The organism is Methylobacterium sp. E-065 (assembly GCF_022829605.1).
In the GTDB taxonomy this organism is placed as follows: domain Bacteria; phylum Pseudomonadota; class Alphaproteobacteria; order Rhizobiales; family Beijerinckiaceae; genus Methylobacterium.
This window is the reverse complement of the sequence record NZ_JAKSYD010000173.1, coordinates 1-57,671: the sequence shown is the minus strand read 5'-3', so window position 1 is coordinate 57,671 and position 57,671 is coordinate 1. Positions and strand designations below refer to the sequence as shown.

Genomic DNA, 57,671 nt, shown 5'->3' with positions numbered 1-57,671 from the left:
CGAGCCGCTGGCCGGTCTCGGACATGGACGCGACCACGTAGCCCACCATCGTCTCCAGCAGCAGCACGGGGGACGGTATCGGACGACCCTTCTCGGCGCTCTCCCGTGCGGCGCCCGGGCTTTCGACCAGCCCCGTCCGTCCACTCACCAGGGAGCGGGGGCCCAAGATGAAGTGCAGGCGTCCGGCGGCGTCCGGCTTGGCTCCGGGACGGGCGAGGTCGGCTACCACGCCGCCGATATGGCCGCCCTCGACGGTGACGCGTTGGTGTTCGTCAGGCCGGAAGACGGCCTCGAAGAGCGCGGGCGGGCCGACGTGCCCAGCGTCGAGCAAGGGCGTGAGGTTGGCGGCCTTCAGGTCGAAGTGCAGCCATACGAATCCTTCGCCGAAGGCGTCGAGGTCCGGGAGTGGCTCGCCTGGCACGATGGGGTGGCCGCACCCCCTCGCGTCGAAGCTCATCGCCCAGAGCAAGCCGGGAAGCGGGGGATTGGGGGGCACGGTGGTCATGGTCCGACTCGGGAGGGACGGGCCGGTTCAGTCGGTCGACCCGGCCACGACGGCCGGACTGCCAGCCAACTGGTGGGAGGGACGGGCCAACGGCGACTTCCGTGGGGCTTCAACCGGATCAACGCCCGCTGCCACGCTTCCGTTGCCGGACAGTTGGCGACGTGTCCCGTGTCGCACGGGGTGGTCCCTCACCAGCCAGGCGTTTCGATGCCTCGGAGCCTAACGGCTGCGTTTACCCCTCTGCCTGCCGTCTGCTTGGTCTGTCGTACCGGCGACCTGTCCGACCCGGCGCGGCAGCTCGCGCATGAGGGACGTCCGCCGGAAGGGCGTCATTTTCCGCCACGCGCGAGCCTCGGGGATCGTGCGCCCGCAGCCCAGGCACCACCCCGTCCGGCCGTCGAATTGGCAGACCGAGATGCAGGGGTCGTCCTTCTTCATGGTACAGCCTTGCCACGCCGTCGAGCACATTCCGCTCGACATAACATAGGGTACCCCCCTATATATCACTAAGGACGCAAAGCCGACCCATGGCTCACACGATCAAGGACAAGACCAAGCTGCTGGCGCGGGTGCGCCGGATCAAGGGACAGGCGGAAGCCGTCGAGCGGGCCCTGGAAGCCGAGCTCGGCTGCAGCGACGTCCTGATGCTGGTCGCCTCGATGCGCGGGGCCATCAACGGCCTGACCGCCGAGCTGATGGAAGACCACATTCGCCATCACGTCGTGAACCCGGACGCCGAGCCGGACGCGGAGCGCGCCAGGGGCGCCGCCGAGCTGATCGAAGTGGTGCGGACCTACCTGAAGTGACGAGACCTCATGACCTCCTTGTCTGACCTGCTGCGGCAGGGCACCGCGCACGCCTGGCTGTTCGTGCCGAGTGCGATCCTCCTCGGCGCCCTGCACGGCCTGGAACCCGGTCATTCGAAGACGATGATGGCGGCCTTCATCATCGCCGTGCGCGGGACGGTCACGCAGGCAGTCCTGCTCGGTCTGGCGGCCACGCTCTCCCACACGGCGGTCGTTTGGATCATCGCGCTGGGCGGACAGTACCTCGGACGGGAATGGGGTGGCGAGGACCCCGAGCCGTACCTCCAGCTCGCCTCCGCGGTCCTCATCGTCGGCATCGCGGTCTGGATGGCGTGGCGCACTTGGCGGGAGCAGCACGAAGGCCATCATCACCATCACGAAGAGGCGAAGCACGTCGCGACCTCCGACGGGCTGCTAACCCTGGAGGTGTTCGAGGACGGTGCGCCGCCGCGCTGGCGGGTGCGGGCCGAGGGGGGCGAGTTGCCGCCAACCGGCGATCTCCTCGTCGAGACGGTCCGTCCCGATGGCGGCCGGCAGACATTCGCCTTCGCGAACGGAGGCGACTTCCTCGAGAGCCTGGAGACGATTCCCGAGCCGCACGCCTTCACGGCGCGGCTGGTCCTAAAGGGACCGTCCGGGGGCGAAATCCACGAGATCGCGTTCGAGGAGCACGACCACGGGCACATGAACCTGGGCGACGAGGATGACGCCCACGCCCGGGCCCATGCCGAGGACATCCGCCGCCGCTTCGCGGGCCGGCAGGTGACGACCGGTCAGATCGTCCTGTTCGGCCTGACGGGAGGCCTGATCCCGTGCCCGGCGGCCATCACGGTCCTGCTGCTGTGCATCCAGCTCAAGCAGTTCAGCCTCGGCTTCGCGCTGGTGGTCTGCTTCAGCATCGGCCTTGCGCTGACGATGGTCTCGGCTGGCGTCCTGGCAGCACTCAGCGTCAAGCACGTCGCCTCGCGCTGGTCTGGGTTCGGCGCCTTCGCCCGGAGGGCGCCGTACGCCTCCGCCGCGCTGATCGTCCTCGTTGGCCTCTATACCGGCTGGCTCGGCTTGGAGGGCATCCGACAGGGTCATCAAGACCATGCCGCCGCATCGACCGCGGCCTACCCGACCTAACGGGGGATCTTCCGCCCTTGACCTTCTAACCGGGGAAATCCCCATCTCATTGGGACGCCATCGAGAGGTGAGCGCCATGGTCCGCTTCAAGGTCGAGAAGATGGGGTGCGGCAGCTGCGCCAAGTTCGACACCCGTGCGGTCCAGGGTGTGGAGCCCACCACCGGCGTCGAGGTCGATCCTGGCGCGAAGCTGGTGAGCGTGTCCGGTGTCACGGGACCGGCCGACCGGATAGCCCGGGCCATCGCCGAGGCTGGCTACTCTGCCGAGCCCGCCTGAGGCCCGGCGCAATCAAACCGCGTCCGTGCCGTTCCTCGAACCGCCGGACGGACTTCCGTATCGGCCCGAAATTTGGCATCCTGGATTCCGTGACGTTCTGGCTCGCCCTCCGGCGACTGTTGCCGCTTCTGGCGGTCTTCAGCCTTGCCCTGACGCCGGTGACCGCCCCGGCGGCCACCGCGCGCATGCATGCGTCGATGGCGGGCCATCACACGGTGATCATGGCCAGCCACGGCATGACCCAAGGGCACATGCACCACGCCGCCGTGGACGGCGACGAGACCACGTCCGTCGGCATGGCTGACATGGGCATGGACGACATGCCGTGCTGCCCCAAATCGGAGGCCACCAAGCCGGACTGCCCCAAGGGCTGCCCGCTGATGGCCTTGTGCCTGGCAAGCGTGGCCTCGCTGCTGCCGACCCCATTGCCGGTCCCAGTGCCTGTCGCGAGCCGCATGAGCGTGAGCTGGCAGAACCTTGATGCCTTCGCCAGCGTGCACGGGACCCCGTTACCCGAGCCTCCCCGAGCCTGAACCCGATGCCGCCGGCGCTCGCGCCGGCACGGTGACGCGCGCCCGCGCACCGCCATCCATCGCGTTCAGGAGAGATTACCCGTGACCAAGAACCCCTTCGCGCGCGCCGTGTCGGCCGCGCTGCTTGGCGCCTGCCTGTCGGCATCGGTGCTGACCGTGCCCGCCCTGGCAGGCATCAAGGACTACCAGTTCCAGCTCGTCCACCAGGAGGCGAAGGTCGGCGAGGCCGTCGTCGCCGTGCGCCTCGTCGACAAGCGCAGCGGCAAGCCTGTGCCGGACGCCGTGATCTTCGCCACGCGTCTCGACATGGCCCCCGACAGCATGGACGAGATGGTCACCAAGGTGGAGCAGGTGCCCTCGACGGAGCCGGGCGTGTACCGCTTCAAGGCCAAGCTCTCGATGGCCGGTGGCTGGCGCCTGTCGCTCGGGGCCAAGGTCCAAGGCGAGACCGGCACGGTCGAGGGCAAGCTGGTCTTCCAGGCCGTCAAATGAGCCGGTCCGCATGGCTCGCCGGAACCCTCGTCGCGCTCGCGGCGGGGGGCGTCGGCTACGTCGCGGGGCATGGGGAGAACCCCATAACGGCCCTCGTGGAACGGGCCCGTTCCGAAGTCGTCCCGTCGCTGGCCGAGCGCGCTCGGTCGCGGTTGGCCGACTGGCCGACCGCCAGCACGGGCCAGGCGGTCGCGCCTACTACGGCAAAGGCGACCGGGCCGGTGGTCTACTATCAGGATCCAGACGGGAAGCCGGTCTACTCGGCATCCCAGATGGTCACCGAGGACGGGCGCGAGTTCCGGACTGTCCGGGCGAGCGAGGATGTCCGCTTCGACGACCCCGACGAGGGCGAGGCCATGCCCGCCGACGTGGCCGTCCACGACATGTCCAGGCACGGCATGGCGCAGGACGAGGGCGCCAAGCCCGCAGGCGGCGACCGGCGCGTTCTCTACTACCGCAACCCGATGGGCTTGCCGGACACCTCGCCGCTGCCGAAGAAGGACTCGATGGGGATGGACTACATCCCCGTCTACGCGGGCGAGGATGAGAGCGGGAACGTCGTGACCGTCTCGCCCGGCAAGATCCAGCGCACCGGCGTCCGGACCGAGGTGGCGGAACAGCGGGTGGTGGCCCAGCCGGTGCGTGTGCCGGGCACCGTCACCCTCGACGAGCGCCGCGTCACCGTCGTGGCGACCCGCTCGGACGCCTACGTCGACCACGTCGAGAACGTCACCACCGGCGACCGGGTCCGCAAGGGCCAGCCCTTGGTCCACGTCTACTCGCCCGAGATCAACGCGGCGGCCGCCCAGCTGATCGCCAACCCGGGCTTCGACGGGGCGCGCCGCCGGCTGCAGAACCTGAACGTCTCCGAGGCCGTCATCGACGAGATGGAGCGCACCCGGAAGGTGCCGATGGCCATCACGTGGGCTGCGCCGCGGGACGGCCTCATCCTGCAGCGGACCGCCGTCGAGGGCATGAAGGCCGCAGCCGGCGACACCCTGTTCCGGATTGGCGACATCTCGACGATGTGGGTGCTGGCCGACGTGCCTGAGCGCGACCTCGCCGGGGTGCGCGTGGGGCAGCCTGTGACCGTGCGCCTGCGCTCGGCCCCGGGCCGGGCCTTCACCGGCAAGATTGCGGTGGTCTACCCTCAGGTGAACCCCGATACCCGGGCAACCCGGGTGCGGATTGAGCTGGCGAATTCGGACGGCCTGCTGCTGCCCGACATGTACGCCGATGTCGAGATCGCCACCGGCGACGCGAAGCCCGTGGTGGCGGTTCCGGACGACGCGGTCATCGATACGGGCGAGCGGCAGGTCGTGCTGCTCGATCGCGGCGAGGGCCGCTTCGAGCCGAGGGCCGTGAAGGTCGGCGTCCGCGGCAGGGGCTTCACCGAGATTCGCGACGGCGTCGCGGCCGGCGATCGGGTGGTGACAGCGGCGAACTTTCTGATCGACGCCGAGAGCAATCTGAGAGCAGCGCTTCAGTCCCTGGCCGCTCCGATGGACGACCGACAGGTGGCGAACGCGGGAGGTACGCCGTGATCGCGCGCCTCATCGACTGGTCCGCCCGCAACCTCGTCCTCGTATTGGTCGGGACGGTGTTCGCCGTCGCGGCCGGCATGCTGGCGCTCCGGACGCTGCCGCTCGATGCCATTCCCGACCTCTCGGACGTGCAGGCCATCGTGTACACCGAGTATCCCGGGCAGGCGCCCCAGGTCGTCGAGGACCAGGTTACCTACCCGCTCACCACCGCCATGCTGACGGTGCCGAAGGCGAAGGTGGTCCGCGGCTTCTCGTTCTTCGGCGTGTCGTTCGTCTACGTGATCTTCGAGGACGGCACCGACCCGTACTGGGGCCGATCCCGGGTGCTGGAGTACCTGAACGCGGCGGCGAGCCGCCTGCCGGTCGGCGTAACGCCGACGCTCGGACCCGACGCGACCGGCGTGGGCTGGGTCTACCAATACGTCGTGGTGGCCAAGGAGCGGACGCTCGCCGAGCTGCGCTCGATCCAGGATTGGGTGATCCGCTTCGGTGCCTCGCGCGCCGAAGGCGTGGCCGAGGTGGCCAGCGTCGGCGGCTTCGTGAAGCAGTACAACGTGGTGGTCGACCCGAACCGCCTGCGCGCCCAGGGCATCAGCCTCAACAAGCTTCGCGACACGATCCGGTCGAGCAACGCCGATGTCGGCGGCCGCACGGTCGAGCTCTCCGAGTTCGAGTTCATGGTGCGGGGCCGCGGCTACCTGCGGGGCGTCTCCGACATCGAGAACATCGTCCTGAAGACCGCGGGGGGCACGCCTCTGCAGGTGCGGGACGTCGCCCGGGTCGAGCTCGGGCCGGATGAGCGCCGCGGCATCACCGAGATGAACGGCGAGGGCGAGGTCGCCGGCGGCATCGTCCTGCAGCGCTTCGGCGCGAACGCCCTCAGCGTCATCGAAGGGGTCAAGGTGAAGCTCGCCGAGGTGGCCAGGAGCCTGCCGGCCGGCACCGAGATCCTGCCGGTCTACGACCGCTCCCAGCTCATCGACGCGGCGATCGATACCCTGCGTCACACGCTGGTCGAGGAGAGCATCGTGGTCTCCCTCGTCTGCATCGTCTTCCTGCTGCATGTGCGTAGCGCCCTGGTCGCCATCCTGATGCTGCCGGTCGGCATCCTGATGGCTTTTGCCGGCATGAAGGCGCTCGGGATCGGCGCCAACATCATGAGCCTGGGTGGCATCGCCATCGCGGTCGGCGCCATGATCGACGCCGCCATCGTGATGATCGAGAACGCGCACAAGCACTTGGAGCGGGCGCCGCCGGGGACACCGCGGGTCGAGATCCTGGTCGAGGCGGCGTCCGAAGTCGGGCCGTCGCTGTTCTTCTCGCTCCTCGTCATCACGGTGAGCTTCCTGCCGATCTTTACCCTGGAGAGCCAGGAAGGCCGGTTGTTCGGTCCGCTCGCCTACACTAAGACCTTCGCCATGGCGTCCGCCGCGCTCCTGTCGGTGACGCTCGTTCCGGCGCTGATGGTGCTGTTCGTGCGCGGGCGGATCATCCCGGAGCATCGCAACCCGCTCAATCGCCTGCTCATCTGGCTGTACAGACCGCTCATCGCGGGCGTGTTGCGGGCGCGGGTTGTCACCATCCTGCTCGCCGTCGGAGTGCTGGCGGCGACCGTCTGGCCGGCCCAGCAACTCGGTTCCGAGTTCATGCCCGACCTCGACGAGGGCAGCCTGCTCTACATGCCGACGACCCTGCCGGGGATCTCGGTGACGAAGGCGGGCGAACTCCTCGCGACCCAGGACCGGATCATCAAGAGCTTCACGGAGGTCGCCTCGGTCTACGGCAAGGCGGGCCGTGCCAACACGGCGACCGACCCCGCGCCGATGGAAATGTTCGAGAGCGTCATCGCCCTGAAACCGAAGGCGGAGTGGCGCCCAGGCGTGACCCTCGCCAGCCTCAAGGGGGAGATGGACGCGGCCCTCCAGTTCCCGGGCGTCTCGAACGCCTGGACGCAGCCGATCCGCGCACGCATCGACATGCTCTCGACAGGCATCCGCACGCCGGTCGGCATCAAGGTGCTCGGGACCGAGCTCAAGCAGATGGAAGCCGTCGCCCGGCAGGTCGAGGCGGTCGTCCGGGCCGTGCCGGGCACGTCGAGCGCCTATGCCGAGCGGGTGATCGGCGGCTACTTCCTCGACATCACCCCCGACCGCGAGGCGCTCGGGCGCTACGGCCTGATGGTCGGAGACGTGCAGGACGTCGTGGCGACGGCGCTCGGCGGACAGGCCGTGACGAATACCGTCGAGGGCCGCGAGCGCTACACGGTGAACGTGCGCTACCCGCGCGCCTTCCGATCGGACCCGCGGGCCATTGCCGACGAAGTGCAGGTGCCGCTGCCGGTCGGTGGGACGGTGCCCCTGCGCGAGGTGGCCAAGGTCGAGCTGACCCGAGGGCCTACCTCGATCCGCACCGAGAACGGGCAACTCGCGGTCTTCATCTTCGTCGACATCGCCGGCCGCGACCTCGGCGGCTACGTGACCGAGGCGCGAAAGGCCGTGGCCGACGAGGTCAAGCTGCCGCAGGGTACGACCCTGCAATGGAGCGGGCAGTACGAATATCTGGAACGCGCCGAGGCGCGACTGCGAATCGTGGTGCCGCTGACGCTGCTCGTCGTGTTCCTGCTTCTCTACCTGAACTTCCGGCGCCTGACCGAGACGCTCATCGTGATGCTGTCGCTGCCCTTCGCCCTGGTCGGCGGGGTGTGGCTCCTCTGGTTCATGGGCTTCAACATGTCGGTGGCGGTGGCGGTGGGCTTCATTGCGCTCGCCGGCGTTGCCGCCGAGACCGGCGTGATCATGCTGGTCTACCTCGACCACGCTTGGGACGAGGAGCAGGCCCGGGGCGTACGCGAGGGGCGGCCTCTGACGCGGGCGGACCTGCGACGCGCCATCATGGTCGGCGCGGTCGAGCGGGTGCGACCCAAGATGATGACGGTCGTCGCCATCATGGCTGGGCTCGTCCCGATCCTCTGGAGCACCGGGTCAGGCTCGGAGGTCATGCAACGCATCGCCGTGCCGATGATCGGCGGCATGGTCTCCTCCACCGCGCTGACCCTCGTTGTGATCCCCGCCGTCTATGCGCTCGTGAAGGGGTGGACGCTGCCGCCTGGCCACCGATACCGCGCCGAACCCAACGAGGAGGCGACACGCCACCGGGCTTCTGCCGAGTAGCGACACCGTCCCCGACCTGCATTGAAGGAGCTGTCCATGTCGTCACCAGCCCGAAAGGCCGTCCTCCATTGGATGGTCATTCCGAACACACCTGTCCTTACGGACTGAAGGCCAAGGATCTCCTCGAACGCCGGTGCTGCGAGGTCGAGGATCACCGGATGACCGACCGCTTCAAATCCGAGCATCACGTCAAGTCGACGCCGCAGACCTTCGTCGACGGCGAGCGCGTCGGCGGCCCGACGACCTCCAGCGCCATTTCGGCAAGGCGGCAAACGGTCCAAACGCCATGACGTACAGGCCCGTGCCCGCGGTGTTCTCGATGACCGCGCTGATGGCCCTGGCAGCGAGCTACGCCGCTTACGATGCGCACCGCCGAATGGTTCATCGCCTTCAGCATGTGCGTGCTCGCCCTCCTCAAGCTCCAGGACGTCGAGACCTTCTCGTCAATGTTCCTCGGCTACGACCTCCTGGCTGCGTGCGGGGTGCGCTACGCCTATCTGGAAGTCGGCGCCGGCGTCCTTATGGTAGCGGGTGCCCTGGATTGGCTGTCCATCCCGGTGGCTCCGTTCATCGATGGAATTGGGGCGGTCTCGGTGTTCAAGGCAGTCTACGTCGACGCGCGCAAGATCAAGGGCGCCTGCGTCGGCGAGTCGAGGAAGGTGCCGCTCGGCTTCGTCTCGTTCGCCGAGAACGTGATGATGGTCGCCATCGCCGTTTGAATGCTGGCGGCGCACCATTGAGCGTGATCTTCGCCGCTCTGTGCTGGCCATACCTTTTACGATGCGCCGCAGTTGGAAGCGCGTCCTTCCCGTTGGACGCCACCCGGATGCGCTCTCGCATCGCTCAAAGCCTCAGGCTGCCGCCCCCGGCATCTCGTCCCGCCGGCTCGTGTGACGCGGCGAGCGCATTTCGAACTTGGTCGACCATTCGCGCTTCGACGCGAGCCCTCCGGCAGCCGGGACGACCGCCCCGCGCCCGAAGCACCGGTTGCAGGCATCCAGCTCCGCAATCAGCGCGGAGCCCTCCTGCTCGCGATCGATCTGGCGGAGCCTGGGCAATCGGTCCGCTGCGATGCGGGGCGCGGCAGGAGGTTGGTCGTGACCAAGCCGACGTCCGAATAGCGGTAGCCGTCCCGCCCGATCTTGCGGAGATCATGTAGGGCGGCCTTCACTAGCACCTGAGTGCCATTGCTGGCCTCAGCCAGCCCGAGCAAATCCTTGCGGTCCTGCTTGGCGTTCGCGGCTATGTCCGGTTCTGTTGATGAGCGGTCGGCGCGGCTAACGCGGCAGCACCTTCGCCTCTTGCAGGCTGCGAATGGCACTCACCAGAGCGGCGACGCTATCAACGCTCTCTCCAAACCCGGCGCGTCGGATCTTGCCCATGTCGGAGACAAGATCGAAGTCGCTATGGAACACGAAGTCGCCGAAGCTCCATCCGACTGCGCTCTCGTAAGGAAGGTCGCTCAAGCCCTGCTCGACAACCAGCCGCTCCCAGACCGGTTTCTTGTCGGCCATGTGCATGGCCAGACGCATCGGAACCGGTGGTCCGAGCGGCAGCTCGAACGCGACGGCGAGCTTCTCCCAGACGCGTCGCCACCGGAACGGCTCGTGCACGTAGTTGAACGCCTCACCGCGCGCGGCGTCGGACGTCGCGGCCCAGAGGCTCGCACGGCCAAGGGCGCGGGAGTCGGTCACCTGGGCAAACACCCCCTCGTAGACGTGCGCCGGCCCCGGAAAGCGGAACGCCGCTCCTTCAACCCTGCAAAGGGCGGCGTAGGCGCCGATCACCATGGCGATGTTCATGGCGTTTCCGGCGGCGTCGCCAACCACCACGTCCGGTCGCAGAATCGACCAAGCCGCGCCGCCGCGATCGGCCCGGGCCCGCAGCTCGTCCTCCTGAGTGAAGTAAAAGTTCGGCCCGATGTGGCGCGGGTTATCGTCCTCGTAGAAGGGCGCCGGAACCGGTCCGAGATGAACACCGTAGACCTTCGCGCCCTGATACAGCACCACCCGCTTCAGCGGCGCGCCGACAGCCTCCAGCCCATCGAGCAGGTTGCGCAGCATCCCGCCATTCACGCGGTCCTCGTCTGCGAGGCTCGGCTGTGGCGCGAGGGCTGCGTAGAACAGGTGCGTGGTATCGCGAGCCTGGACGAGGGCGGCTCGGGTCGCTTCACGATCTGTAAGGTCCGTCGCGATGGCCTCGTGCGACGGGTGCGGCCGGCGTGACAGAGCTCGCATGCGCCAACCGCCTGCGGCCGCGAACTCCTGCATCAGTCCTTTGCCGATGATGCCATTCGCACCCGCGATCAGGGCTGTTCGGGTTTCTGCCATCATCGCCTGCAGGTGTCAGGAGGATTACAGCGCTCGATCGCGCCACTTGGTCTGGGTGCTTCGTGGCCGACATGCGGGAAACCCACCGGAGCCGGATCCGTTCGGCGCCTCAGGCCCCTGCGCGCCGCACACCGCCGGCAGCGGCGCAGCCATCGCTTCGAGAGCTTGCCGTGTAAGCTCGATACCGACCGGGGGCGGCGGAGATAATCGTCGGCTCTCCCACCTGCATCCCCGAACGATGGCCGGCGTCCGCGACACTTTGAGTAGCCGGGACGTCGGCGGAAACCGAGGCCGCCCGCATGGATTGTATCCCGTGCCGGCATTCCGAACACTCTGCGCCTTGGGGATAAGGCCTGGGTCGGAAATGCGTCCAGGAGTCGTTGCGAGTGTCGCGTACAGGGGATGACGGTCCGATCGAGATCGACCTCAGGCTGCTTCGGGCCGCCGTCGAGGCCACCGGAGAGGCCATCCTCATCACCACCGCCGACCTCGATGAGCCCGGGCCGGTCATCATCTACGCCAACCCGGCCTTCACCAGGCTGTCCGGGTACGACGCGGCGGAGGTCGTCGGTCGCAGCCCGCGCTTCCTGCAGGGCGAGGGCACCGACCGGACGGCGCTGGACAGGGCCCGCGCCTCGCTGGAGGCCGGCGAGGCCTTCCAGGGCGAGGCGCTGAACTACCGGAAGGACGGCACGAGCTACCGGGTGGAATGGCTGATCACCCCCGTCCGCGACGCGGATGGGCGCATCACCAACTGGGTCTCGGCGCAGCGGGACATCACCGAGCGCAGCGCGTTCGAGGACCGCCAGGCGCTGATGGTGCGCGAGCTCCATCACCGGGTGAAGAATACTCTGGCCACGGTCCAGGCGGTGCTCAACGCGACGATGCGCTCGTCGGTCACGATGGCCGAGTTCTCCAAGGCCTTCAGCGGACGCATCGTGTCGCTGGCGCGGACCCACGCGCTGATCACCGAGGACGAGGCGCAGGTAGCCCGGTTCGACGGCCTGCTCCGGGCCGAGCTCGATCCCTACCGTGAGGGAGACCGGATCAGCCTCGAAGGGCCGCCCCTCATGCTGCCGTCGGAGGTCGCCGTGCCGGTCAGCATGGCCCTGCACGAGCTGACGACCAATGCGCTGCGTCACGGGGCGCTCGCCCATCCGGGCGGACGGGTCGTGGTGACCTGGACGGTCGAGGATAGCCCTGCCGGTCCGTGGCTCGCCTGGACCTGGAACGAGCACGACGGGCCGCCCCCGACGCTGCCCACCCGCGAAGGGTTCGGGACGCGTCTCCTGAACAAGATCCTGACGGCCCAGGTCGCGGCCGAGGTCGACGTCGCCTTCGATGACGATGGCCTGCGGATACACGTCAGGCTGCCACTGGGCCGGCGGTAGATCCCGCGCCGGCACGGTTCACATCTGGCGGCAGGCCGCATGCCCGCGCCGGTGTCACGGCGGGGTTCTCAGGCCCGCTTGGATCGTGCGCTCGGAACGTTCATGCTCGACCAGGCGGACGGACGTCCCGGAGTTGGGTCCGGAAGATCGTCCCGCCACGCGAAACTTCATCGCACTCAGACGCTTGCCCGTTTGATGGACCGTAGCCACAAGATCACCGAGGAAGCCGAACGCCTCCGGGCCCTGGACCGGTATCGCCTGCTCGACACCCCGCGCGAGCAGGATTTCGACGAGATCGCGGAGGCCGCCGCCGAACTGTGCGAGATGCCGATCGCGGTGGTGAACCTCGTCGGGGACGGGCGCCAGTTCTTCAAGGCCGAGCTCGGCCTCGGCGTCCGGGAGACGCCCCTGGAGAACGCGTTCTGCCGGCAGGCCCTACTGCAGGATGATTTCCTCTGCGTGCCGGATGCAATTCTAGACCCGCGGTTCGACGGCAATCCCCTGGTTCATGGCGGGTCCGGGCTGCGCTTCTACGCCGGCGCCCTGCTGAGGCCCCCCGAGGGGCACCCGGTCGGCACCGTCTGCGTGCTCGACACCCGGCCGCACGCGCTCACCGAACGCCAGCGCAAGGGTCTGATGCGGCTTGCCCGGCAGACGATGGCCCAGATGGAGTTGCGCCGCTCCCTCCGCGAGCACGCGAGCCAGCGCCTGCTCCACGAGCGCATCCTCGACAGCGCCACCGATTACGCCATCGTCGCCACGGACCCGCAGGGTCACGTCACCCGCTGGAATGCAGGTGCCGAACGCATCTTGGGCTGGACCGAGGCTGAGATGCTCGGCCGGAGTGCCGAGGCGTTCTTCACCCCGGAGGACCGGGCTGACGGACGGCTCCAAACCGAGATGCGGCTCGCCATCGAATGCGGCAGCGCGCCGGACGAGCGCTGGCACCAACGGAAGGACGGCACCCGGTTCTGGGCATCGGGCGAAAAGACGCCCCTGCGGACCGACGACGGCGAGACCATTGGATTCCTCAAGATCCTACGGGACCGCACCGGGCAGCGCGAGGCCGGCGCAGCCCTGCAAGCCAGCGAGAGGCGTTACCGGTCGCTGGTCGAGGTCAGCCCGCAGGTGGTCTGGTTCGGCGACGCGGACGGCAATGTCACGTACTGCAACGCCTATTGGTACGACTACACCGGCCTGCCACCGGGCGAAGTCGGCGAGGCGAGTTGGATGAGGGCGATCCATCCAGAGTACCGGGAGCCGACGAGGGCCGCGTGGATCGCGGCAGCGCGCTTTGGGCAAGCCTACGAAATCGAGTTTCCCTTGCGCCGCGCCGATGGACAGTACCGCTGGTTCCTGTCGCGGGCACGTCCCGTGCAGGACGAGGCCGGCATCCTGACGAGCTGGGTGGGTACCAGCCTCGACATCCATGAGCGCAAGGTCGCCGAGGAGCGTTTCCAGACGCTGAGCGAGTTGGCGCCGGCCGTCATCTGGTTCGGCGACCCGGACGGGAGCCTGAGCTACCTGAATGACCGTTGGTACGCCTACACGGGGCAGACCCCGGAGCAGGCGCTCCCCCTCGGTTGGATCGACGTCGTTCATCCCGACGACTTGCGCGGACTGATGCACGCCTGGGAGCACGCCCGAACCCACGGAACCCTGTACGACACCGAAGCCCGCCTGCGCCGCCATGACGGCGAGTATCGCTGGTTCCTGATCCGTGCCGAGCCGATGCGCGACGCGGCTGGGCGGGTCGTCGGCTGGCTCGGCAGCGACAGCGACATCCACGACCGGCGCCGGGCCGAGGACGACCTGCGCGAGGCGCGCGAGCAACTGCGCTTGGCGGTCGAGTCGACCGGGACCGGCATCTTCGACTACGACCTCGTCGCCGACAGTCTCGTCTGGGACGGGCGTACCCGGGCACTGTTCGGGCTGACGCCCGACGCACTGGTGAGTTACGAAACCTTCCTGGCCGCCGTGCATCCGCACGACCGCGAATGGGTCGATGGGGAGGTTCGGACCGCCATCGACCCCACCGGCCCAGGCACCTACGACATCGCCTTTCGCGTTGTCGGCCTTCAGGATGGCGTCGAGCGCTGGGTGGCGGCCAAGGGCCGGGCCTTCGTCGAGGATGGCCGCACGGTTCGGTTCATCGGCACCACGCGCGACGTCACCGAGAGTCGACGCGCCGAGCAGGCCCTGCGTGAGGCCGAGGAACGCTACAGGCTGGCCGCCCAGGCCACCAACGACGCGATCTGGGATTGGGATTTCGCCACGAATCATATCCGCTGGAACGAGGCGCTCCACACGGCGCACGGACATCCGCCGGAGGCGGTCGATCCGGCCGGCGATTGGTGGATCGCCCAGATCCATCCCGACGACCGCGCCCGCGTCAACCGTTCGATCCACGCGGTCATCGACGGGACCGGGACGGCCTGGAGCGACGAGTACCGCTTCCGTCGGGCGGACGGCACCTATGCGGACATCCTGGACCGCGGCTACGTGCTGCGCGACGCGGCCGGCAAGGCCCTCAGGATGATCGGTGCCATGCTCGACATCAGCGCGCGCAGGCGGGCCGAGGAACACCAGCGACTGCTCGCGGGCGAGTTGCAGCACCGGGTGAAGAACACTCTGGCGATGGTCCAGGCCATTGCGGCCCAGACGTTCCGGAACGTCACCGGCGCGGAGGCTGCGCGGGAGGCATTCACCGCGCGCCTGATCTCGCTCGGGCGGGCGCATGATGTTCTGACCCAATCCAGTTGGACGGAGGCCCCCATCGCCGAGGTCGTCGACGGAGCGCTCTCGGTCCACCGCGGCGAGGCGGCCTCCCGTATCCGCGCCAGCGGCCCGAACGTGCCCGTGGCGGCGAAGCCGGCCCTCGCACTGGCGCTCGCCCTGCACGAGCTCGCCACCAACGCAGCCAAGTACGGGGCGCTCTCGAACGATGTCGGGACGGTCGACCTGCGCTGGCACGTCGTACTCGAGGATGGATTGCCTCGGTTCGTCCTGACCTGGTCGGAGCAGGGCGGCCCGCCGATCCTGGCGCAGCCGACCCGGCGCGGGTTCGGCTCGCGCTTGATCGAGCGCAGCTTCGCGGCCGAGGTCGGTGGCGACGTGGGGCTGACCTACGCGCCGACCGGGCTGACGTGCCGCCTGGAGGCCTCGCTCGCCGCGATGCAGGAGTCTTCAGGAGACGAGGCAGCGGCGTAAAGGCCGTGTGGGCTGTCCCGGTCCCCGGGGCCGCCATGTCAGGCTCGGGCGGTTCAACCGCTATCGGACCCGAGCTGTAGTCCGGGCGCTGATTGCCCGGCGGGGGTCGCGGCGACCGTGCGTTCAAACTCGCCGTCCCGCAACGGCTGCAGCACGAGGACGTCGGCCCCGTCCGCTCCGGCCTAGGCCAGCGCGGCAGGGTCCGCGAAGCCGGTCACGAACAGGACTGGCATGGCCCGCCAGCGCTTGTGGGTTTCCGCCGCCTCGACGCCGTTCATGCGGGGCATGGCGAAGTCGAGCACGACGTGGTCGACGCATGGGTCAGCCTCAAGAGCGGCCAGCCCCTGCAGGCCTGAGGATGCCTCGCGTCCATCGTACGCGGCTTCCGCGAGTTTGGTCGCGGTGACCTCGCAGACCCCGGCGCCTTCGTCCACTACGAAGAGTGTTGGGCGGCTCCCAGGCGGATGCGTCAGAGAGCAATCGACGGGTTTAGAGCCGTTCCCGTGGACGTTGCGACGGAGTGGCGGTTGCGGCGTCGAGTGGTGGAGGAGCCAGCGTTGCCCTCACGCTTGTCTGCAGATCTGCGCGAGCGCGTCGTGGCGGCTTTGGCCGAGGCCGCTTCCCTTCACCGAGCAGCGGCCCGGTTCGGTGTGCGCTTTTGGGGATGACCAATGACGGGTCAAATGGTTGGAATGGGCGCCAAGCCGCTGACCGGGTTTGGCCGAAGGCGGAACAGCGGCTTCCAAGCATGTTCGCTGCGAAAGCGAAACTCAGGCCCATTCGTGAATAGACAAGCCATCGATGGAGCGCACCAAGTTATACAGCATCCTCGGCTGAGAGAAGGACGGAGGATGCTTGTTCAGATGATCAAGCCGAGGTTCGGATCGTATCTCCGCGAGCCCGATCTACATCGGGCATGCAGAAAAACTTCTCCTCGATCGCTGCTAGGCGAGACGGTACGATCTCGGTTCTGGTGCCCGTCCATGAGCAAACTCGGATGCACCTGGGCACGGGTAACGCGCCCTTCGAAGGCCGAAATAAGGCCCAAGACCTGGGGATCGTCGTTTATGGTCCCATGTGGTACCGCGGCGACTGCTTCCAGTTGAGTGGGGCAACACGGCGCGTCCATGGCCTGCGATGCTATTGATTTCAGACCGACCAATTCGAAATAAGTAGGCTCGTACCCGTAGCCCAGCCGCTGCTTCAGTTCAGGTGTCCTCTGGGTGTCGTCAGGCGCGCCAGCTGGTTCACCGCTTTGGCTCGTTTCGGTGCCTGCCTGGCGGCGGAGACAAGCTGTGGGGTTGACCGAACTTAGATGTGTCCGGTCCTCCGCGCCCGGCGATCATGCGTCACGACCCGATCGGCAGAATGGACACGTGTGCGGACACTACCTTCCATCCGAGACCGGGCAAGCGCATCCAGGTCTGGCTCTGACGCCCGATGCCGGGCTTACCGCGCGGCTTGAACTCCAGATTGACGGTGGCGAAGTCGCTCCCGACCGTCAGGATTTCCAGCCGGATCCGTGCTTCCTTGGCGCCGCCCGGCGGCGGATCAGCCGCAACGCGGGCAGCGTGGATTTCGTCGAATCCGTAGCAGTTCTCGGCCAGCGCATAGCGGATCGTGTGTGGACTGTCCCAGAAGGTCGCGTCTAGGACGGCGACATCCTTCTCGACGAGCGCCTGCTCGTAGCGCTCGAACAGAGCTGCGATCTCCGCCACTATCTCCGGGCGGTTCACCGTCACGTCCATTCAACCCTCCAGAGCGACCGCCAGGCGGATCAGGTCGAGATCGGTGCCGCGCGCACCGATGATCGACAGGCCAACCGGCGCGCCATCGACGTGGGCGCCCGGCAGATTGACCTGCGGGACGCCGGTGAGCCCGCCGTGGCTCGTCAGGCAGGCGATGCGCTCGCGCAGCGGATGCAGCGCGCCGAGCGGCAGCCCGCGCAGGGGCGCCGGGAACGGCGTGGTCGGGAGGCACAGGATCGTGCCCGGGGGCAGGAGCCGCGCGAGGCGGGCCCTTGCCTCGATCCGCATCAGGCTCGCGGCGCTGCGCTCGGCATCGGTCATCATCGAGCCCTGGATCAGCGAGCGAGCAACCGAGAAGGCCATGCGTGGATTGCAGGCATCGAGCCAGGGCTCGAAAGTCTGCCACGCCTCGCTGCTCTGCAGTACCCGCTGCGCCCGCTGCCAGACGGACAGGCCCTGCGGCGCAAGCGTCACGTCGCGCCGGTTGCCGATCAGGGCGGCCAAGCGGTCGATCTGCGGAGCCAGCGCCTCCTGCACGGCGGCGTCGGCGAAGCCGAGTGCGTCGGCGGCCACGAGCAGCGTGTGCGGCAGGCGGTCCGGCATCCCTTGGCCGAGCAGCACCGCGCCGGCCCGCGCGAAGGTGCGCGCGTCCCGGGCGAACCAGCCACAGGTATCCGAACTCGGCGCCTGCACGCAGATCCCGGAAAAGTCGATGCGGCCGTGCGTCGGCCGGATGCCGTAGAGGCCGCAGAAGCTCGCCGGCACACGCACGGAGCCGCCGGTATCGGTGCCCAGGGCGAAATCGCAGGCCCCTGAGGCCACCGCGGAGGCCGAGCCGCTGGACGAGCCGCCCGGCACCCGGTCCGGCATCGCGGGATTGAGCGGCGTGCCGTCGTGGGCGTTCTCGCCGAGGATCCCCAGCGAGACCTCGTCGGTGACCGTCTTGCCGACGATTGAGGCGCCCGCATCGAGCAGCGTCTGCACCACCCCGGCATGGCGGGTCGGCGTCGGGTAGACCCGCGGCCAGTCCGGGTTGCCACCCCCCGTGGGGGCGTCGGCGACGTCGATCAGATCCTTGACGGCGAAGGTGAGGCCGGCGAGCGGCCCCGTCGCGGATCCGGCGACGCGCATGCGCGGCCCAGGCAGGAACGGGTCCGTCGAGAGAGGCTGCGCGGTCGTCATGCGGGGATCGGTTCCTGCCATTGGGCGCCGGGCACGGCGGCGAACAGCGCCTTCGTGTAGGGGTGCTTCGGCGCGTAGAAGATCTCGGACGTCGGCGCGACCTCGACCACCTGACCAGCGCGCATCACCGCGATCCGGTCGCAGACCTGCAGCGCGACCCGGAGATCGTGGGTCACGAACAGCATGCTGAGATGCAGCCGCGCCTTGATGTCGGCGAGCAGCGCCAGGACCTGCGCCTGCACCGAGACATCCAGGGCCGAGACCGGCTCGTCGGCCACGAGGATCTCGGGCTTCATGGCGAGGGCCCGGGCGATGCCGATCCGCTGACGCTGGCCGCCGCTGAACTCGTGCGGGAAGCGCTGCGCCCCCGCGGGGTCGAGGCCGACCAGCGCCAGCATCTCACACGCCTGGACACGCGCGATTCCGGGTTCGGTGCCGTGGATGATCGGCCCCTCGGCGACGATGTCGACCACGCGCTGGCGCGGGTCGAGGGAGCCATAGGGGTCCTGGAACACCATCTGCACGCGCCGGCGGTGCGGACGCATCTGGCGGCGGCTCAGGTCGGCGACGCTGTGCCCGGCGAGGAGGATCTCGCCGCCATCGACGGGCATCAGCCGGGTGATCGCCCGCGCCAGCGTGCTCTTGCCCGAGCCGCTCTCGCCGACGACGCCTAGGGTCTCGCCCCGCCGCAGCGTGACGTCCACGCCGTCGAGGGCCCGGGTGACGCGGCCGCCGAACAGGCCCCGGGCGCCGTAGGTCTTCTCGACCCGCTTGGCCTCCACCACCAGGGGTGCGGTGCTGACGGCACGGCGCGGCGGCGGCGCGAGCTTCGGCACGGCGGCGATGAGCGCGCGCGTGTAGGCATGCTTTGGCGCCCGGAGCACCGAAGCCGCGGGCCCCTGCTCGACCAAAACGCCCTTCTGCAACACCGCGACTGTGTCGGCGATGTCGGCCACGACGCCGAAATCGTGCGTGATGAACAGGACGCTGGTGCCGTGCTCGCGCTGCAGGTCGCGGATCAGGTGGAGGATCTGCGCCTGCGTGGTGACGTCGAGCGCCGTGGTCGGCTCGTCAGCGATAAGCAGCCGCGGATTCACCGCCCGCGCCATGGCGATCATTGCTCGCTGCCGCTGACCGCCCGAGAGCTGATGCGGGTACGAGCGCAGGAGCTGCGCCGGGTCCGGGAGGTGGACGCTCTGGAGAAGCGCGAGGATGCGCGTCCGGCGGTCTGCGTGTCCGAGCGTCGTGTGGATCCGCAGGACCTCGTCGATCTGCCGTCCGATCGTGTGGAGCGGGTTCAGAGCCGTCATGGGCTCCTGGAAGATCATCGCGATGCGCGCCCCCCGGACGCGCCGCATCTGACGCGGGGTGATCGCGGCGAGATCCGCGCCCTCGAATAGGATGCGCCCGCCCGACACGCGCACACGCGGCCCCGGGAGCAGCCCGAGGATCGCGCGCGCCACCATCGACTTGCCCGATCCGCTCTCGCCGATCAGGCAGGTGACCGCGCCGGGCCGCTGGACGAGGTCGAGGTCGGAGACGGCATTCGGCCGGTCCGCGCCGGGCGGCAGCGTGATCGTCAGCTTCTCGATCTCGAGGACGGCGTCGCTCATCGCTCACGGAGCCTCGGGTTTAGGACCTCGTTCAGGCCGTCCCCAACGAGGTTGATGGCGAGGACGGTCAGCAGGATCGCCAGCCCGGGGAACGTGCAGATCCACCAGGCCGACCGGAGGACCGCGCGGCCCGAGCTGATGATCAGACCCCAGCTCATGACGTTGGGATCGCCGAGGCCGAGGAAGGCGAGCCCCGCCTCAATGAGGATCGCCGTGCCGATCAGGAGTGTCCCGACCGCGATGATGGCCGCGGTGCAGTTCGGCAGCATGTGGCGGAAGACGATGCGAGCGTCACCCGCCCCCAGGCCGTCGCAGGCCAGCACGAATTCGCGGCTGCCGAGCGCCACGAACTCGCCCCGGACGAGCCGGGCAATGCCGGGCCAGGAGACGGCCACGATGGCCACGACCTCGCTGAACAGCGACGGAGACAGGATCGCCACGATCAGGATTGCCAGCACGAAGGCGGGGATCGTCTGGAAGAACTCCGTGATCCGCATCAGCGCGACCTCGACGCTGCCCCGGTAGTAGCCGGCCAGCCCGCCGATCAGCGTCCCGAACAGGATCGCCGCCCCGGTCGCGCTGAGGCCGATGATCAGAGAGGTGCGGGCGCCGTACGCGATCTCGGCGCCCACGTCCCGGCCCAGCGTGTCGGTGCCGAGCAGAAACGGGCCGCCCGGCGGCTGGAGGGCGGGGCCCACGAGCCGGAACGGATCGCCCGGATAGAGCAGCGGCGTGAGCGCCACGAGGGCGACCAGCCCGAGGAGCACCGCCGCGCCCGCCAGCGCGAGGCGGTTGCGCGCGAACCGCGCCAAGCCCGTGCGCATCGCTAGAGCTCCAACCGCGGATCGAGGCAGACATAGACGAGGTCGACCGCGAGGTTGATCACGACCACGAGGCAGGCCGAGACGAAGAAGATGCCGAGGAGCAGGTTGAGGTCGCGCGACTGGAGCGCGTTGAAGGCCAGCGTGCCGACCCCGGGCCAGCCGAAGACCGTCTCGACCACGATGGAGCCGCCGATCAGGTTGCCGGCCTGAACGCCCGCTATGGTGACCACCGGGAGCAGCGCGTTGCGCAGGACGTGCCCCGTCATCACCCGCGCCTCAGTCTGGCCCTTGGCGCGGGCGGTGGTGACGTAGTCCATGCCAACCTGCTCCAGCACGGAGGCGCGCATCACCCGCGCGTAGACCGCGAGGTAGAACAGCGCGAGCGCGACGGCCGGCATGACGAGGTGGCGGCCGACATCCCAGACCTCGTCCCAGCCCTCGTTGTCGGCGCCGACCGTGTCGTAGCCGCTGGTGGGCAGCCAGCCGAGGCGGATCGCGAAGACGACGATCATCATCAGCCCGAGCCAGAAGCCCGGAGTCGCGTAGGCCACGAGGCTGACCAGGGAGATGACCGCGTCGCGCCATGAATTGCGCCCGGTCGCCGCCACGAGGCCCAGCAGCGTGCCGATCAGCAACGCGGCGGCGAATGCAGTCAGCATCAGCAGCCCGGTCGGCCAGAGCCGGTCGACGATCAGGCTTCCCACCGGGCTGTCATTGCGGAACGAGTAGCCGAGATCGAGGTGGAGCATGTTCAGCAGGTAGACGCCGAACTGCGTGGCAAGCGGCTGGTCGAGGCCGAACTTGTGGCGCAGCTGCTCCATGTATTCAGGGCTCGCCGCGCCGCTCTCGCCCGCCAGCACTGAGGCCGCGTCGCCGGGGGCGAGGTGGATCAGGAAGAAGTTGAGCACGACGATGCCGAGCACCACCGGGATCGCCAGCAGCAGCCGGTAACCGAGGAAACGCGCGAGTCGCACGGGACTACTTGTCCATCCAGGCCCGTTCGAAGGCTTGCTGGGTTCCAAGGGGGCCGGTCGTGTGGTCCTTGAGGCGTCGGTTGGAGACGCTGACGTACTGCACGTCGATGAGCCAGATCATCGGGCTGTCCTCCGCCAGGACCTGCTGGACCTTCTTGTAGAGCGCGGCGCGCTTCTCCGCGTCCAGCTCGCGCGCGCCCTCGCCGAGCATGCGGTCGACCTCGGGATTCGAATAGAAGGTGTCGTTGACGAAGGTCACGCCCTTGCGGATCTGGCTGGTGAGGAACTGCTTGTTCAGCCCATAGACCGGGTCGACGCCTTGGCTGAGGAACGGCTCGTTCAGGTCGTAATCGTAGTTGGTGTAGACGCGCCTCAGCCAGGTCGCGGTGTCCTCCGAGCGCAGCGTCACGGCGATGCCCACGCCGGCCAGCGCCTGCTTCAGGTACTCGGCCTGCCGCAGCCACTGCTCACCGAAGGAATTGACCTCCAGATGCAGGGCGAAGCGGGTCCCGTCCGCGCCGCGCGGGGCGCCGGCCTCGTCCAGCAGCTTGTTGGCGATGTCCAGTCGGTCCGGCACGTCGTACTGGCGCACATCGTCGGTGTAGAGGCCGGCGGTCTTGAACTTGCGGCTGAGCGGTCCGGTGGCGGGCAAGCCGTAGCCGAACATCACGTCCTTGAGGATGACCTTGCGGTCGATGGCGTAGGCGATCGCCTGGCGCACTTCTTTCTTCTGGAGCTGCGGGTGACGGCCGTTCAGCTCAAGGACGCTCTGGGCCGGCGTCATCTCGTAGCCTTTGGTCGTCAGATCGAGGATCGGGTTGGTCTTCATCCGCGCCAGGTCAGCGTAGTTCACCGCGCTGTACCCGGCGAAATGCGCCTCCCCTGCCTCCATGGCGGCCGAGCGGGTAGCGGCGTCCGGAATGAATCGGGCGACGATCCGGTTGAGATACGGCAGGCCGGGCTTCCAGTACGTCTCGTTGCGATCGAGGCGGACGAACTGACCGCGCTCCCAGCTCGTGAACTTGAACGGGCCGGTCCCGATCGGCTTGTTGGCGCTCGGGTTCTGGAGGACGTCCGTGCCCTCGAAGACCGAGCGGCACAGGATCGGCAGGTCGCGCCCGGAGAGCGCCTTCATGAGGTAGGGCGCCGGATTGGCGAGCCGCAGGATTGCGGTCATCGGGTCCGGCGTATCGACAGCGACCAGCTCCGCAAGCATGACCGGCGCGATCGGATTGTACTTCTTCAAGATCTCCATGAAGGAATACTGCACGTCGGCGCTGGTGAACGGCTTGCCGTTGTGAAAGGTCACGCCGTCCTGAAGCTTGAACGTGATCGTCTTGCCGTCGGGTTCGACCTCCCACGACTTCGCGAGGTTCGGCTGTGGGTTCTGGTCCCAGTCGTAGGTGCACAGCCCCTCGTAGACCTGCGTGGCGATCGGCGGGATGTTGCCCGCCGATACCGCGTAATGGGCCAGGGTCGAGGGCTCGGGATGGACGATCATGACCATCGTGCCCCCGCGCTTCGGCTCGGCGGCGCGCGCGCCGCTCGCGGCGGCCGCGAGGCCGAGAGGAAGCGCCAGAACCGTGCGGCGGGAAAGATTGGTCACGTCGGACGTGCGAGACAAGCCAGAAGACTCCTGAAGCGTCCAGCCCTTTCGCAACACCCGTGCCATGCAGATGCGACGTAGATGGATCGATTACGCCGCAAGAGTGAGAGTATTATTTCGCGCAACAGTCGCTTGCGCTGAAAGATCAGGCACATAATCGTGCCGACTTTGCCCGATACGGGCGTCTTGATGGCCTGCTCGACCGATCAGTGGCAGGCCGGCACAGCGCCATCACGACAGCTTCACGACGATCAGGCGGCGCGCATCGGAATGCGAGACGGGCGCATGCCTAGGAACCGGGGAAACGCCATCGCCACGCCTTCACGACGATCAAGTCCTCTCCTCACGCATCCGCCGCGCAAGGTTCTCGCCGATCATCACGCAGGTAAAGTGCAGGTTGGCCCGGCAATCGCTCGGCATGATCGAGGCATCGCAAACCCGCAGCCCGTCGAGTCCTCGGACCTTGAGATCGGGATCGACGACACCGGATGCGTCCTGCCAGCCGGTCATGCGGCATGTGCCGGCCGCGTGCTGGATGTCCCCGGCCTCGGCGAGCATCAGCGCATCGAGTTCGTCGTCCGGGAGGCGCGCGGCGTCGCCGATCGCGAGCGGGCTCTCGCCGAACCGGATCGCCGTCGCGAGACCGGCCAGGGCCGGGTTCTCCGACAGGCCTGCAAGGCGGCGCACCGCGTCGCGCATCCGCAGGCGATCGCGCGGGTCATCGAGCATGTTCTCGTCGATGACCGGGTTGGCTTCTGGATCGGCCGCGGTGAGGTGCAGCGTCCCGCGCGAGAACACGTCGTAGAGGCCGACGCCGATCGCGCCCTGCGGCGTCGGTGCCGGCCCGGTCAGCGTCCGGTGGTTGTAGGCGACGAAGATCATGTCGCGCTCCCCGCCGCCCGCGAGGCCGCTCGAATAGGTGACGCAACAATTGGTGTGGCGCGCATCCGGACCAAGGGCCCGGTGTTCCGGCTTGAGATCGATGGTCGCCCGCAGGATCGGGTGGTCCATGAAGTTGCGGCCGACCGCGTCGTGCGCTTGTCGGACGGGGATGCCAAGGGCGCGGAGCGGCTCGGCCGGTCCGATCCCGGAACGCATCAGGATGGCCGGGGAGTGGACGGCGCCGGCGCACAGAACGATCTCACGGCCCTGGATGTCGGTCCAGGGCTCCGCACCGAAGCGCACGCGCAGGCCGACCGCCCGTCGTCCCTCGAACAGGACGCGGTCGACCAGGGCCTCGCAGCGGATCTCGAGATTTGGCCGGTCGCGCGCCGGTTCCAGATAGCCGTCATTGGTGGTGACGCGGTGACCGTCGCGGCTGTTGATCGGGTTGCATGAGACGCCCTCGCCCGTCGGCGCATTGAGGTCCGCTTTCCAGGGATGGCCAGCCGCGAGCGCAGCCGTGCGGAGCCCCAGATCCACCGCGCCCCAGGCCTCTCGCTTCGCGCGGTAGACCGGGAGCGGACCGCCGCGCCGGCAGCCATCCTCCACGCCGAAATCGGCATCGTCCTCGATCCGGTCGAAGAGGGGCAGCACAGCCGCGGCCGACCAGCCGGTGCAGCCCTGCTCCGCCCAGGCGTCGAAGGCCGCGGGCACGCCGCGGATCGCGATCTGCGCGTTGACCGTCGAACTGCCGCCAAGCGCGCGACCGCGCCAATAGAAGCGGGGCTCCTGCACACGGGTCCGCCGGCTCATCAGTCCCGGCCACTGCCAGTCCGCTTGATGGCCCGGGTCATACATGAACGGGATGATGTTGGCCGAGCGCAGCGCCGGCGGCGCATCGGCGGAGCGCCACTCGCGACCGGCTTCCAGCAGGAGCACCCGGCGGCGCGGATCCTCCGAGAGGCGGGCCGCCAGAGCCGCTCCGGCGGAGCCGGCACCGACCACGACGACATCGTACGGGGCTGTGCTCATGGCTTCGCGACGTTCCAGAAGAGCGGGATGGCGGAGGGGATCAGACCGGTGAGTGAGGTCCGGTAGGCCGCGGGCTGCGCGAACTGGCCGAACGGGACGACCAGCCCCTCGCCGTAGACGATCGCCTGGATCTCGCCCGCGATGGTGCGCCGCGTGTCCAGATCAGGCTCGCGGGCGAAACGATCGAACAGGGCGACCATGCGCGGGTCGCACATGAACCCGGAACTCGCAGCGTCCTTGCAGTTGAAGTTGATCGCGGAGTTCGTCAGCGGCGAGCTGAGATCGAGCCCGAGTGCATGGATGCCGAAAACGCTCCAGCCGACCTTCTTGGTGCGCCGGGCGAGCAGAGCAGCCCAATCCATGACCTGCAGATCCACGGTGAAGCCGGCCTGCTTCAGCCGGTCGGCCAGGATGGTCGAGGACACGCGCGCCGCCTCGAGATCGTTGGCCACCATCACGGTCACCGGCTCGCCCTTGTAGGCGGTCGCCTTCAGGGCAGCCCCGGCCGCCGCTACAGAGGGGTCGTGCAGGAGCGCCGTCCCCACATGGGTCTCATAGGGCGAGCCGCAGATGAAGAAGGCGTCGCAGGTCTGCGAGAAGCGCGGATCAAGGCCGAACCCGTCCAGAACCTCGCGCTGATCGACGAGCCGCAGCAGGACACGCCGGATCGCCGGATCGTCAAAGGGCTTGGACGCCGTGTTGATGCGATAGTGGCCCGTGAACCTGTGCGGCCCGGTGAAGTTCATCACCGCCAAGTTTTTGTTGGCCTCGATCTGACCGATCAGATCGAAGGGCGCGTATTGCATGTAGTCGATCTCGCCCGCGCCGAGGGCGCCCGTCGCCGTCGCCCCGTCGGGGATGACGCGGATATCGAGGGCGTCGACCTTCACGACCTTGCCGCCGGCCAGGAAGTCGGCTGGCTCGGGACGCGGTCGATAATCGGGGTTCCGGCGCAGCAGCATGTGGTCGCCGGGGATGTGCGCGGCGCGGTCGTACACGAACGGACCGGATCCCACGACCTCAGCGAGCTGCGTCGTCGGGGGCGTCGCGGCGAGCCGCGCCGGCATGATGAAGGGCGCGGGGCTCGACGTCGTGCCGAGCGTGTCGAGGACAAGGCCGTAGGGCTCCCGGAGCGTGAGCACGAAGGTCCCGTCGTCCACGGCCTCGAGGCCGGCGGTCACGTCCATGAGCCGGCCGCCCAGCGCGCTGCGGGCTGCCCAGCGCCGCAGCGCGGCGACGCAGTCGGCGGCCCGGACCGGCGCGCCGTCGTGGAAGCGCAACCCGTCGCGCAGGGTGAAGCGCCAGGTTAGACGGTCATCCGACACCGACCACGTGTCGACCATCTGCGGCCGGAACACGCCGGTCGCGTCCGGCGCGAACAGCGTGTCGTAGACCATGTAGCCGAAGGTCCGCGTGATGTAGGCCGTGGTGAAGTAGGGGTCGAGGGTGACGATCTCGGCCTCCAGCACCGCCTTCACCGTCGTTTCCGCGCGGCCGGAGATCGGCGCAAGCAGCGCCGCGGCCGCGAGCAGTCCGGAAAACCAGAATCGTCTCATTTCGCATTCACCCTTTGCCCGGCCCCGTTAGGCAAACGGGATACCAAACGGGACACCAAGCCGATCGCACGCGCCTGGGGCTAGAGCCGAGACACCGGCATGGATGCTGCAAAGCCCATGCGTCTCCGAGGCGCTCAAACGGTCCAGGGAAACGAATGGCCTCCGCAAGTGGACGGGTTCTCACAGGTGCCGAGGTGAAGGTGCTGTCGCAGCGTTCGGATCGGCGCGGTGCCATCCGCCTCGGCGCGCATCTCCTGATGCTGGCCGGGGCCGGCTGGCTGGTCTGGCAATCGGGGCCCTGAACGCTGCTGCCCGCCATGCTGTTGCTGGGCATCGCGCAATCGGCCCTGTTCGCGCCCATCTCCGAGACCGTCCACCTGACCGCTTTCCGCTCGCGTAGGGCCAATGCAATCGTCGGCTGGCTGGTGGCCTGTCCGTCGCTGCTGAATTGGCACTTCTATACGGCCTTCCATCTCGCTCACCATGGCCACACCCAGGATCCCGAGCGGGATCCGGAACTCGCACTGATGCCGCCCTCCACCCTGGACGCCTATGTCTGGCGCGTGCTGGCGCCGCCCTACTGGCGAACCCGCCTACAGGTGGCCTCAGCCGGCCTGCGCGGCGATCTATCCGCCTACCCGTTCGTCACCGATCGCGCCGCGCCCCGCATCATCCGCTCGATCCGGTCGATGTGTGCGTTCCTGCTCGCCGGGGCAGCGCTCGCCGTGGTTCTGGTCGGCTGGTGGGCGCCCCTGATCTTCTGGATCGGGCCGCAGCTCCTCGGGCAGCCGTTCCTTCGGCTCTACCTCCTCACGAAGCACACGCTCTGCACGATAAACGACAACGGCCTGACCAATACGCGCGCGACCTTGACCAACGGCCTCATGCGGCTCCTGATTTGGAACATGCCCTTCCAAACCGAGCACCATCTTTACCCGTCGATCCCGTTCCATCGCCTTCCGGACGCCCATACCGCGTTGCGCGCGCGGCTCGGCGTGCTGCAGCGGGGCTACGGCCGCTGGCATGTCGGCTTCGTGCGGACGCTGCGCCCGTGAGCGGCTGGACGACGGCCACCGGAACCTTCGAACTCGGCGACCTGACGCTTCAGTCGGGGGCGGTGCTACCGGGCGCGCAGTTGCGCTGGAAGACTCACGGCACCCTGTCACCCGGGCGCGACAATGTCGTGCTCTACCCGACGAGCTACGGGGCCCAGCATCCGGACCTCGAATGGTTGATCGGCCCCGACGGGGTGCTGGATCCCGGCCGCTGGTTCATTGTCATCCCCGACATGTTCGGCAACGGGCTGTCGTCGAGCCCGTCGAACACATCCGACTGGCCCGGCCTCGTCACAGCCTGGGACAACGTGCACGCCCAGCGCCGTCTGCTCGCCGAGGTGTGGGGGATCGAGCGCCTACATGCCGTCTACGGTTGGTCCATGGGGGCGCAGCAGGCCTATCATTGGGCAGCCCTGTTCCCCGACCACGTCACCCCGCGCGGTGATCAACTGCGGCAGCGCCCGCACCGCCACCCACAACCGCGTGTTCCTGAAGGGTCTCATGGCGGTGCTGGAGGCGGCGCCGGAGCATTGCGGCGGGGGCCGCTTCTCGGCCGAGCCGGACGCCGCCCTCCGGGCCTTCGGGCGCATCTATGCGGGCTGGGCGCTCAGCCAGGACTTCTATCGGGCCGACCTCCACCGCACCGCGCTCGGCGCGCCGGACCTCGGAACCTTCCTGCGCACCGACTGGGAGGAGCGCTTCGCCAAACGCCCTGCGGCCGATCTCTACGCGCAGCTCTGCACCTGGGAGGCGGGCGACATCAGCCGTGATCCGCGCTACGGCGGCGACCTCGCCCAAGCGCTCAACGCGATCGCGGCCCGGCTGCTGCTGATGCCGGGCGAGACGGATCTCTACTTCCGCGTCGCCGACAACGCCGCCGAACTGCCGCACCTGCGCGATGCCGTCCTGCAGCCGATCCCGAGCATCTGGGGCCACCGCGCCGGCAATCCGTCATCCAACCCGGCCGATGCCGCCTACCTCCGCGACACCGTGCGGGCTTTTCTGGCCTCAGCCGAGGCGAGCGCGGCTTGACCACCGGGCCCATCCTCCATCGCGGGGAAAGCGGACCTGGGTGCGCGTGTTAGACGGTCGAGCGCACCGCGCGTCGCGCGATCGTACAGAGGATCTCATGGACTACAGGCAATTCGGACGCTCCGGCCTCACCGTGCCGGTGCTGAGCTTCGGCACCGGTACGTTCGGGGGGACGAACGAGTTCTTCCAGCGCTGGGGGCAGACGGACGTATCCGAGGCGACCCACATGGTCGATCTGTGTCTCGATTCCGGCGTCAGCTTCTTCGACACGGCCGATATCTATTCGGCGGGGGCCTCGGAGGAGATCCTGGGTCAGGCCCTCAAGGGGAAGCGCCAGCGGGCGCTGATCTCGACCAAAGCGACGTTCCGCTTCAACGACGAGCCGAACAAGGTCGGGTCCTCGCGCTATCACCTGATCCGCGCCTGCGAGGCCAGCCTGAAGCGGCTCGGCACCGACCATATCGACGTCTACTTCATGCACGGCTTCGACGCGCTCACGCCTGTCGAGGAAACGCTGCAGGCCCTCGACGATCTCACCCGCTCGGGCAAGATCGGCTATATCGGCGCCTCGAACTTCTCGGGCTGGCAGCTCATGAAGGCGCTCGCGACCTCGGAGCGCTACGGGCTCGCCCGCTACGTCGCCTATCAGGGCTACTATTCTCTCATCGGCCGGCACTACGAGTGGGAGCTGATGCCGCTCGGGATCGATCAGGGCGTCGGTCTGATGGTTTGGAGCCCGCTTGGATGGGGCCGTCTCACCGGCAAGATCCGCCGCGGTCAGCCGAACCAGAGCGGCCGCATCGCGGCCGGTGGCGCTGAGGGCGGGCCGCCGGTCTCCGATGAGTATCTCTTTGGTGTCGTGGATGCCCTCGACGCCGTGGCGGGCGAGACCGGCAAGACCGTTGCGCAGGTGGCGCTCAACTGGCTCCTGACCCGTCCGACCGTCTGCAATATCGTGGTCGGCGCACGCACGGAGGAGCAGCTGAAGCAGAACCTCGGCGCCCTCGGCTGGACGCTGGCGCCCGAGCAGGTTGCGCGCCTCGACGCGGCGAGCCAGGAGACACCAATCTATCCTTACTGGCACCAGAAGGGTTTCGACGAGCGCAACCCGAAGCCGACGACGTGGTAGGGGTGCGCTGACAGCGTCCGCGCGCGTCGCATCGATCGGGGTCCACTTCAGCGGGGCGTGCCGGCAGATGGCGCTGTCAGCCGCCCTCGGGCGGTACCGGGGGATAAAGCAGCGCGTCGCCATCACCCGGATGCTCGCTAACGAGGCTGAAGTGGTACTGATGGACGAGAGACCGTCGGGCTCTCGACGCCATGACGCGCGAGCGCCTGCAAGACGAACTGCTCCATCTCTCGTCCTGCACCGGGCTGACGATCCTGTTCGTCACCTTCAGCTATCGATGAGGCGATCTTCCTGACCGGCCGCAACGTGATGATCTCGCCCGGCCACGGCCGGATCGAGGCGATCCATCCGGTCGACCTGCCACGGCGACGCGACGTGGCGAGCTCGACCTTTAGCGACTTGCGCCAGATGCTACCGGCCCAACTCCACGGTCACCACGCATCGCGGGCGGCCGCCTGTTGGGCACAGCCACCGGCAATCCCCGCCGACTCGACCAGAAGACTTCCTCTACGCCCTGCCGCGAGGCCTGACGCAGCGTCCCGGACTGCTCCGGATGGCCGGTGACGACAGGGCGCGATCAAGAGGGAGGTCTGGGCCCTGGCGCCGGCTGCCTTCGGGTCCTTCGTGGCCGCCATCCCAGAACCGCCTGCGATTGGCATTCTGCGACTCGCCGACGGAACTGCACCGAAGGGTTTCCTGGTAGGGGCGGCGGCCGTCGCCGCGGTGGTCGACATCACGCGGTGCGGCGGCTGGCGCCGCTACATAGCCAGCCGTGCCGCGACATCACTGATTTGGCGATGCCGAAAATCCATGACTGCGGGGATTGACGATATACGTTTCTGAAGCGTCCGGTTACGAGGCGTTGTCACGGTGAGCGTGATGACCGCATTGGACGCGAAGCTGAATGTCCGGTCTTGCACGCGGCGGAAATCCCGAGTGGCGTAGTCTGGCCGAAAACTGCCGTTCCGCTTTCTGTATTTAAAGGTAGAAAAGCAGACGCGTAGCGCGACACAGTACCGTCACGTTGCTCCGTTGAATTCAGGAAGAGCGGCGACCCGAAGACATTTTTTGAGAAACGATTACAGTTTGCCCCTTGCAGCTGCACGGAATTCGCAAGAATTGTGATTTTCTGACGGATTTCCTCCCTCTCGACGAAAGCGTCCAGCCCAACGACCAAGACGAGCCACGCACAAACGCCTGGTCCGGGCACGCGGGCATCACGGGCCTACAGCATGGGCAGCCGACGCGGCCGCGGCCCGAGCGGGAACGCCGTATCGAGTCGGGCGAGTTCGGCATCCGTCAGCGAAAGCGCGCCCGCGCCCGCGTTATCGGCGGCGTGCTCGGGGCTGGACGCTTTGGGGATCGCGAAAGTGGACGGCCGCCGCACCAGGAACCTGAGCGCGACTTGGCGTGCGGTCGCGTCGTGGTTCGCTGCGATGTTCTCCAATAGGTGGCCACCCGGTGTGAGCGGGCTGGGAAAGCTGCCATGACCGAAGGGGCTGTAGGCGACGACGGCGACGCCGTGCGCCTCGCACCAGGGCTGCACGGCGTGCTCGATCGCGCGCTCCTCCAGATGGTAGAGCACTTGGTTGCAGGCCATCCGGCCCTCCCCCCCGGCTTTCCAGGCGGCATCGAGGTCGGGCACGTCGAAGTTGCTCACCCCCCAGGACAGGATCTTGCCCTGCTCGCGAAGCCGCTCGAAGGCGGCGAAGGTGTCTACGAGCGGGTGCGAGCCAGGCCAATGCAGGAGGTAGCAGTCCAGCCGGTCGGTGCGCAGGCGCGCGAGCGAGCGAGCGCAGGCCGCTAAGGTCCCGGCAAGCGAGGCGTTGCTCGGCAGGACCTTGGAGACGAGAAAGACTTCGTCGCGGCGCCCGGTGATCGCCTCACCGACCACGGCCTCGGCGTCGCCGTACATCTCAGCGGTGTCGACATGAGTCATACCGAGATCGAGACCACGGCGCAGGGCAGCGACAGCGGTGGGCCGGTGCGCGTCGTCGATGTACCAAGTTCCCTGACCGATCGCGGCAACCTCGCGCGGCACTGGCCCAAACGGGCGCTGCTCCATTGGCGAATTCTCCCTGTGAAGAGCCCATGCCCCCGGCAGCGCCGGTTGGGTCCGCAGATCATACTCGGCCGCCGCGGGGCGATCGCCACCGAGTGCCGGCGGACCGCCTGATCACCGCCGGCGCGAAGGCCGGGATGCGCCGCTGCAGCGAAGCACCACTGCGGGGGCCGCGTCTACGGTGCGAATACTGCGCGCACGCAGCCATCCGTCTTGTGCTTGAACATGTCGTAGCCGCGCGGTCCGTCCTCGAGGCTGAAGCGGTGGGTGGCGAGGTAGGCCGGGTTGAGCTCTCCCTTCGCGGCATGCGCGAGCAGCCGGTCCATGTAGGCCTGGCCATGCTGCTGGGCGGTGCGCACGGTCATCCCCTTGTTCATGATGACGCCCATCGGGAACTTGTCGATCATCCCGTAGACGCCGAGGACCGACAGCGTGCCGCCCTTGCGGCAGGCCATGATGGCCTCGCGGAGCGCCTGGCCGCGGTCGGTCTCCAGGCGCAGCGCCTGCTTTACGCGGTCGTAAGCGTATTGGGACCCGGTGCCGTGCGCCTCCATGCCGACGGCGTCGATGCAGGCATCCGGCCCGCGCCCGCCCGTCATCTCCTTCAAGGCTTCCAGGACGCTGTGTACTTGCGTGTAGTCGAGCGTCTCGGAGCCGGCGTGTTCCCGTGCCATCTTGAGCCGCTCGGGAAAGCGGTCGATGGCGATCACCCGCTCAGCACCCATCAGCCGCGCGCTCTGCTGGGCCATCAGGCCCACACCACCGCAGCCCCAGACCGCAACCGTGTCGCCCGGCCTGATGCCGCAGAAATCGGCGCCCATGTAGCCTGTCGGCGCTGCATCGGAGAGGAACAAAGCCGTCTCGTCCGCGACGCCCTCGGGCACCTTGAAGCAGTCCACGTCGGCATGAGGCACGCGGATGTACTCGGCGTGGGATCCCGCATAACCCCCGAAGGCGTGCGTATACCCGTAGATGCCGGCGGTCGGGTATCCAAGGAGAGGCTCCTGCAATTCCGGCTTCGGGTGCGTGCAGTCGCAGAGCGAGAAAAGTTTTTCTTGGCAATACCAGCATTCGCCGCAGGCGATGAACGAGGGGACGACAACCCGATCGCCCTTCTTCACCCGCCGCACCTTCGGCCCGACCTCGACGACTTCGCCCATAAACTCGTGGCCGATGACGTCACCGGCCTTCATGGTCGGGATGTAGCCGTCGATGAAGTGCAGGTCGGAACCGCAGGTGGTCGATAACTTGACCTTCAAGATGGCATCGTGAGGGTTGACGATCTCGGGATCCTTGACGGTTCCGACACGCAAGTCGTTGACGCCATTCCAATACAACGCGCGCATGGCCTAAGCTCCTCAGCGGGGATCGCGCCGGGCTGCCGGCTGACGATCGGTGGTGGGGATCTCGCCAGTCAGGACGAGGCTCTTGAAGGCGTGCAGCGCTTTCGACGCCATCTCTTTCGGTACGACGCCCTTGAAGAAGCGCGCCGCCACGTCGCCGAGCATGCCCCCGGGCGGATCGAAGCGGATGCGCAGCGTGGCGACCGTGCCGCGATCGCCCGACGCTGGGCGGAAGCGAATTTCACACTCGGTAACGAGGCCGCCGTCACCGTCAGCGTTCGCACGGATGAGTTCGCCGGGCCGCTCTTCGGTGATCTGCATGATCCAGGTATGGCTTTGGCCGAGTGGTCCGTCGGCGCGCCACTCGCTTCGCCCCTCTCCGCTCGGGCGGATCTCAGCCAGAAATGCCACTATGCGCGGGAGGGTCTCTGGATCCCGCCAGATCCGATAGAGTACATCCGCAGGGCGCTCGATGGTGATGGAGTATTCGACCTCGGGCTCATCGCTCAAGCCGTTCGCAGGGTCGGTCTCGCGCGCGGGCCTTCGTTTCGGCGAATCAAGCCGTTGCGCGCCGAGGACGGCGAGAGCGGCTACTCCCGCTGCACCGGCGAGGGCCCATCCGACGCTGCCGAAGCCGGGCCCAGAATACTCGCGCGAGCCGGCCGAAGCGCGATAAGTCTCCCTGTGGTCGCCTAGTCTGCCGTTGCCGGATCGATCAGCCATGGGTCACTCCCTTGGTCAGAGTGCTGCGACGGGCGGACTCGTGTCAGGGTCCGGTGGCGTAGGGGACGCGGAGCGAGCGGCTCCAAACCGGTCCCACCATGTCTCGACCCCTGCTCTTGGAAGACAAACGTCGGCTGCGGCGCCCTGGTTTGATACGGGATTTCCCTAAGGATAATCTCGTTGGTTGCGCGAGCCGGCAAGCTTCGGCGATCCACCGAGGTTGTTCTGCCAAGCCCCCATGCGTCGTGCGCCGATCGCGTGGGAATCGTGCTCTTCAGGAATGGCTGTTGCACCGCCGGCAACGATCAGGCGTGTTCTTGAGGCAAAGCTTCGAGCGGTGGCCCGGCCGGCATCTCCCTTAGGATGCATCCAGGTGCCACGCTTGCTGACCGGCACCATCTGCCGGGTTTGCCACGCGCCCGAGCAAGAGGCTTGGCGGGTGGCGGGGATCTGGGCCCTCCCGGTCACGCCGCGCCCCATCGGGTTTTGTCCAGGGAAGCGATCCACGGACGAGCGCGCGGAGGGTAGTTCCTGCGCCGCTTGATCTCCCCTCGGCGCAGCGGCGTTTGCTGTCGTACGGGAGAGCACTCACCGAGAGGGCGATGTGATGGACCAACCGACGCCCAAGGAACCGGTCAGGATCGCCCGATCCGGCGCGGGACGGCCGGGCTTCGTCACGGTGAAGGGTGCCCGGGAGCACAACCTGCGCGACGTCGACGTGGAGTTGCCCCGCGATGCCCTCGTGGTGTTCACGGGCGTCTCCGGCTCCGGCAAGTCCTCGCTGGCCTTTGGTACGCTCTATGCGGAGGCCCAGCGTCGTTACTTCGAGTCGGTCGCCCCCTACGCGCGGCGCTTGATCGACCAAGTCGGCGTGCCCGACGTCGACGCCATCGAGGGACTTCCCCCTGCGGTCGCCCTCCAGCAGCAGCGCGGCACACCGAGCGCCCGGTCCTCGGTCGGCAGCGTCACCACCCTGTCGAGCCTGGTGCGGATGATGTACTCGCGCGCCGGCAGCTATCCGCTGGGCCAGCCGATGCTCTACGCCGAGGACTTCTCGCCCAACACACCCCAGGGCGCCTGCCCGTCCTGCGGTGGGCTCGGGCGGATCTACCGGGCCACGGAAGCCTCCATGGTGCCGGACCCTTCGCTGACGATCCGCGAGCGCGCCGTCGCGGCCTGGCCGCAAGCCTGGGGCGGACAGAACCTGCGGGATATCCTGGTGAGCCGGGGGGTCGATGTCGATACGCCCTGGAAGGACCTGCCGCGGGCGCTCCGGGACTGGATCCTGTTCACGGACGACCAGCCGCAGGAGCCGGTCTATGCCGGCCTCTCCCCGGAGCAGACGCGGCGCGCCCGCCAGCGCCGCCTGGAGCCGAGCTATAGGGGCACCTTCACGAGCGCCCGCCGCCACGTGCTGGGGACCTTCACCAAGTCGCAGAGCGCGCTCATGCGCCGACGGGCGGCGCGCTACCTCGTCAGCGAGGACTGCCCCGCCTGCCAGGGCAAGCGCCTGAAGCCCGAGGCGCTCTCGGTCACCTTCGCCGGGCTCGATATCGGGGACCTGTCCCGCATGCCGCTCGCCGACCTCGCCGCGGTGATGCGGCCGGTCGCCGAGGACCGGCTGCGCGATGACGACACCGCCGCCGACCCCGGGACGCTCGATCGCGAAGCCGGCCGGCGGGATCGGGCTCGGCGCGCCGCCTCCGGGGGATCGGCCCATGCCGGTGCGCCGGACGTGCGCGCGACGCCGAACCTCTCGATCGAGAAGCGGCTCGCCGCCCAGCGCCTCGCCACCGATCTCATCGAACGGATCGGGACGCTCACGGAGCTGGGCCTCGGCTACCTGTCGCTGGACCGGGTGACCACGACCCTGTCGTCGGGCGAGTTGCAGCGCCTGCGCCTCGCCACCCAGCTCCGCTCGCAGCTCTTCGGCGTCGCCTACGTGCTCGATGAGCCCACCGCGGGCCTGCACCCCGCCGACGGCGATGCCCTGCACGACGCGCTGGCCGGGCTGCTCGCCTCGGGCAATTCGCTGTTCGTCGTCGAGCACGACATCGGCACGATGCGCCGCGCCGACTGGCTGGTCGATGTCGGCCCGGCGGCGGGCGAGCACGGGGGCACCGTGCTGTACAGCGGCCCGCCGGAGGGGCTGCGCGCGGTGGAGGCGTCGCGCACGCGCCTGCACCTGTTCGGACTCGCCGAGCCGCCGCGGCGCCCGCGGCGCGAGCCCTCGGGATGGCTGCGCCTGGAGGGGATCGTCCGCAACAACCTGCGCGGCGTCTCGGTCTCGGTTCCGCTCGGATGTCTCACCGCGGTTACGGGCATCTCGGGCTCCGGCAAGTCGAGCCTCGTCAGCCAGGCCCTGCTGGACCTCGTGGGCGACCGTCTCGGCAGGCCGATCGAAACCGACGACGAGCCGGAGGATCCCCTCGACGAGGCGCCTGGTCCGACGGAGGGGCGCATCGTCGGCGGCCTGGAGGGGGTCCGGCGTCTGGTCCAAGTCGATCAGAAGCCGATCGGGCGCACGCCCCGCTCGAACCTCGCGACCTATACCGGCCTGTTCGACGGCGTCCGCAAGCTGTTCGCCGCCACGCCCGAGGCACGCCGACGCCGCTACGACGCCGGCCGCTTTTCCTTCAACGTCGCGAAGGGCCGATGCCCGGCCTGCGAGGGCGAGGGTTTCGTCAGCGTCGAACTCCTGTTCATGCCGAGCGTCTACGCCCCCTGCCCGACCTGCCACGGATCTCGCTACGCGCCAGAGACGTTGGCGGTGGCCTGGAACGGGCTGACCATTGCGGACGTGCTCGGGTTGACCGTCGAGCGCGCCTGCGAGGCCTTCGCGGACGAGCCCTCCGTGCTGCGACCGCTCCTCGTGCTGCGGGATCTCGGCCTCGGCTACCTGCGCCTGGGCCAGCCGGCGACCGAGCTCTCCGGTGGGGAAGCCCAGCGCATCAAGCTCGCGACCGAATTGCAGAGGGGGCAGCGCGGGGGCACGCTCTACGTCCTCGATGAGCCGACGACCGGGTTGCACCCAACCGACGTGGATCGCCTCATGCTCCAGCTCAACGGCTTGGTCGATGCGGGCAACACGGTCGTGATGGTCGAGCACGACATGCGCGTCGTCGCGGGGGCCGATCACGTCATTGATGTGGGGCCCGGCGCCGGAAACCTGGGTGGCACCGTCGTGTCGGCCGGCCGTCCCGAGTTCGTGGCCCGGGTGCGGGCGAGCCGCACGGCACCCTATCTGCGGGAGGAGCTTGAGGCCCACGGCAATGGGGGCTGGCAACCCTGACATCGCTGATGGACCATCGACCCGGATTCTCCGCTCGATCAGCAGCGGAAGACGGTGACGGCAGCCAGAACGACAGACCCAGACCAGCCCCGGAGACCGACGATGAAGATCCTGATGGTGCTGACCTCACACGACCGGCTCGGCGACACCGGCCGCAAGACCGGCTTCTGGCTGGAGGAGCTCGCCGCGCCCTACTACGTGTTCAAGGATGCCGGTGCGGAGGTGGTCCTCGCCTCGCCGAAGGGCGGGCGTCCGCCGCTCGATCCCAAGAGCAGCGAGCCGGACTTCCAGACCGACCTGACCCGGCGCTTCGAGGCGGACCCTGAGGCCGACGCTGCCCTGTCGAACACGGGCCGGCTCGACGGCGTCGCCCACGCGGGCTTCGACGCGGTGTTCTATCCCGGCGGGCATGGCCCCCTCTGGGACCTCGCCGAGGACCCCGCCTCGATCCGGCTGCTCGAGACGACGCTCGGGGCCGGCAAGCCCGTGGCCCTCGTCTGCCACGCCCCCGGCGTGCTGCGTCATGCCAAGGCGCCCGACGGCACGCCGCTCGTCGCCGGCAAGGCCGTCACCGGCTTCACGAATACCGAAGAGGAGGCCGTAGGTCTGACCGCGGTGGTCCCCTTCCTGGTCGAGGACGAGCTCAAGCGGAAGGGTGGCCTGTTCTCCAAGGCCGGCGACTGGCAGCCCTACGTGGTCGGGGACGGGTTGCTGATCACCGGCCAGAACCCGGCTTCGTCCGGACCGGCGGCCGAGCGCCTCAAAGCGTATCTCGACGATCGATGATCGGCCGGAGCGATCAACCTGTGAGGCGCTGTGGTAGCCTTTCGTGAATCGCAGCGGGCTCCACTTGCGGGCTGCTGCATGAAGCATCGATCTCCGGCCCAGGCGGGCGCAGAGATGGGAGACACTCGGGCGAACGCACGCGGTCGCCCGAGTGTCTCCCGCTGCTTGCGCCAGTCAGCGAGGGCGCGCGTGACCCGCGGCAGCCGCTGGCTACACGGCGTTGCCGCAGCGACCCGGACGTGTTCGGCTCACGCGGACCGAACGTCCCTGCGCGCACCGGCGAATAGCGTGATCACCGCCCGGTTGAACGCCGGGATGTCATCGGGCTTACGGCTGGTGACCAAGTTGCCGTCCACGACCGCCTGTTCATCCACCCAATCGGCTCCTGCATTCCGGAGATCGGTTTGGAGCGACGGCCAGGAGGTCAGGCGCCGCCCGCGCGCGGCGCCCGCCTCGATGATGGTCCAGGGGCCATGACAGATCGATGCGACGGGTTTGCCTTCGTCGAAGAAGCTTTTCGCGAACGCCACGGCTTCGGGGATCGCTCGCAGCGTATCGGGGTTGATCACGCCGCCCGGTAGCAGCAGCGCGTCGTACTCATCTGGGCGAGCCTTGTTCAGGGGAACGTCCACCGGGAATTGATCGCCCCACTCGGTGAACTTCCAGGCCTTCACCGCGCCGTCCTTCGGCGACACGATCCGGGTCTCGGCACCGGCTTGGTCGAGCGCCTTGCGCGGCTCGGTCATCTCGACCTGCTCGAAACCATCCGTGATCAGGATTGCGACCTTCAGGCCGTTGAGGGTGTCGGAAGCCATGATTGTTCCTCGGTGAGATTGGGATTGTGCGCGCTGGGTGCAGCCTCGTGCGGGCCCCGTTACGGACCGCCGGGCCGGACTGGCCCGTGCGCCGTGAAGACCCGTCCGCCCGCGGAGAGAGCGCCGGGAAGGCGCGCGCGGCGGATGCAGCAGCCGCAGCCGGCTGGATGGGCCTTGGAGGCCCGGGGCGCGTGGGTCGCACGCGCCTCGGTAGCCGCGCATGTGAAGCGGCCACCTGCGCTGCCGCCGATAATGGCGGGTGCGCTCAGGAACGTCCGTGCGGCCCCAGCGCTGCATTCCGGGCAGGCACAGGGGTCCCGGAACTGCGCCATCGGCTGGATGGCCTTGAACGACCCGCAGGCGTCGCACGCGTAGTCGTAGAGCGGCATATGGCGTCCTCACGCTCCAAGCCCGTCTGACAGCGGGTGGAAAGGCCGGGCGAGCGGCTGCCCGCCCGGCTTGATAAGTCGGCTTGGCCGGTTACGCGGCGGGCTTGAGGATCACCTTGGTCCAGCCCTCGTCGCGCGCGTCGAAGTGCCGGTAGGCGTTCGGTGCGTCTCCCAGCGGAAGCTCGTGCGAGACGATGAAGGACGGCTTCGCGCGGCCGGTCGAGATCAGGTCGCGCAGCTGCCGGTTATAGGCCTTCACGTTGCACTGGCCGACGCCGATCGTCTGACCCTTGAACCAGAAGAGGCCGTGGTCGAACACGATCTCGCCCTGCTTGTAGAGTGGGTCCTGCGGGGCCGGATCCTGTGGGGTGAAGACGCCGACCACGCCGATGCCGCCGGTGAATTTCACCGATTTGACCAAGTCGTTCATGGTCATGTTGGGGTGCTCGTGCCCCTGCGGATCATGCGCCTGGTAGCCGACGCACTCGCAGCCACGGTCGGCCCCGATGCCGTTGGTCAATTCCAGCACCTGGTCCACCGGGGAGCCCTTCGAGTCGTCGATGGGCAGGGCGCCGATCGAACCCGCAAGGCGCAGCCGGTCGGGATGGCGATCGACGACCATCACCATGCAGGCGCCCTTGATCATCGCCGCATGGGCCGCCATCAGGCCGACCGGGCCGGCCCCGTAGATGACGATCGACTCGCCGGGACGCAGGCCTGCGAGTTCGGTGGCGTGCCAGCCGGTCGGGAAGATGTCGGCCAGCATCACGTACTCGTTCTGCCGCTCCTCGGCATCCGGCGGCAGCTTCAGGCAATTGTAGTCGCCGTAGGGAACGCGCAGCAGGTCGGCCTGGCCGCCCCGATACGGCCCCATATCGGCGAAGCCGTACGCGGCGCCGGCCATGTTCGGCACGACGCTGCGATCGGCCGTCGTCAGGCAGAACGCGCTCAAGCCGCGCTCGCAGTTCTTGCAGAAGCCGCAGCCGATGTTGAAGGGGATGGCGACCCAGTCCCCGACCTTCACCCGATCGACGGCTTTGCCGATTTCGGCCACCTGGCCGAGGTTCTCGTGCCCGAATACGCCCCCGCGCGGGAAATCGGTCCGGCCCTCGTACATGTGCAGGTCGGAGCCGCAGATGTTGGTGCTCGTGATCCGCACCAGCACGTCGGTCGGCCGCTCGATCCGCGCGTCGGGCACGTCCTGCACGGCGACATCGCGTGGGCCATTATAGACGACAGCTCGCATCGCGCTCTCCTGACCTGGGACTGTTTGCCAGGCGAAAGGAGTACATGCTGACGGCCGTCACACTATCCGGTCGATGCCTACGGTGTTCTCCGGGGGCGATCTGTGCCTCCCTCAATGGGGGACCCGAGCACGAACGGGCGAAGCGGGTCGGATCGAGGATGCCCGGCCGGTCGAGCGGCAAATTCCGACGTCAGCGCCGGGCTTCGCGCTAGTGGCCGTCGCGATCAGCAGGCCGCACGCCGGCGGCCGTCGCGATGAGCACCGCCTCGGGCAGCGTGCGGGTACCGAGCGTTTCCATGACCCGGGCGCGATGGATCTCCACCGTACGCGGGCTCAGGCCCAGCGTCCGGGCGATGGTCTTGTTGGTGCCGCCAGCGAGCAGCCCCTCCAGCACCTCGCGCTCGCGCGTGGAAAGCCCTGCAATCCGGCTCCGGGCTTCATCGCCCCCGCGCGCCCGATCGGCCTCGGCGTGGAACTCCGCGAGCGCCGTTCTCACCGCGAACAGCAAGCCTCCGGCGTCCACGGAGCTTCAAGGTAGTCGACCGCTCCCGCCTTCATGACGCGGACCCCGAAGCCGACATCGCCGCCGCTCGCACCGATTGCCACGACGGGCAGATGCGCGCGTGCCGCCTTCAACGCGCTCAGGAGAGCGAGGCCGCTGGCATCGCCCAGGCTGAAAACGACGCAGCCCGCTATCAGTGAACCCGCCATCTCGAGGAAGGCCTGACCGCTCCCGAAAGCCTGCACCTCGTACCCGGCGGCCTGCAGCGTGCCGACGAGCCCATGCCGGGCGTCATCCTGGGGCGCGACCACATAGGCGCGCAGGCCCGTGTCGACGGTGACGTCCTGCGCGATCCCACCCGCTGACCGGATCCGTCCGTCGAGGCCTGGGATCGGGAAGAAGGTGTCGCGGATGCGGCGCACCGCTTGGTCGGAGGCACGCTGGATCCGGTACTCCAGCACGAGTGTCTCGCCACTGCCGACGCGCTCGATCGCTTGCGCGGCGGCGTCGCGATCCTCGGGGTGAACGCTCGCCAGCCAGCGCGCGAGATCCGGCATATCTTCGGGACGCATACCCCAGATCTGCGCGAAAGCCGGGCTGAGGTAGTCAAGCTTTCCGCTCGCCAGATCGGCGAGCCAGAGCAGGTTGGCCGAATGCGCGGCGAAGCGTCGGAAGCGCTCCTCGCTCTCCCGCAGGGCCGCCTCGACCTGATGGCGTTCGGTGACGTCGAGGGAGACCGCAAGGCCACCCACGATGGCTCCCGTCCCATCGCGAAGGGCGCTGACGACGTTGCGCACCCACACGGTCGTACCGTCCGGCTGGAGGTAGCGCTTCTCGATCGTGAAGGATGTGCCTTCCGCCATGGCGCGCCGGTAGAGGGGTTCGTTGGATGTCCAGTCGTCCGGGTGGGTCAGCTGTTGCACGGTGCGGCCGAGCAGATCATCGCGCGGGCGCCCCAGGATCTCGCAATAGCGATCATTCACGAAGCTCATCCGATGGGCGATATCGACGATGACGATGCCGGCCTCGGCTTGCTCGGCGACAGCCCGGAAACGCTCCTCGCTCGCGCGCATTGCCACGTCCGCAACGCGCCGTTCGATCAGGTTTGCGGCGTGCCTGTGCTGCGCGATGATGATCGCCGCGGTCTGGGTCAGGGCGGCGGCGAATTCGCGATCGCGGGGCGTGGCCTCACGCGGCGCGCGGACGTACACGGCGAAGGTGCCGACGATCCGACCCGCTGCGGTTTCTGCCGGGAACGACCAGACGGCCCGGAAACCGTGCTGTTCGGCCAACCAGAGCCATGGCTGCCAGCGTGGCTCCTTCTGCACGTCGACGGTGATGACCGGCTGGCCGGTGAAGACAGCCAGACCGCACGCGAGCGAGTCCGGCCCGATCTTGATGCCGCTCACGGCCACGGCATAGGGCTCGGGCATGCCGATGACGTGCTGCAGCCCGGTGCCGCCCGGATTGGTCAGGTAGAAGGCGGAGCGAAGGCCGCTACCGGATTGGGAGCAGGCCGTGGCAACGAGGATGCCCAGGCACTCGGCCAGCGGCGCGCCGTTGATGGCAGCGTGAAAGGCTTCCCTTTGGGCCGAAAGCCATGCCGTATGCTCGACCAGACTGCCGAATACGTGGGCGCCGTCCGGCACTCGCAACAGGGTATCCGATATGTGAGCCATGGTCATCCGAGGCATAGCGAGCGGACAGCGGCGTGTTCCGAACGCCGGCGCGAATTGGATACGCGGACGCTCTACCTGAGATGGTATTTCTTAATCCCCCTTACGAAGAGCGAATATAACTTAAGACAGAAACGTCTTGGCATCCTCGGTGACCTGGCGCTGCGCGTCGCTACAGCAGGCCGGAACCGAGTTGACGACCTGCGTCACGGACTGACCGAGCTTCAAACGTCCCGGGCCACCGGACCCTGACGCATATCAGCGGGATCCGAGCGCCTGATCGACCATCGAGCGCTCTGGATGTTCAATGATTCTGTCCGACGCTGCGGCGATGCACGCTGGGCAATACGCCGTAGGCGGCTTTGAACCGGCGGCCGAAATGGGTCATGTCCGAGAACCCCCAGCCATAGGCGATCTCGCTGACCGTCCGGCCGCCTTGCAGGGGATCTTCCAGGGCCCGCCGACAGCGCGCGAGGCGCCGCGTCTGGATGAGCTGCACGATCGACGTGTTTTCGTCGGCCAGCACCGCATTGGCGTATCGCACGCTGACCCCGGCCGCGCTGGCGACCGAGCCGGCGTCGAGGGTCCGGTCAGACAAGCGGGCTTCGATCACGGCCCGCAGTTCCACGCGGACAAGCGAGCGGGACGGCGATGCGCGTGACCTGTCCTGCCCCATCGTCCGCCCGACGGACAGGGTGATCAGATCGAGCAGGTGCGCTTCAAGAAGCGCTTCGGCGGCTGAGCTCAAACCGTCCGTGTGATACGGCAGCATCCCCAAGCTCGCTGACAGCAGACTGTTCTCGGCCGAGCTCGGTTGGATCGCCCGGGCCGTCATCTCCCGCATCTTCCCGAGGCGGGCTTCCATGAGCTGCCGCGGAACCTTCAAGACGAGGACGTCCGAGGCTTCGGAAAACCGTCCCTCGTAGGGCAGCGCCGGGTCGATCAAGGTGATGTCCCCCGTCCCCAGCACGACGTGGCGGCCGTCCTGCTCGAGGGCGATCTGCCCGCCGGATTGGCGACAGACGAACAGCTCGTCGGTGTTGGCGTGCGCCATGTGACGGCGCGTGTGGGTGACCGACATGTCCGAGTTCTGGAACGAGACAAGTCCGATGGCGCCGACCGTGCCGGCGCGGAGCTCAGCGCGAAACGTATTCCGGCATCCCGGGATGGATTCGTGATCAACGACACCCTTTCGGGCAACATCGTGCCAGAACGCGAAACGGTCCCGCGGGTGGACGTGATCCGTGGAGAATACGGTCTTCACATGGCCCTCGCATGTCCGCATGGCCGACAATGAGCGCCGACCCAGCCGATTAGAAGTTGCACTAACATGATTTATTGTGCCTCGGTGATTGAAGGCAACCGGCGGCACCAGTTTGGGCTTGAAGAGATCGTCTGACATGCTTCTGCTTCAACGCAGACGGCGGGACCACCACCCGGGGCAAGGCGTGCAAGGCGCGCCGCGTTTTAGTGTGCGATCGACGCCAGGATTTTGCGGACGGCATCGATCCGAACAAAGGCTCAATTTCTGAAGCTGCGAGGGCCGATGGTGGGGATCGCGCCTGAATCGCGACGCACTCCGTGATGCCGGTGGAGGATCGCGGCGAAAAGCCAAGCTGTCAGTATCCGCTCCAGATTGTCGATTTCAGAGTTTGGTTCGAGCGATTACCACTTGCCGTATCAAATCAAATTTAGAGTGTTCCTGCATAATCATTGTAGTTTCTGATCGAAATTCATCGGCCGTTCAAGTTAATCATCACAATATTGAAATCAATATAACCACTACTAGAAAATCGATCGAGGGATTGGGATTCATGGCGCAAATCAATACCAGTCGTCCCGTCAGCACTTTGGACGTGGCCGGCACTATCGTTTCGGCTTATGTTGCCAACAATTCCTTGACTATGTCCGAGCTTCCGAGCCTCATCGGCTCTATCCATGCGGCGTTGAACGGTCTTGCGAACGGAGCGGCAGAGGACACGCCGATCAGGACCAGCACCAAGGCGACACCCGCGCAGATCCGCAAGTCGGTCACGCCGGGTGCGCTGATCAGTTTTATCGACGGCAAAGGCTACAAGAAGCTGAAGCGGCACCTGACTGGTCACGGGCTCGACCCACGCAGTTACCGTGCGCGCTATGGCCTGCCTGTCGACTACCCAATGGTCGCGGTGAATTACGCCGAGAAACGCTCCGCCCTTGCCAAGGCCATCGGCTTGGGAGAGCCGCGCTAGGCTCTCTGGGCGGCGTCGGCGGCCAGCGGGCGCCGCAAACTGCACTGAACTGCAGCCTCGGAAGAGCCGACAGATTATGCGCACTCGGCCGATCCGACCCTTGCCGAGCCCCCTAAATTTGCTCGCCCGATTAGGCAGAGCCATAAATGCCCCGCTACTTCTTCCACATCGATGGATCGCGTCACTACGTCGATACAGACGGAGTTGATCTTGAGGATCTAGGGGCCGCCAGGATGGAGGCCTTAAGGATCATTCGCGAGTTGATGATCGATAACGTCATGGATGACCTTTGGTCCGGCGGTGAATGCGTCATGATGGTTACCGATGCAGCCGCGCGGAATCTGTTCAGCATTCGGCTCTCAACGGCTCAGCGGACCGGTGCTGGTTGCGATTGAGATTTTCCGCCGTCATTCAACTGTGTCCGTCTGCAGACCTGCCCGCGATCGGCGCGCGCGATGCTGCATAACCGATATTTCAATCACTGGCGCAGCTCACGGAACAATCAGCGCCCGCGCGATCGAAGACGGGAAAGCAATTCATTTTCAGGCTCGAGAAGCGCTTTGCCGAGGATGCCATCGCGGCCGACCCGGGCAAGCTTATCTGATATGAGTCGAGATCATCGCCATCGATTGGCCAACCAAAGCTCGCACGTGTTCGATTGAGAGATCCGCCTTCTAACCTATTTGATTTTTTGCCTCCACAACAGATCCAACGATGTGGCAAGCGATGATGGCCAAAGATCTGGGCCGTGCGCCGACATGCTGCTACGACGCGAGTCTGGGAGGTCGACAACGTGGAGGCCGGAGATTTTCTCACGGGTGGCGGTCAGGTTGCCATCCGCATCCGCGAGCATGACTGGAGGTCGACGCCGCTCGGTCCGATCGAAACATGGCCCCAAGCGCTCCGGTACACACTGAGCGGCATGCTCAACTCGGCCTTTCCGACCTACCTTGCCTGGGGGCCGGACCTGATCAGCTTCTACAACGACGCCTACCGGCCGATCCTCGGCATCAAGCCCGAGGCGTTGGGGCGTCCCTTCCCCGAGGTGTGGGAGGAGTCGTGGGAGCAGGTCGGACCTGTGACGGAGCGGGCGCTGCGGGGTGAAGCCAGTTATTTGCAGGACTACAGCGTTACAGTGGATCGCCATGGCACGCGGGAGCAGAGCGTCTGGACGTTCGCCTATTCGCCGGTGCGGGACGCAGGCGGCAGCGTGCAGGGTGTGCTCTGTCACGTCCATGAAACCACCGCCCGGATTCAAACGGAGCAGCGTCTCCGGTCCGCCATGCGGGAGATTGAGACGCAACAGACGCGCTTCGATACTCTGATCGAGCATCTCCGGTTCGGGGCTGGGCTGTTTGACATCGAAGCGCGAGCCCTGCTCACCAATCCGCTCCTTCGAGAATATCTCCCCGGCGGCAGGCTCCCCTCCCTCGATCCGGAGGTGCAGCCGCACTGGACCGGCTTCGACCCGGAGAGCGGGGTCTTGAGCCCGCACGATTATCCGTTCGCACGGGCGATGCGGGGCGAGCTTACGCAGAACGTGAGCTTTCTGCATCGGACAAGGGAGGGCAACGAGTGCTGGATGCGGATCAGCGGCATTCCGGTCCACGGCGGCGATGGCCGAATTCGGCAAGTCATCGTGGTGGTGCAGAACGTCGATCGGGAAAAGCGCGCAGAGGCGGCCCTGCGCGCGGGCGAGGCCCGGTTCCGGCGCTTCGCCGAGCATTCGGCCAACGTTCTCTGGCTCGCCGATCTGGAGACCGGGCGGCTCGATTACCTCAGCCCGGCCTTTGCACAGGTCTGGGGCATGCCTGGAAAGGACATGCCAAATATTGCAGCCTGGCTCGCGAGCGTCCACCCGGAGGACCGCGACGCCGCGGCTCAGGCGTTGGAGAGGGTCCGCGACGGTGAGACGCTGGTTCTCGAGTACCGGATCCTGCGCGCTTCGGACCATACCGTGCGCCGGATCCGCGATACCCTTTTCCCGGTCCCGGCGGAGGACGGGCATATTCGATCGGCCGGTGGGATCGCGCAGGATATCACCGTCGTGAACAGCCTGCGCGCCTACGTGGTTGCGGGTAGGGATGCCGCCCGGCAGGACCGCGTCGCCGCCCTTCAAGCCGGCGGTTACGCTGTTCAGGCCTTCGCGAACAATCAGGCCCTCCTCAAGATAGCGGGCTCCCTGATGCCAGGCTGCGTCGTGCTCGAACTGGAGGAGGCCGATGGCTTCGCGACGGCAAGCCAGCTGAAGGCCCATCGTGCGCACCTGCCTGTCGTGGCGATCGGGGCGAGCAAGGGCGATGTCGGCTTCGGCGTCCGCGCCATGAAGGCGGGGGCTATCGATTTCCTCGAAGCGCCCGGGACATCGGAGGCGCTGCTCCTGGCGGTGAGAACGGCTTTGGCCGGTATCCGCGTCGTCGCCGAGCGGTCGCGCGCGCGCGACGCATCTCGGGACCGGGTTGCAACCCTGTCGGGGCGCGAGCGCGCGGTGCTTGAGGGATTGCTCGCGGGCGGGACCAACAAGACCATCGCCCGGACGCTGGGCCTGAGTCCGCGCACGGTGGAGATCCACCGGGCTCGGGTCATGGAGACGCTCGGCGTCCATACCCTGCCCGAGGCTGTTCTCATCGCGTCAGCTGCCGGCGTGCGCCCCGCCGAACAGAATCGCGACACCGATGAGCACGGCGACCGTTAGAAGATACGCGGCTCCTGGCCTTGACATGGTGGTGAGCGGTGAAGCACCGCCCGGCTAACCGGGACTGGGGCGATGCTCCACCTGCGCCGCACTGGCATCCACGTCGGTGGAGAGCGCTTTTCAGAGGTACCCCGCCTCGAACTCGGCGAGTTCACGCAGTTGTCGCGGCGCGAGGATCTGCAGGCGATGCCCTTGCAGCGTGATCAAACCGTTGCGCCGCAAGGTTTGCAGCACGCGGTTCACATGGACGCTCGACAGGCCGAGCGTTTCGGCCAGATCCGTCTGCGTCAACGGCATATCGAACTGACCGGCCGCAACCTGCCCGATCGAGCCGAGGCGTTCCAGCAACTCGCACAGGAGATGGGCCATGCGCTCAGGGCCCGAGCGCATCCCGATATTGGCCATCCACTCGTGGGCCGTCGCCTCTTCGGCGAGCTTCGCCCGCTGCAACGCGAGCGCGACACCGGGATGCTCGCCGATCAGCTCAAGGTAGGCCGTGCGCGGGACCTTAGCGATCCGGCAGCGGGTCAGGGTCTCGATCGTGTGGTCGAGGGGGTAACCGTGGAGCGCGCCGCGGTCGCAGAGATCTCCGGGGATGAGATAGGCGAGGATCTGGCGCCGGCCCGACGCGCGACGCTTGTACCGGCTGACGAACCCGGCAAAGACCACGAGGGCATGGTCGGCCACGCCGTCCTGCTCCACGAGGACGGTGTGCCGCTCGACCGGCCGGACATAGCGGGCCAAGCCGACGAGCGCCGCCCGATCCGGTTCCGTCAGCGGGGCGAAGCCGTCGAGCTTGCGGATCAACGCAGAGATGGGGTCGACTCCCTCCGGCGCCGTCCGCCGCCGCGGACGTACACGTCCGGATACGGTTGGATCCATCACGGCGATCGGGACGACTGTCTCCATTGGGCTTGCTCCAAGACGGGGGCTCTATCCATCGGTCTTGACGCGCGGCGCGTGCATCCGTCCCGTCCCTTAGGACACCTCCGGTCCACGCCCTTCGACGTCCGTGCTCCGATAGGCCATCGCCGGGGCAAGCCGGGCGATGTGCGGCCACCACTGCGTGCGCAGGTCGATATAGGCCTGTACGGCCGCCTCTTCTTGGGCGACCGCAATGCCCGCCTCGGCAAGCCGGGACATGCCCCTCCCCCAATGGGCACGCCAGCGCTGTCGCTCGCGCGGATCAACGGCCTTCGTGACAGGCGGATCACCCGGCAGGAAAGTCGTTTCGAGGGTGACGACCAGCATCTGGGCCACCCGCCAGAGCGCCTCGACCGCCGCGGCTTCCTTCAACCATGCCGTATCCTCGCCGGCGAGCGTGCTGCGGATCAGCGACACGGTGTCGAGGGTGAGGTAAGCTTGCGCCGACACGGAATAATAAGGCTTCTGGAACCGGAAGTAGAACAGCACCGGGTAGAAATGGTGGGTCTCCTTCATTGCGGCCATCGCGTCGGCAAGCGCGACCAAGTGACTGTAGCCGCCGCTGAACTGCCCGCGAGGTCCGAGCCGCGCCAGCAACTCACCGGCGTCGGAGGTTTCCGCCGCGAGGATATGGAGTTGTAGCCCGAGCGCGTTGCGCTACCGAAGGGCGCCGTAGACCTGCATGACGTAGGTCAGGACCAGCGAGGTCACCGACATCCCGATCAGCGAATTCACCAAGTAGACGAGTCGGTAGGCGTCGGTCGTAGGCTTGAAATCGCTCGCCCCGACGATCGCCATGCTGCTGCCCCCCGCATAGAGCGCAGTGAAGACACCCGTAGGCGTGGGGCCGTTGCCCGCCTGCACGCCTATCCCAAGCCCAGGGTGGATGATGAGCCCAGCGCCGAGCGTCAGGCCTACGGCCCAGAGCAGGACGTAGAGGAGGAGGATGACCGGTCCGCAGAAGGACAACACCGCTCCGCGATGCGTCCCGGCCGCATCGGCAGCGCGGCGAAAGACCATCCAGGTGAGATGCGCGGCACGCTCGGCGATCAGGCCGGTTCCGATGCGCGCGTAAAGAACAGTGAGGAAGACGTCGAGAAGAACGATCCCCATTACGAGGACGCCCAACGCGCGTTCGAGGACGGCTACCATGATCAGCCTGTCGCGAGATCCCGTGCGCCGCAGGCGTCACTATCGTCGCGAACCGGCCGCTGCCGCCACCGTTTCCTGCGATACGTCCTTAGGGCAAACCCGATCGGAACGAGGCAGGCGGCCGAGCCTCCGGGTCCGGCCTCGGTGCTGCCAGAGACCGCCCCCCTGGCTCAGGGGCCGGCCGATAGTGCTTCTCGACGGCGCTCCAGAAGGCGCGCTTCAGGTCCGGGCACCGTTGGTCGAGGACCGCCTCGATCGCGGCGGCGGCTTCGAGCGCGCAAGCCTCGCCTTCTGCATCCGAAAAGACATCGGTCATCGCGTCCCTCCGGACCGGCGGCCAGCTGGCGCGACCTTGAGGCACAGCAGTAATCTTCGACGCTTCCCAGAACGATCCGGGCATTCCCGTAGGTTCGACGCGATTTCGATTGAACACTGCAGTAAATCATCTCGCTGCCTGAGAAATTCGCTCAGACCGGAGGCTTCCTACGGGTTCATCCGGAGGAAACTGGCGCAGGACGGCCCGGTTCGACCCTACGTCCATACCAGGAGGTCTTCATGGCACTGAAGCATGTCTTTCTCGTCAGCACGATGATCGCAACCTTGGCCGGCGGTTACGCGCAGGCTCAGCAATCGGCCGTCAGCAACCAACGCATCACCCAGGACCAGGCAGATGGGCAGGGCACACAGATTTACGTCAGCTCGGCGGGCGTCCGGCAGATCCAGCAGGCCTTGACGCAGAAGGGCTACAGCACCGGTACGGTCGACGGGCGGTGGAACCCGCAGACCGCGGCAGCGGCGCGCAGCTTCCAGCAGGCTCAGAACATGGAGCCGACCGGCACGCTCACCATACCGCTCGCTTACGGTCTTGGTCTCGAGCAGGACATCGTCCTCGGCAATCGCGACCGGCAGGGCGGCGGCCAAGGCGGCGATCAGGGGACCAAGCAAGCCGACAACCAGCGCATCGTCGTCGAGCGCGCGGACAGCCGCGGAACGCCCCTCTATGTCAGCCCGGCCGGCATCCGGCAGATCCAGCAGGCGCTGAACCAGCAGGGCTGGAACACGGGGCAGGTGGACGGACGCTGGGGGCCCGCGACCGTTCAGGCGGCGCGCAGCTATCAGCAGGCGCATGCGCTCGAGCCGACGGGACGGCTTGAGGTCGGCCTCGTGGCCGCGCTCGGCCTGACGGATTCGATCTTCTCGGCCGGGCACGGCACAGGCCCGCAGGCCGCCAACGCGGCACGGCCGCAGCCGACCCAGGCGGCCGGCCCGGGCGGCGATCGGCAGGTCGACAACCAGCGCATCGCCGTGGAGCGCACGGACAGCCCCGGCGAGCCGATCTGGATGAATGCCGACGGCGTGCGCCAGATCCAGCAGGTGCTGAACCAGCGGGGCTATGCCGCCGGCCACCTTGACGGCAACTGGAACAACGACACCACGATCGCGGCGACGCATTTCCAGCAGGCGCAGGGCCTGGAGCCCACCGGCACGCTGACCACGAACCTGCTCGCCACGGTCGGCATGTCGCGCTGGGAGCAGGGCGAGTTCATGGGCGGCATGACGGCGCGTGCGAACACGCCGGGCAATCCGAACCCGCAGACGACCGGGTCCTTCAATGATTCGGGCGGCTCCACATCAGATAGCGGCTCCGCCAAGTCCGAGGCCTCCGCCAGACAAGGCAGCGGCGACGCGCCCGCAGCATCAGGCACGCGCTGACCCAAGCCTTGAGCGGCGGGTTCACGTCCTGCCGCCTCGGCAGCCCGCTCGGCGACGGTGTCGGGCGGGCTGATCACGGGTCTGGAGGCTTATTGCTGGCGCATCCGTCTCTAAGCGCTACGGCAGTCCTCGCGCCCGCGATGCGCTCCAAGCGGCCTCGGCCCGGCCTTCGTGGCTTCCGGGCTTGGAAACCAGACAGGCATCGTCTGTCCGGGCGGGCAGGTCCGTTCATCCGGATGGAGGCGATCGCTCACGTCACGTCGTCGTCTCGCCATCGCCCGCGTCTTACTCCGTGTGATCGTTTCCGGTGGGTCGGCTGCACCGTGAGAGGAGCCGCATGCACAGCCCGTCCAAGCCCGTCGACGATCCGATGATGCACAAGCTGGTCGCGCTGGTGCAGGAGCGGCTGCCGAACTCGGCTCACCGAGGCCGTCTTATCCTGTTGGAGCAGCTCCGCGCCCTCGAGCGAGAGGCGCTGGAGCACGGTGCGGATACAGGCACCCTGCGCTCGATCCGTGCCACCCAGGCCTTCGTCCGGGGATGCGATCCGCTGCCGGATTTCTGAGGATGCTCGTGACCGGTTTGCTGCCGGCCCACCTGCGAGCGCCGCGCGTCCTTCGCAGGATGATCCAGGTCTTTCCGCCCGTCTGACGCGGGGCCGAGCCGCCCGCACGGGCGGTCCTCCAGCGCGAGCCCTCTGCTCACGCCGGAGGTTTCCTAGGGGATTGTCCGCGGGAACGTGGCCGCCCCCGCCCCGGTTCGCCCCGTTGCAATACCGACCACCATCCCCGCGAGAGACCAGCCCGGATAGGCCGTACCGCCCGGATCCGGCTCTCGCACCTCATCCGATGGGAGAAGACGGCGATGCGAGCCTTGGTTTGGCACGGGAAGGAAGACATCCGCTGCGACACCGTCAGCGATCCGGAGATTGAGGACGGGCGCGACGCCATCATCAAAGTCACGAGCTGCGCGATCTGCGGCTCCGACCTGCACCTGTTCCACAACTTCATCCCCGCCATGCTGCCGGGCGACGTCATGGGCCATGAGACCATGGGCGAAGTCGTCGAGGCCGGGCGCGGACTCAACGGCAAGGTGAAGAAGGGCGACCGCGTGGTGGTGCCGTTCACCATCGTCTGCGGCGAGTGCGACCAGTGCAAGCGCGGCTACTTTTCCGTCTGTCAGCGGAGCAACCGCAAGAAGCACCTCGCCGACAAGGTTTTTGGCCACACCACCGCGGGCCTGTTCGGCTACACGCATCTCACGGGCGGCTATCCGGGCGGCCAGGCCGAATACCTGCGCGTGCCGTTCGCCGACACGACGGTCCAGAAGGTGCCCGAGGGCATCCCCGACGAGAAGCTGCTGTTCCTCTCGGACATCTTCCCGACCGGTTGGCAGGCGGCGGTGCAGGCCGACATCCAGCCCACCGACACCGTGGCGATCTGGGGCTGCGGGCCGGTCGGCCAGATGTCGATCCGTTCGGCCATCCTCCTCGGCGCCGAGCAGGTGGTCGCCATCGACTGCCTGCCGGAGCGTCTGGAGATGGCCGAGGCGGCCGGCGCCATCACGATCAACTTCGAAACGGAGAACGTCGTCGAGCGGCTCAACGAGCTGACCGGCGGCGAGGGTCCCGAGAAATGCATCGACTGCATCGGCATGGAGAGCCACGTCAGCCCCACCATGCCCGACACGGTCTACGACCGGGCCAAGCAGATCCTTCTCGCCGAGAGCGACCGGCCGCACGTGCTGCGGGAGATGATCTACGTCTGCCGACCGGGCGGCCTGATCTCGATCCCGGGCGTCTATGGCGGCCTCGTCGACAAGATCCCAATGGGCGCGGCCATGAACAAGGGCCTCACGTTCCGCATGGGGCAAACTCACGTCCAGCGCTGGACTGCCGATCTCTTGCGCCGGATCGAGGAGGAGCAGATCGATCCCTCGTTCGTCATCACGCACGAGGCTCCGCTCGACAAGGGACCCGAGATGTACCGGACGTTCCGGGACAAGCAGGACAGCTGCATCAAGGTCGTTCTCAAACCCTGACATTGCGAGAGCAAGACTATGACAAACATCTCAAGCATTGCGAGCCTCTCGAACATCACGCGGTCCGAGGGAGATCCGAAGGTCCTGCGCTCCGGGCCGAGTTCGCGCGGCGTGCCGGACAGCCTCGCGAAGGGGCTCGGCTGGTTTAGCCTCGGCCTGGGTCTCACGGAACTTCTGGCGCCCCGAAGCATCACCCGGGCGCTCGGCATGGAGGGCAAGGAGGCGCTGGTGCGCGTCTACGGCGCCCGTGAGATCGGCAGCGGCATCCTCTCGCTGTCGGTCGACAAGAACCTCGGCCTGTGGAGCCGGGTGGCCGGGGACGGCCTCGACATTGCGACCGTGCTGACGGCGCTGCGAGAGGACAATCCGAAGCGCGGCAATGCCGTCGTGGCCCTGGCGCTGCTGATCGGCATCACGGCGGTCGACCTGATGGACGCTCAGGCCAGCACGGCGCGGCACAGCCGCAGTGTGGGACGGAAGCGCTCCTATCGGGATCGCAGCGGCTTCCCGCGCGGCGTCCAGGCATCCCGCGGCGCGGCCCGGGACTTCAAGACGCCGCCCGACCTGCGACATGCCCCGCCGCTCGCATCGGTGTCGAAGCGGACATCCGCCGCTTGAGGCACGCCTCTTCAAGTCAGCAGCTCGCATAGCCTGGGCGGCCGACCGCACCGCGCGTGCGGAATTCCAAGCCGCCCAGGTCAGCCCCGATCAATTCGACATCCGTTGTGCTGACTTCGGACGGGGCGTCGTTGGCGCAGTACCCGCCGACTTCCGCTATGCGGTCAGCCGTAGCGGAACTCCGAGTTGGGTCAGCCGTACGCGCTTATAGGGTAGCCCAGCTTGGTATGGATTTAAGGGCGTAACTGGAAACGCCTCGGTGTCTGGTTTCGAGAACCTGCCCTTCAGGACTCAATGACCGGAACTGGCGCCAAGCGGACCACCCGGTGCTGCGCGCGACGGCAATCCGGAGTGACGTAGTCTGACCGAAATCAGCAAATCCGATTTAGATAAAAAATATTGATGAAGCATATTACTGATCTTGCAGGTGACTTTCGCCGCTTGGATCCAGGAGAAGCTGCTGATCCGCCACGCCGCTACCGACGGCCAGAAGCAAGCAGTCGAGCACGATGGGAGACGTCGTCGTCTCCAACCAGCGCGGACACAGGATCGTTATACGGGACAAGTCCGGGCATATGCCGCAACAGCACAGCGCGGCACGCGGAGGCCGATGATCGTTGAGTTCCCGTCTCCGAGATACCGCCGCTCGACGTCATCCCAACCCTCCCGGAAGCGTTCAAGCCACGCGGCGCCGTGGAGATCCGCTCTTTGGTCGGTGAATGTCTTCTCCATGGCGATACACGTGCTTGAGCATCAGCCCGAGCTGACGCGCACATGAAACAATGATACAGTCCCCTTGCGTTTTGCTTATCATTTGACTGCGAATCTAGAATTTATAGTGCGACTTGTAAGCTGCTCACGCGATTCATTGAGCCATGGATGGTTGTGTCTGCAAATAAATATAGAGTAAAATTCGGGGCCTATGATTGAGTTGGGGCGATTTATTCCGCAATGTGGCCGTCTATATGGATGCGATGACTGCTTGTAGCCAAATGTATTTTTTCAATGCCTGCCTTCAATGATGAATCCGTTGAGCTGATCGGTATGACGGTGGGACGGCCAAGCTGAACTGCTTTGGGAGGTCCAGCATTTGGGCCCATGGCTTTCGGCCGCCCGTTGCCATTTGCGATTCAAGGTCATTAGCCTAATATAAACGGGTCTTATAATAGCCTAACTCCAATGATTTGGCTACTTAAACGTATTGGCAGAAAGATCTGGCATGCCTGGCAGTAACGTGAACCTTGTTATAGCCGGGGACAGCATCGGAGCTGGGAGCATCAGCGGTGCGGACCCATGGAAGAACCTTGATCTGAGCGGAACGTACACAGTCAAGAACCATTCCTTCGCCGGAGCATATGTAGGTCAGCAGGCTGGGCTGAACGAGAGCGCTGTACTGAAGGACTTTGATCCAAGCTCCGGCACCAATTGGTTGGTTGTCCAGGCCGGAACCAACGACTTGGCGCAGGGTGCAACGGCTTCTGTCTTGTACACCGGAGTGGCAAAACTGGTCCAAGACGGACATGCGCAGGGCTTCAAGGTTGCCGTTGCCACCGTGCTTCCGCGGAGCGACGCTGTGTTTGCTTGGTCGAGCGCTGACGAAAGTGCTCGGCTTGCGTACAACGACACGGTGAGGGCAAACGCCGCTGGCGCTGACGCGATCGCCGACATTGCGGCGAGCCCGATCATGGGCAGTGCTACCGCGCCTGCTAATGCGGCTCTTTACCTCGACGGGCTGCATCCGACCGCAGCGGCGGTCCAGGCCTATCTTGAGCCGATCTATGCCGCTGTCTTCTCGTCCGGTTCCTCGTCGGCTCCCGTATCTCAGCCGAGCGAAAATCCCGCACCGGTCATTACCACGCCCCCCAATACCACGCCTGCCGCTGGGACCACGCCCGGAGCTGACGTCGGCTCGGGCGGTCATGCCCTAGTGGTCCATGTCTCTGGTGACCACTACCAGGGCGATCCGCAATTCCAGGTCTATGTGGATGGCAAGGCGGTGGGCGGCACGCAGACCGTCTCGGCCGTGCACGGCCAGAACCAGTGGCAGGACATCGCGCTGAAGGGCGATTTCAGCCCGAGCAGCCCGCACGCGGTAGAAGTGCGCTTCCTCAACGATGCGTACGACGGCAGCGGGCATTTCAGCGAGGGCCATGACCGCAACCTCTATGTCAGCACCGTCAGCCTGGATGGGCACAGCTTCGGGACCTCGGAGGCCAACCCGGCCGTCCTCCTGCAAAACGGCGGCGTCACCATCGCCACGACCGCTACGTCAAACAGCACCGGCACTCCTGACACGAGCGCTGCAGTTGGCGCGGGCAGCACGGCACCCGCTATGAGCGCCACGACGATCGGCACGGGGGCGAGCCACCTGGTGCTGAAGGTCAGCCAGGACGCCTACAACGGTGACGCGCAGTACGTCGTCTCCGTGGATGGCCATCAGGTTGGTGGCGTCCAGACAGCTCATGCCTCACACGCAGCGGGTCAGTCGGACACTTTGACGGTGAAGGGTGACTTTGGTTCGGGCGATCACGCGGTCAGCGTCAGCTTCCTCAACGACTTCTACGGGGGCTCAGCGGATACCGATCGCAACCTATACGTCGACGGCGCCAGCTACGACGGCATGACCGTGGCCCACAGCGGCCTGACCCTGCTCAGCACCGGATCGCAGCAGTTTACCGTCCCGGGAATGAGCGCGGGCACAGGCTCCGGTGCGCCCGGAGCCGGTGCGGCCGCTGCCGCGCCAACTGCCCCGACTGTCGCGCTCACGCACGACACCGGAACAGGTGGGACTCACGTCTCCAGCGATGGCTTGGTGACCTATGCGCCGGCCGTGAGCGGCGATACGCTGCACTACAAGCTCGACAGCGGCGCGGTCACCACGACGGCTCCGGTCCTGGCCACCGACGGCAGCGCCAACGGTTCGCACACGGTCACCGCCTACGAGACCGATGCGGCCGGTCACACGTCGGCCGACGCCAGCTTGGTCTTCTCCCTCGAGGCGCATCATGACAACAACGGCTTCCACACGGCGTGAGGGCTGTACAGGTAACGCTCGGCGCTCTCCGTTGCGCTGAATGAACGCGGCAGAGGACGAGATTCGGATTGGCGACGCTGGTTGAGCGTCAAGACGGTGCTCGATGCTGTCCCGGTCCGGATCTAGATGTGGTGCCGGCTGTAAGGTTTGTGCGGCGAAAATACCTTCGCAAAATTGCGAACTGGCGTCGATCGACAGATTATAGTCTGCTCGATTGACATATTTGTTCCAACATTTTGGTGAATGATGCTCGTTGCGCTGGTTCGGTGGAGCCTTGATTGCTATCGGCACGGAGCATGCTAGGTCCCCGTCTCGCCGGGGCAGGCCTGGGTCGAGGGGGCGAACGCATGCGCCAGGTCGGACAATCGGGCGAGCTGGCGACCGTGCTCCGGCGGAGCGCCGGTGCCTTCATCG

General features: G+C 67.2%; 47 protein-coding genes and 4 pseudogenes (1 of these 51 running past the window's edge). 26 read left to right on the top strand and 25 right to left on the bottom strand.

What is annotated here, in order from left to right; genetic code table 11:
* Positions 1-505, bottom strand: partial view of a transporter gene (locus MKK84_RS21925; RefSeq protein WP_243923572.1) — the start only. Its footprint begins 506 nt before the window's first position; the window shows 505 of its 1,011 coding nt (coding positions 1-505); it begins with the start codon at positions 503-505; its stop codon lies off the left edge, out of view.
* A gap of 219 nt (positions 506-724) precedes the next feature.
* Positions 725-943 (bottom strand): DUF1289 domain-containing protein, encoded by a 219-nt coding sequence (locus MKK84_RS21920; RefSeq protein ID WP_243923570.1) that lies wholly within the window; start codon positions 941-943, stop codon positions 725-727.
* Positions 944-1,032: 89 nt separating this feature from the next.
* On the opposite strand from MKK84_RS21920, the gene MKK84_RS21915 reads away from it, so the two are divergent.
* The 8 genes and pseudogenes from MKK84_RS21915 (at position 1,033) to MKK84_RS21880 (ending at position 9,171) form a co-directional block, all read left to right on the top strand.
* Positions 1,033-1,311, top strand: a complete 279-nt coding sequence (locus MKK84_RS21915; protein ID WP_053610357.1) for a metal/formaldehyde-sensitive transcriptional repressor — start codon at positions 1,033-1,035, stop codon at positions 1,309-1,311.
* A gap of 9 nt (positions 1,312-1,320) precedes the next feature.
* Complete coding sequence (locus MKK84_RS21910; protein ID WP_243923568.1) at positions 1,321-2,436, top strand: nickel/cobalt efflux transporter; 1,116 nt, start codon at positions 1,321-1,323, stop codon at positions 2,434-2,436.
* Positions 2,437-2,512: 76 nt separating this feature from the next.
* A complete protein-coding gene (locus MKK84_RS21905) occupies positions 2,513-2,713 on the top strand; it encodes a heavy-metal-associated domain-containing protein (protein ID WP_243923566.1) in 201 nt (66 codons plus the stop codon).
* Positions 2,714-2,802: 89 nt separating this feature from the next.
* Positions 2,803-3,246, top strand: coding sequence for a hypothetical protein (locus MKK84_RS21900; protein ID WP_243923564.1), 444 nt, complete (start codon positions 2,803-2,805; stop codon positions 3,244-3,246).
* Positions 3,247-3,327: 81 nt separating this feature from the next.
* Positions 3,328-3,738, top strand: coding sequence for a FixH family protein (locus MKK84_RS21895; RefSeq protein WP_243923562.1), 411 nt, complete (start codon positions 3,328-3,330; stop codon positions 3,736-3,738).
* A complete protein-coding gene (locus tag MKK84_RS21890) occupies positions 3,735-5,282 on the top strand; it encodes an efflux RND transporter periplasmic adaptor subunit (protein WP_243923561.1) in 1,548 nt (515 codons plus the stop codon). Before MKK84_RS21895 ends, MKK84_RS21890 begins: the two co-directional genes overlap by 4 nt.
* Positions 5,279-8,452 carry an efflux RND transporter permease subunit gene (locus MKK84_RS21885; protein ID WP_243923559.1) on the top strand — a complete coding sequence of 1,058 codons (3,174 nt, stop codon included), beginning with the start codon at positions 5,279-5,281 and terminating at the stop codon, positions 8,450-8,452. The genes MKK84_RS21890 and MKK84_RS21885 overlap by 4 nt, the downstream gene beginning before the upstream one ends.
* A 36-nt stretch (positions 8,453-8,488) precedes the next feature.
* A pseudogene (locus tag MKK84_RS21880) lies at positions 8,489-9,171 on the top strand (glutaredoxin).
* Between the two features lie 132 nt (positions 9,172-9,303).
* On the opposite strand, the gene MKK84_RS21875 reads toward MKK84_RS21880, so the two are convergent.
* Together MKK84_RS21875 and MKK84_RS21870 are read right to left on the bottom strand one after the other, a co-directional pair.
* On the bottom strand, positions 9,304-9,510 hold the full coding sequence (locus tag MKK84_RS21875; RefSeq protein ID WP_243923552.1) for a DUF4113 domain-containing protein: 207 nt from the start codon (positions 9,508-9,510) through the stop codon (positions 9,304-9,306).
* Positions 9,511-9,729: 219 nt separating this feature from the next.
* Complete coding sequence (locus MKK84_RS21870; protein ID WP_243923587.1) at positions 9,730-10,722, bottom strand: SDR family oxidoreductase; 993 nt, start codon at positions 10,720-10,722, stop codon at positions 9,730-9,732.
* A gap of 446 nt (positions 10,723-11,168) precedes the next feature.
* On the opposite strand from MKK84_RS21870, the gene MKK84_RS21865 reads away from it, so the two are divergent.
* Both MKK84_RS21865 and MKK84_RS21860 read left to right on the top strand, forming a co-directional pair.
* Entirely contained in the window at positions 11,169-12,173 is a 1,005-nt protein-coding gene (locus tag MKK84_RS21865; RefSeq protein WP_243923550.1) for an HWE histidine kinase domain-containing protein, read from the top strand.
* Between the two features lie 195 nt (positions 12,174-12,368).
* Entirely contained in the window at positions 12,369-15,383 is a 3,015-nt protein-coding gene (locus tag MKK84_RS21860; protein ID WP_243923548.1) for a PAS domain S-box protein, read from the top strand.
* Between the two features lie 182 nt (positions 15,384-15,565).
* Here the strand turns inward: MKK84_RS21860 and MKK84_RS21855 are convergent, their stop codons facing one another.
* The gene (locus tag MKK84_RS21855; RefSeq protein ID WP_243923546.1) at positions 15,566-15,817 is read right to left on the bottom strand and encodes a response regulator; all 252 of its coding nucleotides are present in this window, start codon (positions 15,815-15,817) and stop codon (positions 15,566-15,568) included.
* 123 nt (positions 15,818-15,940) lie between these two features.
* Between MKK84_RS21855 and MKK84_RS21850 the strand changes: the two are divergent.
* Positions 15,941-16,036, top strand: a pseudogene (locus MKK84_RS21850) (IS630 family transposase); the annotation flags it as partial.
* A gap of 696 nt (positions 16,037-16,732) precedes the next feature.
* On the opposite strand, the gene hpxZ reads toward MKK84_RS21850, so the two are convergent.
* The 8 genes from hpxZ to MKK84_RS21810 form a co-directional block, all read right to left on the bottom strand.
* Complete coding sequence (gene hpxZ / locus MKK84_RS21845) at positions 16,733-17,131, bottom strand: oxalurate catabolism protein HpxZ (RefSeq protein ID WP_243923544.1); 399 nt, start codon at positions 17,129-17,131, stop codon at positions 16,733-16,735.
* Positions 17,132-18,313 (bottom strand): amidase, encoded by a 1,182-nt coding sequence (locus MKK84_RS21840; RefSeq protein ID WP_243923542.1) that lies wholly within the window; start codon positions 18,311-18,313, stop codon positions 17,132-17,134.
* A complete protein-coding gene (locus MKK84_RS21835) occupies positions 18,310-19,926 on the bottom strand; it encodes an ABC transporter ATP-binding protein (RefSeq protein WP_243923540.1) in 1,617 nt (538 codons plus the stop codon). The genes MKK84_RS21840 and MKK84_RS21835 overlap by 4 nt, the downstream gene beginning before the upstream one ends.
* Positions 19,923-20,750 carry an ABC transporter permease gene (locus MKK84_RS21830; protein WP_243923538.1) on the bottom strand — a complete coding sequence of 276 codons (828 nt, stop codon included), beginning with the start codon at positions 20,748-20,750 and terminating at the stop codon, positions 19,923-19,925. The genes MKK84_RS21835 and MKK84_RS21830 overlap by 4 nt, the downstream gene beginning before the upstream one ends.
* Before the next feature lie 2 nt (positions 20,751-20,752).
* Positions 20,753-21,724 (bottom strand): ABC transporter permease, encoded by a 972-nt coding sequence (locus MKK84_RS21825; protein WP_243923536.1) that lies wholly within the window; start codon positions 21,722-21,724, stop codon positions 20,753-20,755.
* Positions 21,725-21,728: 4 nt separating this feature from the next.
* The gene (locus tag MKK84_RS21820) at positions 21,729-23,348 is read right to left on the bottom strand and encodes an ABC transporter substrate-binding protein (protein WP_243923534.1); all 1,620 of its coding nucleotides are present in this window, start codon (positions 23,346-23,348) and stop codon (positions 21,729-21,731) included.
* A 312-nt stretch (positions 23,349-23,660) separates the two neighbouring features.
* Positions 23,661-25,244 (bottom strand): GMC family oxidoreductase, encoded by a 1,584-nt coding sequence (locus MKK84_RS21815; protein ID WP_243923532.1) that lies wholly within the window; start codon positions 25,242-25,244, stop codon positions 23,661-23,663.
* Entirely contained in the window at positions 25,241-26,800 is a 1,560-nt protein-coding gene (locus MKK84_RS21810) for an ABC transporter substrate-binding protein (RefSeq protein ID WP_243923530.1), read from the bottom strand. The genes MKK84_RS21815 and MKK84_RS21810 overlap by 4 nt, the downstream gene beginning before the upstream one ends.
* A 155-nt stretch (positions 26,801-26,955) precedes the next feature.
* Here MKK84_RS21810 and MKK84_RS21805 point away from each other — a divergent pair, with 155 nt between their 5' ends.
* From MKK84_RS21805 to MKK84_RS35975, 5 genes and pseudogenes are all read left to right on the top strand, one after another.
* Positions 26,956-27,102, top strand: a complete 147-nt coding sequence (locus MKK84_RS21805; RefSeq protein WP_243923528.1) for a hypothetical protein — start codon at positions 26,956-26,958, stop codon at positions 27,100-27,102.
* Positions 27,103-27,117: 15 nt separating this feature from the next.
* Entirely contained in the window at positions 27,118-27,855 is a 738-nt protein-coding gene (locus MKK84_RS21800; protein WP_243923526.1) for a fatty acid desaturase, read from the top strand.
* A pseudogene (locus MKK84_RS21795) lies at positions 27,852-28,887 on the top strand (alpha/beta fold hydrolase). Before MKK84_RS21800 ends, MKK84_RS21795 begins: the two are co-directional and overlap by 4 nt.
* A gap of 97 nt (positions 28,888-28,984) precedes the next feature.
* Positions 28,985-30,016 (top strand): aldo/keto reductase, encoded by a 1,032-nt coding sequence (locus MKK84_RS21790; RefSeq protein WP_243923524.1) that lies wholly within the window; start codon positions 28,985-28,987, stop codon positions 30,014-30,016.
* A gap of 484 nt (positions 30,017-30,500) precedes the next feature.
* Positions 30,501-30,859 (top strand): annotated as a pseudogene (locus MKK84_RS35975) (hypothetical protein); the annotation flags it as partial.
* A gap of 382 nt (positions 30,860-31,241) precedes the next feature.
* Here the strand turns inward: MKK84_RS35975 and MKK84_RS21785 are convergent.
* The 3 genes from MKK84_RS21785 to MKK84_RS21775 form a co-directional block, all read right to left on the bottom strand.
* Positions 31,242-32,081, bottom strand: a complete 840-nt coding sequence (locus tag MKK84_RS21785; RefSeq protein WP_243923522.1) for an aldo/keto reductase — start codon at positions 32,079-32,081, stop codon at positions 31,242-31,244.
* 173 nt (positions 32,082-32,254) lie between these two features.
* The gene (locus MKK84_RS21780; RefSeq protein WP_243923520.1) at positions 32,255-33,424 is read right to left on the bottom strand and encodes a zinc-dependent alcohol dehydrogenase; all 1,170 of its coding nucleotides are present in this window, start codon (positions 33,422-33,424) and stop codon (positions 32,255-32,257) included.
* Between the two features lie 12 nt (positions 33,425-33,436).
* Positions 33,437-34,144 carry an SRPBCC family protein gene (locus tag MKK84_RS21775; protein ID WP_243923518.1) on the bottom strand — a complete coding sequence of 236 codons (708 nt, stop codon included), beginning with the start codon at positions 34,142-34,144 and terminating at the stop codon, positions 33,437-33,439.
* Positions 34,145-34,751: 607 nt separating this feature from the next.
* On the opposite strand from MKK84_RS21775, the gene MKK84_RS21770 reads away from it, so the two are divergent.
* Entirely contained in the window at positions 34,752-37,436 is a 2,685-nt protein-coding gene (locus MKK84_RS21770) for an excinuclease ABC subunit UvrA (protein WP_243923516.1), read from the top strand.
* 102 nt (positions 37,437-37,538) lie between these two features.
* Positions 37,539-38,222, top strand: a complete 684-nt coding sequence (locus tag MKK84_RS21765) for a type 1 glutamine amidotransferase domain-containing protein (RefSeq protein WP_243923514.1) — start codon at positions 37,539-37,541, stop codon at positions 38,220-38,222.
* Positions 38,223-38,470: 248 nt separating this feature from the next.
* Here the strand turns inward: MKK84_RS21765 and MKK84_RS21760 are convergent, their stop codons facing one another.
* The 6 genes from MKK84_RS21760 to MKK84_RS21735 all read right to left on the bottom strand — a co-directional run bounded on the left by MKK84_RS21760 (position 38,471) and on the right by MKK84_RS21735 (position 44,135).
* Entirely contained in the window at positions 38,471-39,037 is a 567-nt protein-coding gene (locus tag MKK84_RS21760) for a type 1 glutamine amidotransferase domain-containing protein (protein WP_243923513.1), read from the bottom strand.
* Positions 39,038-39,096: 59 nt separating this feature from the next.
* Positions 39,097-39,426 (bottom strand): FmdB family zinc ribbon protein, encoded by a 330-nt coding sequence (locus MKK84_RS21755; protein ID WP_243923511.1) that lies wholly within the window; start codon positions 39,424-39,426, stop codon positions 39,097-39,099.
* Between the two features lie 91 nt (positions 39,427-39,517).
* Entirely contained in the window at positions 39,518-40,672 is a 1,155-nt protein-coding gene (locus MKK84_RS21750; protein ID WP_243923509.1) for a glutathione-independent formaldehyde dehydrogenase, read from the bottom strand.
* 208 nt (positions 40,673-40,880) lie between these two features.
* Positions 40,881-41,180 carry a response regulator transcription factor gene (locus MKK84_RS21745; RefSeq protein WP_243923507.1) on the bottom strand — a complete coding sequence of 100 codons (300 nt, stop codon included), beginning with the start codon at positions 41,178-41,180 and terminating at the stop codon, positions 40,881-40,883.
* A complete protein-coding gene (locus MKK84_RS21740; RefSeq protein ID WP_243923505.1) occupies positions 41,165-42,853 on the bottom strand; it encodes a PAS domain S-box protein in 1,689 nt (562 codons plus the stop codon). Before MKK84_RS21740 ends, MKK84_RS21745 begins: the two co-directional genes overlap by 16 nt.
* A 301-nt stretch (positions 42,854-43,154) precedes the next feature.
* Positions 43,155-44,135, bottom strand: a complete 981-nt coding sequence (locus tag MKK84_RS21735; RefSeq protein ID WP_243923585.1) for a helix-turn-helix domain-containing protein — start codon at positions 44,133-44,135, stop codon at positions 43,155-43,157.
* A gap of 529 nt (positions 44,136-44,664) precedes the next feature.
* On the opposite strand from MKK84_RS21735, the gene MKK84_RS21730 reads away from it, so the two are divergent.
* The 3 genes from MKK84_RS21730 to MKK84_RS21720 all read left to right on the top strand — a co-directional run bounded on the left by MKK84_RS21730 (position 44,665) and on the right by MKK84_RS21720 (position 47,776).
* Positions 44,665-45,081, top strand: coding sequence for a MucR family transcriptional regulator (locus MKK84_RS21730; protein WP_243923503.1), 417 nt, complete (start codon positions 44,665-44,667; stop codon positions 45,079-45,081).
* Positions 45,082-45,227: 146 nt separating this feature from the next.
* Positions 45,228-45,476, top strand: a complete 249-nt coding sequence (locus tag MKK84_RS21725) for a DUF6894 family protein (RefSeq protein WP_243923501.1) — start codon at positions 45,228-45,230, stop codon at positions 45,474-45,476.
* Positions 45,477-45,829: 353 nt separating this feature from the next.
* Positions 45,830-47,776, top strand: coding sequence for a PAS domain S-box protein (locus MKK84_RS21720; RefSeq protein ID WP_243923499.1), 1,947 nt, complete (start codon positions 45,830-45,832; stop codon positions 47,774-47,776).
* Between the two features lie 120 nt (positions 47,777-47,896).
* On the opposite strand, the gene MKK84_RS21715 is transcribed toward MKK84_RS21720, so the two are convergent.
* The 3 genes from MKK84_RS21715 to MKK84_RS21705 all read right to left on the bottom strand — a co-directional run bounded on the left by MKK84_RS21715 (position 47,897) and on the right by MKK84_RS21705 (position 49,852).
* On the bottom strand, positions 47,897-48,685 hold the full coding sequence (locus MKK84_RS21715) for a Crp/Fnr family transcriptional regulator (RefSeq protein WP_243923498.1): 789 nt from the start codon (positions 48,683-48,685) through the stop codon (positions 47,897-47,899).
* A gap of 69 nt (positions 48,686-48,754) precedes the next feature.
* Positions 48,755-49,297, bottom strand: coding sequence for a hypothetical protein (locus MKK84_RS21710; RefSeq protein WP_243923496.1), 543 nt, complete (start codon positions 49,295-49,297; stop codon positions 48,755-48,757).
* 60 nt (positions 49,298-49,357) lie between these two features.
* Positions 49,358-49,852 carry a hypothetical protein gene (locus MKK84_RS21705; protein WP_243923494.1) on the bottom strand — a complete coding sequence of 165 codons (495 nt, stop codon included), beginning with the start codon at positions 49,850-49,852 and terminating at the stop codon, positions 49,358-49,360.
* 555 nt (positions 49,853-50,407) lie between these two features.
* Between MKK84_RS21705 and MKK84_RS21700 the strand changes: the two genes are divergently transcribed.
* The 5 genes from MKK84_RS21700 (at position 50,408) to MKK84_RS21680 (ending at position 57,257) form a co-directional block, all read left to right on the top strand.
* A complete protein-coding gene (locus tag MKK84_RS21700) occupies positions 50,408-51,565 on the top strand; it encodes a peptidoglycan-binding protein (protein WP_243923492.1) in 1,158 nt (385 codons plus the stop codon).
* Positions 51,566-51,902: 337 nt separating this feature from the next.
* The gene (locus MKK84_RS21695; protein ID WP_243923490.1) at positions 51,903-52,130 is read left to right on the top strand and encodes a hypothetical protein; all 228 of its coding nucleotides are present in this window, start codon (positions 51,903-51,905) and stop codon (positions 52,128-52,130) included.
* Positions 52,131-52,429: 299 nt separating this feature from the next.
* A complete protein-coding gene (locus MKK84_RS21690; protein ID WP_243923488.1) occupies positions 52,430-53,605 on the top strand; it encodes a zinc-dependent alcohol dehydrogenase in 1,176 nt (391 codons plus the stop codon).
* A gap of 18 nt (positions 53,606-53,623) precedes the next feature.
* Positions 53,624-54,223 (top strand): hypothetical protein, encoded by a 600-nt coding sequence (locus MKK84_RS21685; RefSeq protein ID WP_243923486.1) that lies wholly within the window; start codon positions 53,624-53,626, stop codon positions 54,221-54,223.
* Positions 54,224-55,442: 1,219 nt separating this feature from the next.
* Positions 55,443-57,257: a carbohydrate-binding domain-containing protein gene (locus MKK84_RS21680; RefSeq protein WP_243923485.1), complete on the top strand. Its 1,815-nt coding sequence runs from the start codon at positions 55,443-55,445 to the stop codon at positions 57,255-57,257.
* The last annotated feature ends 414 nt before the right edge of the window (positions 57,258-57,671 follow it).

Coding starts and splice junctions, on each gene's coding strand:
- MKK84_RS21920 (WP_243923570.1), bottom strand. CDS start 943: ATGAAGAAGGACGACCCCTGCATCTCGGTCTGCCAATTCGACGGCCGG.
- MKK84_RS21915 (WP_053610357.1), top strand. CDS start 1,033: ATGGCTCACACGATCAAGGACAAGACCAAGCTGCTGGCGCGGGTGCGC.
- MKK84_RS21910 (WP_243923568.1), top strand. CDS start 1,321: ATGACCTCCTTGTCTGACCTGCTGCGGCAGGGCACCGCGCACGCCTGG.
- MKK84_RS21905 (WP_243923566.1), top strand. CDS start 2,513: ATGGTCCGCTTCAAGGTCGAGAAGATGGGGTGCGGCAGCTGCGCCAAG.
- MKK84_RS21890 (WP_243923561.1), top strand. CDS start 3,735: ATGAGCCGGTCCGCATGGCTCGCCGGAACCCTCGTCGCGCTCGCGGCG.
- MKK84_RS21870 (WP_243923587.1), bottom strand. CDS start 10,722: ATGCAGGAGTTCGCGGCCGCAGGCGGTTGGCGCATGCGAGCTCTGTCA.
- MKK84_RS21860 (WP_243923548.1), top strand. CDS start 12,369: ATGGACCGTAGCCACAAGATCACCGAGGAAGCCGAACGCCTCCGGGCC.
- hpxZ (WP_243923544.1), bottom strand. CDS start 17,131: ATGGACGTGACGGTGAACCGCCCGGAGATAGTGGCGGAGATCGCAGCT.
- MKK84_RS21840 (WP_243923542.1), bottom strand. CDS start 18,313: ATGACGACCGCGCAGCCTCTCTCGACGGACCCGTTCCTGCCTGGGCCG.
- MKK84_RS21835 (WP_243923540.1), bottom strand. CDS start 19,926: ATGAGCGACGCCGTCCTCGAGATCGAGAAGCTGACGATCACGCTGCCG.
- MKK84_RS21830 (WP_243923538.1), bottom strand. CDS start 20,750: ATGCGCACGGGCTTGGCGCGGTTCGCGCGCAACCGCCTCGCGCTGGCG.
- MKK84_RS21815 (WP_243923532.1), bottom strand. CDS start 25,244: ATGAGCACAGCCCCGTACGATGTCGTCGTGGTCGGTGCCGGCTCCGCC.
- MKK84_RS21810 (WP_243923530.1), bottom strand. CDS start 26,800: ATGAGACGATTCTGGTTTTCCGGACTGCTCGCGGCCGCGGCGCTGCTT.
- MKK84_RS21805 (WP_243923528.1), top strand. CDS start 26,956: ATGGCCTCCGCAAGTGGACGGGTTCTCACAGGTGCCGAGGTGAAGGTG.
- MKK84_RS21800 (WP_243923526.1), top strand. CDS start 27,118: ATGCTGTTGCTGGGCATCGCGCAATCGGCCCTGTTCGCGCCCATCTCC.
- MKK84_RS21790 (WP_243923524.1), top strand. CDS start 28,985: ATGGACTACAGGCAATTCGGACGCTCCGGCCTCACCGTGCCGGTGCTG.
- MKK84_RS21785 (WP_243923522.1), bottom strand. CDS start 32,081: ATGGAGCAGCGCCCGTTTGGGCCAGTGCCGCGCGAGGTTGCCGCGATC.
- MKK84_RS21780 (WP_243923520.1), bottom strand. CDS start 33,424: ATGCGCGCGTTGTATTGGAATGGCGTCAACGACTTGCGTGTCGGAACC.
- MKK84_RS21775 (WP_243923518.1), bottom strand. CDS start 34,144: ATGGCTGATCGATCCGGCAACGGCAGACTAGGCGACCACAGGGAGACT.
- MKK84_RS21770 (WP_243923516.1), top strand. CDS start 34,752: ATGGACCAACCGACGCCCAAGGAACCGGTCAGGATCGCCCGATCCGGC.
- MKK84_RS21765 (WP_243923514.1), top strand. CDS start 37,539: ATGAAGATCCTGATGGTGCTGACCTCACACGACCGGCTCGGCGACACC.
- MKK84_RS21760 (WP_243923513.1), bottom strand. CDS start 39,037: ATGGCTTCCGACACCCTCAACGGCCTGAAGGTCGCAATCCTGATCACG.
- MKK84_RS21755 (WP_243923511.1), bottom strand. CDS start 39,426: ATGCCGCTCTACGACTACGCGTGCGACGCCTGCGGGTCGTTCAAGGCC.
- MKK84_RS21750 (WP_243923509.1), bottom strand. CDS start 40,672: ATGCGAGCTGTCGTCTATAATGGCCCACGCGATGTCGCCGTGCAGGAC.
- MKK84_RS21740 (WP_243923505.1), bottom strand. CDS start 42,853: ATGGCTCACATATCGGATACCCTGTTGCGAGTGCCGGACGGCGCCCAC.
- MKK84_RS21735 (WP_243923585.1), bottom strand. CDS start 44,135: ATGCGGACATGCGAGGGCCATGTGAAGACCGTATTCTCCACGGATCAC.
- MKK84_RS21730 (WP_243923503.1), top strand. CDS start 44,665: ATGGCGCAAATCAATACCAGTCGTCCCGTCAGCACTTTGGACGTGGCC.
- MKK84_RS21725 (WP_243923501.1), top strand. CDS start 45,228: ATGCCCCGCTACTTCTTCCACATCGATGGATCGCGTCACTACGTCGAT.
- MKK84_RS21715 (WP_243923498.1), bottom strand. CDS start 48,685: ATGGAGACAGTCGTCCCGATCGCCGTGATGGATCCAACCGTATCCGGA.
- MKK84_RS21705 (WP_243923494.1), bottom strand. CDS start 49,852: ATGGTAGCCGTCCTCGAACGCGCGTTGGGCGTCCTCGTAATGGGGATC.
- MKK84_RS21700 (WP_243923492.1), top strand. CDS start 50,408: ATGGCACTGAAGCATGTCTTTCTCGTCAGCACGATGATCGCAACCTTG.
- MKK84_RS21695 (WP_243923490.1), top strand. CDS start 51,903: ATGCACAGCCCGTCCAAGCCCGTCGACGATCCGATGATGCACAAGCTG.
- MKK84_RS21690 (WP_243923488.1), top strand. CDS start 52,430: ATGCGAGCCTTGGTTTGGCACGGGAAGGAAGACATCCGCTGCGACACC.
- MKK84_RS21685 (WP_243923486.1), top strand. CDS start 53,624: ATGACAAACATCTCAAGCATTGCGAGCCTCTCGAACATCACGCGGTCC.
- MKK84_RS21680 (WP_243923485.1), top strand. CDS start 55,443: ATGCCTGGCAGTAACGTGAACCTTGTTATAGCCGGGGACAGCATCGGA.